This window comes from uncultured Cyclobacterium sp. (genome assembly GCF_963977555.1).
GTDB lineage: Bacteria > Bacteroidota > Bacteroidia > Cytophagales > Cyclobacteriaceae > Cyclobacterium.
The window spans coordinates 57,672-115,342 of sequence record NZ_CAXBPD010000007.1; the positions used below are offsets into that span (position 1 = coordinate 57,672).

The 57,671-nt window shown below is 39.3% G+C and carries 52 protein-coding genes (2 of these 52 cut by a window edge); 27 read left to right on the plus strand and 25 right to left on the minus strand.

Annotated features, from left to right (window positions below; translation table 11 throughout):
* From ccsA (AAC073_RS10350) to rodA, 14 genes are all read left to right on the plus strand, one after another.
* Positions 1-62, plus strand: the 3' end of a protein-coding gene (gene ccsA / locus AAC073_RS10350; RefSeq protein WP_020891893.1) for a cytochrome c biogenesis protein CcsA. The gene continues 613 nt to the left of window position 1, outside the view; only the last 62 of its 675 coding nucleotides appear in the window; its start codon lies off the left edge, out of view; it ends in the stop codon at positions 60-62.
* A 1-nt stretch (position 63) separates the two neighbouring features.
* Positions 64-306, plus strand: coding sequence for a CcmD family protein (locus AAC073_RS10355; RefSeq protein WP_020891894.1), 243 nt, complete (start codon positions 64-66; stop codon positions 304-306).
* Positions 307-309: 3 nt separating this feature from the next.
* Positions 310-726, plus strand: a complete 417-nt coding sequence (locus tag AAC073_RS10360; RefSeq protein WP_339923759.1) for a cytochrome c maturation protein CcmE — start codon at positions 310-312, stop codon at positions 724-726.
* A 40-nt stretch (positions 727-766) separates the two neighbouring features.
* Positions 767-3,295 (plus strand): cytochrome c biogenesis protein CcsA, encoded by a 2,529-nt coding sequence (gene ccsA / locus AAC073_RS10365; protein WP_339923760.1) that lies wholly within the window; start codon positions 767-769, stop codon positions 3,293-3,295.
* A gap of 73 nt (positions 3,296-3,368) precedes the next feature.
* Entirely contained in the window at positions 3,369-4,145 is a 777-nt protein-coding gene (locus AAC073_RS10370; RefSeq protein ID WP_339923761.1) for a Rossmann-like and DUF2520 domain-containing protein, read from the plus strand.
* 97 nt (positions 4,146-4,242) lie between these two features.
* Positions 4,243-5,115 carry a geranylgeranylglycerol-phosphate geranylgeranyltransferase gene (locus AAC073_RS10375; protein ID WP_339923762.1) on the plus strand — a complete coding sequence of 291 codons (873 nt, stop codon included), beginning with the start codon at positions 4,243-4,245 and terminating at the stop codon, positions 5,113-5,115.
* A gap of 21 nt (positions 5,116-5,136) precedes the next feature.
* Positions 5,137-6,081 (plus strand): glycosylase, encoded by a 945-nt coding sequence (locus AAC073_RS10380; protein ID WP_339923763.1) that lies wholly within the window; start codon positions 5,137-5,139, stop codon positions 6,079-6,081.
* 80 nt (positions 6,082-6,161) lie between these two features.
* Positions 6,162-6,719, plus strand: coding sequence for a phosphoribosylglycinamide formyltransferase (purN, locus tag AAC073_RS10385; protein WP_339923764.1), 558 nt, complete (start codon positions 6,162-6,164; stop codon positions 6,717-6,719).
* 133 nt (positions 6,720-6,852) lie between these two features.
* Complete coding sequence (gene purH, locus AAC073_RS10390; protein ID WP_339923765.1) at positions 6,853-8,379, plus strand: bifunctional phosphoribosylaminoimidazolecarboxamide formyltransferase/IMP cyclohydrolase; 1,527 nt, start codon at positions 6,853-6,855, stop codon at positions 8,377-8,379.
* A gap of 387 nt (positions 8,380-8,766) precedes the next feature.
* Positions 8,767-9,795 (plus strand): rod shape-determining protein, encoded by a 1,029-nt coding sequence (locus tag AAC073_RS10395; protein ID WP_020891903.1) that lies wholly within the window; start codon positions 8,767-8,769, stop codon positions 9,793-9,795.
* 7 nt (positions 9,796-9,802) lie between these two features.
* Positions 9,803-10,636 carry a rod shape-determining protein MreC gene (gene mreC / locus AAC073_RS10400; RefSeq protein WP_339923766.1) on the plus strand — a complete coding sequence of 278 codons (834 nt, stop codon included), beginning with the start codon at positions 9,803-9,805 and terminating at the stop codon, positions 10,634-10,636.
* Complete coding sequence (locus AAC073_RS10405) at positions 10,633-11,154, plus strand: rod shape-determining protein MreD (RefSeq protein WP_339923767.1); 522 nt, start codon at positions 10,633-10,635, stop codon at positions 11,152-11,154. Before mreC ends, AAC073_RS10405 begins: the two co-directional genes overlap by 4 nt.
* Positions 11,155-12,957, plus strand: a complete 1,803-nt coding sequence (gene mrdA / locus AAC073_RS10410; RefSeq protein WP_339923768.1) for a penicillin-binding protein 2 — start codon at positions 11,155-11,157, stop codon at positions 12,955-12,957. It begins immediately after the preceding gene.
* Positions 12,958-14,232 carry a rod shape-determining protein RodA gene (gene rodA / locus AAC073_RS10415; RefSeq protein WP_339923769.1) on the plus strand — a complete coding sequence of 425 codons (1,275 nt, stop codon included), beginning with the start codon at positions 12,958-12,960 and terminating at the stop codon, positions 14,230-14,232.
* 223 nt (positions 14,233-14,455) lie between these two features.
* On the opposite strand, the gene AAC073_RS10420 is transcribed toward rodA, so the two are convergent.
* Genes AAC073_RS10420 through AAC073_RS10430 form a run of 3 tightly spaced genes read right to left on the minus strand, consistent with a single transcriptional unit; the run spans position 14,456 to position 18,279 of the window.
* Entirely contained in the window at positions 14,456-15,202 is a 747-nt protein-coding gene (locus AAC073_RS10420; protein WP_339923770.1) for an MIP/aquaporin family protein, read from the minus strand.
* Positions 15,203-15,204: 2 nt separating this feature from the next.
* Positions 15,205-16,707 carry a glycerol kinase GlpK gene (glpK, locus tag AAC073_RS10425; RefSeq protein WP_339923771.1) on the minus strand — a complete coding sequence of 501 codons (1,503 nt, stop codon included), beginning with the start codon at positions 16,705-16,707 and terminating at the stop codon, positions 15,205-15,207.
* 6 nt (positions 16,708-16,713) lie between these two features.
* Positions 16,714-18,279 carry a glycerol-3-phosphate dehydrogenase/oxidase gene (locus AAC073_RS10430; RefSeq protein ID WP_339923772.1) on the minus strand — a complete coding sequence of 522 codons (1,566 nt, stop codon included), beginning with the start codon at positions 18,277-18,279 and terminating at the stop codon, positions 16,714-16,716.
* A 97-nt stretch (positions 18,280-18,376) separates the two neighbouring features.
* Here AAC073_RS10430 and AAC073_RS10435 point away from each other — a divergent pair, with 97 nt between their 5' ends.
* The gene (locus AAC073_RS10435) at positions 18,377-19,138 is read left to right on the plus strand and encodes a DeoR/GlpR family DNA-binding transcription regulator (protein WP_339923773.1); all 762 of its coding nucleotides are present in this window, start codon (positions 18,377-18,379) and stop codon (positions 19,136-19,138) included.
* 29 nt (positions 19,139-19,167) lie between these two features.
* On the opposite strand, the gene AAC073_RS10440 is transcribed toward AAC073_RS10435, so the two are convergent.
* The 7 genes from AAC073_RS10440 to tilS form a co-directional block, all read right to left on the minus strand.
* Positions 19,168-19,509, minus strand: a complete 342-nt coding sequence (locus tag AAC073_RS10440) for an ATP-binding cassette domain-containing protein (RefSeq protein WP_339923774.1) — start codon at positions 19,507-19,509, stop codon at positions 19,168-19,170.
* Between the two features lie 17 nt (positions 19,510-19,526).
* Positions 19,527-20,258: an SDR family oxidoreductase gene (locus AAC073_RS10445; protein ID WP_339923775.1), complete on the minus strand. Its 732-nt coding sequence runs from the start codon at positions 20,256-20,258 to the stop codon at positions 19,527-19,529.
* Between the two features lie 157 nt (positions 20,259-20,415).
* Positions 20,416-22,080, minus strand: coding sequence for a mechanosensitive ion channel family protein (locus AAC073_RS10450; protein ID WP_339923776.1), 1,665 nt, complete (start codon positions 22,078-22,080; stop codon positions 20,416-20,418).
* Between the two features lie 52 nt (positions 22,081-22,132).
* Positions 22,133-24,850: a hypothetical protein gene (locus AAC073_RS10455; protein ID WP_339923777.1), complete on the minus strand. Its 2,718-nt coding sequence runs from the start codon at positions 24,848-24,850 to the stop codon at positions 22,133-22,135.
* A gap of 99 nt (positions 24,851-24,949) precedes the next feature.
* Positions 24,950-25,888 carry a malate dehydrogenase gene (mdh, locus tag AAC073_RS10460; protein WP_339923778.1) on the minus strand — a complete coding sequence of 313 codons (939 nt, stop codon included), beginning with the start codon at positions 25,886-25,888 and terminating at the stop codon, positions 24,950-24,952.
* A gap of 87 nt (positions 25,889-25,975) precedes the next feature.
* Entirely contained in the window at positions 25,976-26,491 is a 516-nt protein-coding gene (locus tag AAC073_RS10465) for a cyclic nucleotide-binding domain-containing protein (protein ID WP_339923779.1), read from the minus strand.
* On the minus strand, positions 26,475-27,815 hold the full coding sequence (tilS, locus tag AAC073_RS10470) for a tRNA lysidine(34) synthetase TilS (protein WP_339923780.1): 1,341 nt from the start codon (positions 27,813-27,815) through the stop codon (positions 26,475-26,477). Before tilS ends, AAC073_RS10465 begins: the two co-directional genes overlap by 17 nt.
* 49 nt (positions 27,816-27,864) lie before the next feature.
* Here tilS and AAC073_RS10475 point away from each other — a divergent pair, with 49 nt between their 5' ends.
* The 8 genes from AAC073_RS10475 to AAC073_RS10510 all read left to right on the plus strand — a co-directional run bounded on the left by AAC073_RS10475 (position 27,865) and on the right by AAC073_RS10510 (position 36,702).
* Positions 27,865-29,472 (plus strand): OstA-like protein, encoded by a 1,608-nt coding sequence (locus AAC073_RS10475; RefSeq protein ID WP_339923781.1) that lies wholly within the window; start codon positions 27,865-27,867, stop codon positions 29,470-29,472.
* A gap of 218 nt (positions 29,473-29,690) precedes the next feature.
* A complete protein-coding gene (locus tag AAC073_RS10480) occupies positions 29,691-30,404 on the plus strand; it encodes a T9SS type A sorting domain-containing protein (protein ID WP_339923782.1) in 714 nt (237 codons plus the stop codon).
* A 65-nt stretch (positions 30,405-30,469) separates the two neighbouring features.
* Positions 30,470-31,396 (plus strand): outer membrane protein assembly factor BamD, encoded by a 927-nt coding sequence (gene bamD, locus AAC073_RS10485; protein WP_339923783.1) that lies wholly within the window; start codon positions 30,470-30,472, stop codon positions 31,394-31,396.
* 13 nt (positions 31,397-31,409) lie between these two features.
* Positions 31,410-31,727, plus strand: coding sequence for a DNA-directed RNA polymerase subunit omega (locus AAC073_RS10490; protein WP_339923784.1), 318 nt, complete (start codon positions 31,410-31,412; stop codon positions 31,725-31,727).
* A 1-nt stretch (position 31,728) separates the two neighbouring features.
* Positions 31,729-32,943 carry a bifunctional phosphopantothenoylcysteine decarboxylase/phosphopantothenate--cysteine ligase CoaBC gene (gene coaBC / locus AAC073_RS10495; protein ID WP_339923785.1) on the plus strand — a complete coding sequence of 405 codons (1,215 nt, stop codon included), beginning with the start codon at positions 31,729-31,731 and terminating at the stop codon, positions 32,941-32,943.
* Between the two features lie 217 nt (positions 32,944-33,160).
* Positions 33,161-34,072 carry a DUF4835 family protein gene (locus tag AAC073_RS10500; RefSeq protein ID WP_339923786.1) on the plus strand — a complete coding sequence of 304 codons (912 nt, stop codon included), beginning with the start codon at positions 33,161-33,163 and terminating at the stop codon, positions 34,070-34,072.
* 47 nt (positions 34,073-34,119) lie between these two features.
* Positions 34,120-35,772: a DNA repair protein RecN gene (gene recN / locus AAC073_RS10505; protein WP_339923787.1), complete on the plus strand. Its 1,653-nt coding sequence runs from the start codon at positions 34,120-34,122 to the stop codon at positions 35,770-35,772.
* Between the two features lie 105 nt (positions 35,773-35,877).
* Positions 35,878-36,702, plus strand: a complete 825-nt coding sequence (locus AAC073_RS10510; RefSeq protein ID WP_339923788.1) for an SDR family oxidoreductase — start codon at positions 35,878-35,880, stop codon at positions 36,700-36,702.
* Between the two features lie 68 nt (positions 36,703-36,770).
* Here the strand turns inward: AAC073_RS10510 and leuB are convergent, their stop codons facing one another.
* Genes leuB through ilvD form a run of 9 tightly spaced genes read right to left on the minus strand, consistent with a single transcriptional unit; the run spans position 36,771 to position 47,962 of the window.
* Positions 36,771-37,841 (minus strand): 3-isopropylmalate dehydrogenase, encoded by a 1,071-nt coding sequence (gene leuB, locus AAC073_RS10515; protein ID WP_339923789.1) that lies wholly within the window; start codon positions 37,839-37,841, stop codon positions 36,771-36,773.
* Positions 37,810-39,399, minus strand: a complete 1,590-nt coding sequence (locus AAC073_RS10520) for an alpha-isopropylmalate synthase regulatory domain-containing protein (protein WP_339923790.1) — start codon at positions 39,397-39,399, stop codon at positions 37,810-37,812. The genes leuB and AAC073_RS10520 overlap by 32 nt, the downstream gene beginning before the upstream one ends.
* A 51-nt stretch (positions 39,400-39,450) precedes the next feature.
* Positions 39,451-40,041 carry a 3-isopropylmalate dehydratase small subunit gene (leuD, locus tag AAC073_RS10525; protein WP_339923791.1) on the minus strand — a complete coding sequence of 197 codons (591 nt, stop codon included), beginning with the start codon at positions 40,039-40,041 and terminating at the stop codon, positions 39,451-39,453.
* Between the two features lie 4 nt (positions 40,042-40,045).
* Positions 40,046-41,467, minus strand: a complete 1,422-nt coding sequence (gene leuC / locus AAC073_RS10530) for a 3-isopropylmalate dehydratase large subunit (protein ID WP_339923792.1) — start codon at positions 41,465-41,467, stop codon at positions 40,046-40,048.
* Positions 41,468-41,488: 21 nt separating this feature from the next.
* Entirely contained in the window at positions 41,489-42,988 is a 1,500-nt protein-coding gene (locus AAC073_RS10535; protein WP_339923793.1) for a 2-isopropylmalate synthase, read from the minus strand.
* A 9-nt stretch (positions 42,989-42,997) separates the two neighbouring features.
* Positions 42,998-44,041 (minus strand): ketol-acid reductoisomerase, encoded by a 1,044-nt coding sequence (ilvC, locus tag AAC073_RS10540; protein ID WP_339923794.1) that lies wholly within the window; start codon positions 44,039-44,041, stop codon positions 42,998-43,000.
* 32 nt (positions 44,042-44,073) lie between these two features.
* On the minus strand, positions 44,074-44,574 hold the full coding sequence (ilvN, locus tag AAC073_RS10545) for an acetolactate synthase small subunit (RefSeq protein ID WP_339923795.1): 501 nt from the start codon (positions 44,572-44,574) through the stop codon (positions 44,074-44,076).
* Between the two features lie 5 nt (positions 44,575-44,579).
* Positions 44,580-46,274, minus strand: coding sequence for a biosynthetic-type acetolactate synthase large subunit (gene ilvB / locus AAC073_RS10550; protein WP_339923796.1), 1,695 nt, complete (start codon positions 46,272-46,274; stop codon positions 44,580-44,582).
* 5 nt (positions 46,275-46,279) lie between these two features.
* On the minus strand, positions 46,280-47,962 hold the full coding sequence (gene ilvD, locus AAC073_RS10555; protein ID WP_339923797.1) for a dihydroxy-acid dehydratase: 1,683 nt from the start codon (positions 47,960-47,962) through the stop codon (positions 46,280-46,282).
* A gap of 539 nt (positions 47,963-48,501) precedes the next feature.
* Between ilvD and ispE the strand changes: the two genes are divergently transcribed.
* Positions 48,502-49,311 (plus strand): 4-(cytidine 5'-diphospho)-2-C-methyl-D-erythritol kinase, encoded by an 810-nt coding sequence (gene ispE, locus AAC073_RS10560; protein ID WP_339923798.1) that lies wholly within the window; start codon positions 48,502-48,504, stop codon positions 49,309-49,311.
* A gap of 70 nt (positions 49,312-49,381) precedes the next feature.
* Here the strand turns inward: ispE and AAC073_RS10565 are convergent, their stop codons facing one another.
* From AAC073_RS10565 to tgt, 3 genes are read right to left on the minus strand one after another with little or no spacing between them, the layout of a single operon-like run.
* Positions 49,382-50,287, minus strand: coding sequence for an EamA family transporter (locus tag AAC073_RS10565; protein WP_339923799.1), 906 nt, complete (start codon positions 50,285-50,287; stop codon positions 49,382-49,384).
* Between the two features lie 9 nt (positions 50,288-50,296).
* Positions 50,297-51,370: an LptF/LptG family permease gene (locus AAC073_RS10570; RefSeq protein WP_339923800.1), complete on the minus strand. Its 1,074-nt coding sequence runs from the start codon at positions 51,368-51,370 to the stop codon at positions 50,297-50,299.
* Positions 51,371-51,424: 54 nt separating this feature from the next.
* A complete protein-coding gene (gene tgt, locus AAC073_RS10575; protein ID WP_339923801.1) occupies positions 51,425-52,555 on the minus strand; it encodes a tRNA guanosine(34) transglycosylase Tgt in 1,131 nt (376 codons plus the stop codon).
* A gap of 292 nt (positions 52,556-52,847) precedes the next feature.
* Here tgt and AAC073_RS10580 point away from each other — a divergent pair, with 292 nt between their 5' ends.
* Genes AAC073_RS10580 through rsmG form a run of 3 tightly spaced genes read left to right on the plus strand, consistent with a single transcriptional unit; the run spans position 52,848 to position 55,231 of the window.
* Positions 52,848-53,975 carry a glycosyltransferase gene (locus AAC073_RS10580; protein WP_339923802.1) on the plus strand — a complete coding sequence of 376 codons (1,128 nt, stop codon included), beginning with the start codon at positions 52,848-52,850 and terminating at the stop codon, positions 53,973-53,975.
* Positions 53,966-54,577 (plus strand): sigma-70 family RNA polymerase sigma factor, encoded by a 612-nt coding sequence (locus AAC073_RS10585; RefSeq protein WP_020888343.1) that lies wholly within the window; start codon positions 53,966-53,968, stop codon positions 54,575-54,577. The genes AAC073_RS10580 and AAC073_RS10585 overlap by 10 nt, the downstream gene beginning before the upstream one ends.
* Before the next feature lie 3 nt (positions 54,578-54,580).
* Positions 54,581-55,231, plus strand: a complete 651-nt coding sequence (gene rsmG, locus AAC073_RS10590) for a 16S rRNA (guanine(527)-N(7))-methyltransferase RsmG (RefSeq protein WP_339923803.1) — start codon at positions 54,581-54,583, stop codon at positions 55,229-55,231.
* Between the two features lie 186 nt (positions 55,232-55,417).
* On the opposite strand, the gene AAC073_RS10595 is transcribed toward rsmG, so the two are convergent.
* The 3 genes in view from AAC073_RS10595 to era are tightly spaced (at most 11 nt apart) and all read right to left on the minus strand, a layout consistent with a single transcriptional unit that may run on beyond the window.
* Positions 55,418-55,951, minus strand: coding sequence for a hypothetical protein (locus AAC073_RS10595; RefSeq protein ID WP_339923804.1), 534 nt, complete (start codon positions 55,949-55,951; stop codon positions 55,418-55,420).
* A gap of 8 nt (positions 55,952-55,959) precedes the next feature.
* Positions 55,960-57,273 carry a ribosome biogenesis GTPase Der gene (gene der, locus AAC073_RS10600; protein WP_339923805.1) on the minus strand — a complete coding sequence of 438 codons (1,314 nt, stop codon included), beginning with the start codon at positions 57,271-57,273 and terminating at the stop codon, positions 55,960-55,962.
* An 11-nt stretch (positions 57,274-57,284) separates the two neighbouring features.
* Positions 57,285-57,671: the 3' portion of a GTPase Era gene (era, locus tag AAC073_RS10605; protein WP_339923806.1), read on the minus strand. The gene runs 504 nt beyond the window's last position; 387 of the gene's 891 nt are visible here — the last part of the coding sequence; its start codon lies beyond the right edge, outside the window; it ends in the stop codon at positions 57,285-57,287.

Sequence of the window (57,671 nt, forward strand, 5' to 3'; positions counted from 1 at the left end):
CGGTAAGGGTGAGGCTAAGACGTTTGGAAAGAAATTTAGAAGACAAATTGATCAATCAGTAATATGAAAAAGTTCATTATTATTTTCTTATTGTTTATCAGCTTTTTCGCAAAAGCGCAGGATAAAATTGGCATTACAGAAAAGGATTACCAGAATTCGGGTGTAGAAATGGCGGATAAAATGCGGTCGGAAGGAAAAATCTACGTATTAGTCAGCATTATTGGAATTGTTTTAGGTGGTATTCTCGTTTATGTGATACAAACTGATAGAAAGATTAGTGGGTTGGAAAAAAAATATAACAATTAAGTCATGAAAAGAGGACATATATTAGGCTTGGGCATTATCGCAGTAGCTATTGTAATCATTATCACCTCTATAGGTGATGCCAGTACATACGAAAGCTTTTCAACTGCCAAAGCGATGGCCATGAATGGGAAAACCGAAGCCATTCACGTAGTAGGCCAACTGAAAAAAGGAGAAAGCGGTGAGGTGGAAGGAATAGAGGTGGGAGAAGACAAAACCTCTTTTATTTTCATAATGGTAGACAATGATGGCAAAGAACAGCAAGTGTATTACAATGAACCTGTGCCAGCTGACTTTATCAGGTCTGAACAAGTGGTGGTCATAGGCACCTACAAGACAGAAGAAATGTTTGTAGCTGAAAAAATTCTAATGAAGTGCCCATCTAAATACCAGGAAACAGATGTAAAACCTACAACATCCTGATTGCTTCTGGTCTTATTATCCACTCAAAAAGAACCTTATAATGACGAATACCTTTATGGGTAATCTGGGGCACTTTATGGTAATACTGGCTTTTGTCAGTGCCTTGGTCTCAGCAGTATCCTACTTCTATTACACCCGTGCTAGCGAGTTGGATAAACCATCCTGGAAAAACTTTAGCAGAATCACTTTTTACATTCATGGTTTTGCAGCTATTTCTATTGCCTTCTGCCTCTTTGAAATAATTTACAACCATAGGTTTGAATATTTCTACGCCTACTCACATTCATCAAAAGGCCTACCAGTACATTATATGATCTCCAGTTTTTGGGAAGGTCAGGAAGGTGCTTTTATTCTTTGGATATTTTGGGATGTAGTACTTGGCTTGGTCATTATCAATACCAATAAGTTTTGGGAAGGACCAGTAATGTTGGTTTTCATGCTCGTTCAAGCATTTTTAGTATCCATGATACTGGGAATTGTTATCGGGGACCTGAAAATAGGCAGTTCACCTTTTATGTTACTTCGTGATGTTTCTGAAGCACCAATATTCCAAATCAATCCGGATTTCGTTCCTGAAGATGGCACAGGCTTAAATCCTTTATTGCAAAATATCTGGATGGTAATTCATCCTCCTACCTTATTTCTGGGTTATGCTTCTACATTGGTTCCATTTGCTTTTTTAATGGCTGGGCTATTCTTGAAGAGGTATTCTGAATGGATAAGACCTGCTTTACCTTGGGCAATTTTCTCTGCCATGATTTTAGGTATGGGCATTATAATGGGTGCTTATTGGGCTTATGTAACCTTAAATTTTGGGGGATATTGGAACTGGGATCCAGTAGAAAATGCCGTCTACGTGCCATGGCTTATCATGGTAGCAGCGATTCATACCATGATCACCTTTAAGAAAAGCAGTACTGCGCTAAAAACCTCCATGATACTGGTCATTGGATCGTTTATATTGGTACTGTATGCTACATTTCTGGTTAGAAGTGGTGTGTTGGGTGATTCCTCTGTACACTCTTTTACAGATCTGGGATTATCTGGACAGTTACTTATTTATATGTTGTTCTTTTTGGTCGTTGCCATCTTCCTTACTGCCAAGGAATGGAAGCACATTCCAACCTCAGAAAGAGAGGCATCGGTATATTCAAGGGAATTTTGGATCTTTATAGGTGCTACCACCCTAGCCCTAATGGCTTTTCAGGTGATTGTACCTACTTCCATCCCGGTCTACAATGCCATAATTGAAATGTTTGGCGGCTTGTCAAATTTAGCGCCTCCCGCTGACCAAATTGGATTCTATACCAAATTTCAACTTTGGTTTGCTGTTGCACTGGCTTTACTGACAGGTGTTGGACAGTATTTCTGGTGGAATAAGATGACAAAAGACGAGCTTAAAAACGCCCTGGTTACTCCTTATATAATCTCCATGGTTTTGGCAGCCGTAATCATTACAGTTGGTAAGGTTTATGACATTACCTATATCGTGATCGTACTTGCCGGAGCATTCACCATTGTGGCCAATTTCTCCATCCTTGTAAAATTATTGAAGCGAAAAACTTTTAAATTGGCAGGAGGCTCTCTTGCTCATATTGGACTTGGTATGATTCTAATCGGGATAATGTTCTCCTCAGGATACTCAGACACCATTTCCATTAATATGTCTGGCCTAACTTATAAAAAAGATTGGGAAGATGACCTGAACAAAGAAAACGTATTGCTTTGGATCAACAAGCCGCTACAGATGAAAGATTACGATGTAGTCTATAGAGGAAGGTACAAGAAAGTAGTAGGCGTACCTGACTATGTAAAAGCAGATGCAATGGAATCGCTAGATGGAGTAAATAAAGCACTCGCGTTAGAGAACATTGAAATTAACGACAAAGTGTATTTTCAAAAGGGAGATACCCTCAAACTGGTTTTGGAAGAGAATTCCTACTTTAAGGTGGAGTATTTCCAGGAGAATGAAAAGAAATTTACCCTGTACCCAATGTCTCAACCTAACCCTACTATGGGTTTAATTTCCTCTCCAGACTCAAAAAAATACCTGACCAAAGATCTTTATACGCACGTTTCAGCGATAAATGATTACGAGGAACCAGAGTGGAATGACGACCAGTTTGTCAATGCCGCTCCGGGTGAACAGTTTTTCATTAATGATTTTGTCACCCAATTTGAGAGTGCAGATGTGGTCAAAGAAATGGATGGAATCCCCTTGGAAGAAGGAGATATAGCTGTTCAGGCAGTGCTCACCATTATGGATTATGATGTGAAGAAAACATTGAAACCAGTATTCTTAATTCGTGGGAATCAGGTAGGCAAAGTTGATTACATAGACCATGACCTAGGCATCAAAGTAGAAGTCGACAATATTGTTCCCGAAGAAAATAAATTTGTGTTCAAGGTCAATACCTACCAAAAAGACTATGTAGTGATGAAAGCTGCTGTCAAACCCATGATCAATGTATTGTGGCTAGGTACGATTATAATGTTGATTGGCTTCACAGTGGCCATTTTCCGCAGGTTTGATGAGTTTCAAAAAATGAAAGCCAAAGGGCTGGAATGATTTCTAAAAAGTAAATAGATAAGTTTTAACCCCTAAATAATTTTAGGGGTTATTTTTTTTTAAATTTATGGACATGAAGTTTACTATAGCGATTATCGGAACAGGACATGTTGCCTGGCACCTGTCATCTGCTTTGGAGAATGCGGGGCATGAAATATTGGAGGTTTATGGAAGAGACATCCAAAAAGCCCACCAACTTTCTTCCAGACTGTACGCTACAGAGCCACAGGATCACCTGGATTTCACAGAAAGCAAGGCCAATTTATTTATCATTGCCGTAAGTGATCAGGCCATAGCTCAGGTAGCTGAAGCGGTACTGTTGCCAGAGCGCAGTATATTGGTACACACCAGTGGTACCATGCCCCTAGACATCTTGTCCTACAGTTCTGCTGATTATACCGGTATTCTTTATCCTTTACAAGGCTTCAGTAAAAGCCGAGAGGTATCTTTTGAGGAAGTACCTTTTCTATTGGAGTCTGAGGACAAAGAAACCTTGAAAAACTTAAAAAAACTTTGTAAAAGCCTTAAGGCGCCCTGTCATGAGATTCGGTCCAAAGACCGAAGATCCATCCATGTTGCAGCAGTATTTGCGGCCAATTTCACTAACCACATGGTTTTTATGGCTGAATCCATAATGAAACGCCAAGGCTTGGATTTTGACATTTTAAAACCATTAATCATTGAGCAGATGAATAAAACACTTCTATTAGGAGCCAGTGAAGCTCAAACGGGCCCCGCTGTAAGAAATGACATCAATACTTTGGAAAATCACCACGATTACCTGAGTTATAATGAACAACTTGCAGAAATTTATAGAAATATCTCTCAAGACATTATGGACAGCCATTAACGATTGCCATTGCGCTAAAAGCTGTTATCTCTATAATAATCAGTAATTTATTAATTCTTAATGTTCAGATTGCACTTAATCTCATTAGTTTTGTAGCATGAAAAATCCAAAGGCTTCTCCTGTTTTTACTTTTGGTGGGTTTATGAAAATTATTCGTCCGGAAAACCTGCTAATGGTCGCCTTTGCACAATTGATGACAGCCTTCTTTCTTGTAGGCACCACCAATAAGGGGGTATCAGTTTTGCAGGATTATCACCTGTACTTATTGATCATTTCAACAGTCATCCTTACCGCTTCAGGTTACATGATAAATGATTACTACGATGTAAAGATTGATTATGTCAACAGGCCTCAAGCCGTAGTCATTGGGAAGGGAATGAAAAGGCGCATGGTTATGATTCTACATACTGTAATGAATGTGGTTGGTATTTTAATTGGCTTATTGGTACACCCAAAAATCGGTGCCATTACCTTTGTGGCTGCCTTCCTTTTATGGCTTTATAGCAATACCCTCAAACGCCTTCCTTTTATAGGGAACTTAACGGTGGCTTCTCTAACAGGCCTTGCCATATGGATTGTTGGTATATATTACCAAAAATCAGAGCTTTTAATCATCACCTATGCCATTTTTGCCTTTTTTATCAATTTAATGCGTGAGATTTTGAAGGACATTGAGGACCGAAATGGAGATCGAAAACATGGTTGTAAGACCTTACCCATTGTGCTGGGTTTTAGAAAAACCAAAAACATTATCTTTATCATTGCCTTCCTATTTGTAGCAGCTATTCTATTTGTTACATTTAAGATAAATGAGCCTTTACTATTCCTTTATTTTGGAGGGCTTAGTTTATTTTTCATCGCTTTTATGGTGAAAATATACAAGGCAGATCGAAAATCTCATTTCTCTGAATTAAGTACTATATCTAAAATCCTTATGCTTACAGGCATACTAAGTATGGGGTTCCTTTAAATAACTCTAAAAACCATCAATATGAAAAACTTCATCATCTCCTTAATCCTTTTTGCAGTACCTTTTCTCTTCTTTTCCTGTTCAGAAAAAAGCAAAGAGTCGAATAAAACTGTTGCTGAAGAAGCACCGCAGCTATTTCCTGACGAAATCACCAAGTTCAGTCCAGCAGAAGGCAACCCAATTTTCACAGCGGCAAATGAAGGCAATTGGGACAGTGGCATTAGGGAAAGGGGTTTTATAATGAAAGAGGAGGACGGCTATCATATGTGGTATACCGGTTTTGATAAGTTTGGTGAAGATAGGTTTCTCAATTTAGGCTATGCCTTTTCGGAAGATGGCATAGCATGGACCAGGTATGAAGGCAACCCTGTTTTCAGCGAGAGTTGGGTAGAAGACATGATGGTATGGAAAGAAGATGGTGTTTATTATATGTTTGCAGAAGGCAGAGGTGATATAGCCAAAATGCTCACTTCCACTGATCGCATCCATTGGGAAAACCAAGGCGACCTCAATATCAAAAAAGTAGACGGCTCTCCTATTAGCGAAGGCCCTTATGGCACGCCAACTGTTTGGGTAGAAGATGGGATTTGGTATCTCTTTTACGAAAGAGGCGATCTAGGCATTTGGCTGGCAACTTCTAAAGACAGAAAAGTATGGACAAACGTTCAGGATGACCCAATAATCACGATGGGACCTGAAGCCTATGATATATATGGAGTTGCTGTGAATAAAATCATTAAATATCAAGACCACTATTATGCCTACTACCATGCTACTTCTTTAGAAGATTGGAGCGACTGGACCATGAACATGGCCGTTTCGAAAGACTTAAAAACCTGGACAAAATATCCTGAAAACCCTATCATGGGAGATAACAAATCTAGCGGTTTTCCAGTGTATGACGGAGAACAATTTCGATTCTACACCATGCACCCTGAAGTGGCGTTACATTACCCTGCTAAATAAACAGGTTAAAAGGATAAATAAATCCGGGATGCAAAGGGATTACTTTGCATTTTTACAGGGATAATAAAACAAAACATACAGTGAAAAACATTGCCATACTCGCTTCTGGAAGCGGATCAAATGCGGAGAAAATAATAAAACATTTTCAGGGATCTACAAAAGCCCGCATTGCATTAGTTGCCTCAAATAAAAAAGGCGCATATGTGCTAGAAAGAGCAAAGAAATTAAATGTTCCGAGCCATGTATTTTCCAAAGGGGATTTGGAAAGTGGGGAATTTAGCCAACTGCTTCAAGAACAAAAAATTGATTTTGTTGTATTGGCTGGATTTTTACTACAAATCCCAAGTAATCTCATCCAAGCTTTTCCAGATTTAATGGTTAATATACATCCGGCTTTATTGCCAAATTACGGGGGCAAAGGAATGTATGGTGACCATGTGCACCGGGCGGTAAAAGCATCTGGAGACACCGAAACGGGTATCACTATTCACCTTGTCAATGAGAATTATGATGAGGGAAAAATTATCTTTCAAACTGCGGTAGCAGTAAGTGAAAATGACAGTCCTGAACAAATCGCAGAGAAAGTTCATGTGCTAGAACATAAATACTATCCAAAAATCATTGAAAGCCTGATTTAATGCCTTGATTTTCCTAACTTTGTCTCTTCGTAAAGTTATATTAAAAAGTAAATACCAAATGAATTCCTTCTCTATCGGTTTAATTCCAATTAAAATTTCCCGATGAGTTTAAATGTGATAAATTACAACAGTAATGGCTGAAAAAAAAATACAATCTGCGCTTATCTCGGTATATTATAAAGACAACCTGGAACCCATCATTGAACAATTAAAAAACCAGGGTGTAACCATCTATTCTACGGGTGGCACACAGAAATTTATCGAAGAACAAGGCGCCGATGTAATTCCGGTGGAGGAACTGACGGGCTATCCTTCCATTTTTGGAGGTAGAGTAAAAACCCTGCACCCAAAGGTATTTGGAGGTATTTTGTATAGAAGGGAAAATGAAGGCGATATCAACCAAGCCACTGAATATGGTATTCCAGCCATCGATCTAGTAATTGTGGATCTTTATCCATTTGAAGAGACCGTGGCATCTGGCGCTTCTGAAGAAGACATTATTGAAAAAATTGACATTGGGGGAATTGCGCTTATTAGGGCTGCCGCTAAAAATTGTAAAGATGTAACCATCATTGCTTCCAAAGCACAATACGGAGAATTAGAGGAAAGATTAAAAGCGCAAAATGGTACCTTGACCACCGCTGACCGTAGGTATTTCGCTGCCCAGGCTTTTAAAGTATCTTCCAATTATGACACGCATATATTCAATTATTTTAATCAGGAAGAAAACATTCCTGCCTTAAAAATTAGTGAAGAAAACGCATCCGATTTAAGGTACGGAGAAAATCCACACCAAGAAGCACGTTTTTACGGAGACCTTAAGGCATTATTTGACCAGCTAAACGGGAAGGAATTGTCCTACAACAATTTGGTAGATGTTGATGCTGCAGTATCTTTAATTGCTGAGTTCAAAGAAGAAACTGCTTTCGCTATTTTAAAACACACCAATGCATGTGGTGTAGCACTAGGAGCATCAGTAAAGGAAGCTTATGAGAAAGCATTCGCTGCAGATACAATCTCTGCTTTTGGTGGTGTTCTAATCACCAACAAAAAAGTAGATTTAGCTGCGGCAGAAGCCATGCATGGATTGTTTTTTGAAGTGCTTATCGCTCCTGATTTCGATCAAGACGCTATGGAATTGCTTAAAGGAAAGAAAAAAAGAATTCTTTTAAAGCAAAAAATGGATTTGGCGGGTACCAAGCAAGTCAAAACGCTTTTGAATGGATTTGTAGAACAGGACAAAGACTTAAAAACGGAAACCAAAGCGCAATTTGAGGTGGTGACTAAAATAGCGCCAAGTGAAGCTGAAAAAGACGCCTTGGTATTTGCGTTGAAAATCTGTAAACACACGAAATCGAACACCATCATACTTAGCAACCATGACCAGCTCTTTTCTAGTGGTGTAGGTCAAACCAGCAGAGTAGATGCGCTTCAGCAAGCGATAGAAAAAGCCAAAGCTTTCGGCTTTGATCTAAAAGGTGCTGTTATGGCCTCTGACGCATTTTTCCCATTCCCAGATTGTGTTGAGATCGCTGGAAAAGAAGGAATAGCTGCAGTGGTACAACCAGGAGGCTCTATAAAAGACAAGGACAGCATCGCTTATTGTGATACCAATGGCATGAGCATGGTGATGACAGGTATCAGACATTTCAAGCATTAACTGACAATCGCTTTGTCTTTTTTTTCCAGATGAATATTTATAGGATTCATCTGGAAAAAATATCGATTTCCAATAATATTCCTTTTACATTGCTAAGAAATTAGACGCAGATTATGTAATCGGTAATAGGATTCGTTTTAAGTGCTAAAGCTACCTAAATTAGGGTTATATTGAAGATGAGCGGTATCAAGCTTCTTGGGGATATGGAGAAAACCAGGTTTACCCATTAATCATAAATCAACTGTTGATTAATTACTGGTTAAATGGATAAAATCACCTCTTTGGTACTACTGAAAGTTGGAATAATAGGTCAGACCTTTTTATTCACACAGATTTAATTGTGTTAAATTTAAAGAAACAAGAATCATTTAATTAGAAAATATCAAAATGGGATTATTCGACTTTTTCTCAAGTGACATCGCCATTGACTTAGGTACAGCCAATACGCTGATTATACATAAAGAAAAAATAATTGTGGATGAACCATCCATAATCGCTATAGATAAAACAACCAATAAAGTATTGGCTATTGGCCGTGAGGCCATGAACATGCATGAGAAAACGCATGAAAATATCAAAACGATCCGACCACTAAAGGACGGAGTAATAGCGGATTTTTATGCTGCCGAACAAATGATCAGAGGGTTGATCAAAATGATCCCTGGCCATAACAAAGGTATGTTTCCCCAATCTCATAGGATGGTAATTTGTATTCCTTCAGGCATTACTGAAGTGGAAAAGAGAGCTGTCAGAGATTCTGCGGAACATGCTGGAGGCAAAGAAGTATACATGATTTATGAGCCTTTAGCAGCGGCTATAGGTATAGGTATAGACATAGAGAAACCAATGGGATCCATGATAGTGGATATCGGAGGGGGAACCACTGAGATAGCACTTATTGCGCTTTCAGGAATAGTTGCAGACCAATCCATAAGGGTGGCTGGTGATACCTTCACCAAGGACATCCTCGATTATATGCGAAGACAGCATAACTTACTTATTGGAGAAAGGTCCGCGGAAAAAGTCAAGATCGCCATTGGTTCCGCTTTGACTGAGCTTGATGATCCACCGGAAGATTATGAAATAAGAGGTAGAGACTTGATGACCGGCATTCCAAAGGTCATAAAGGTTTCTTATTCAGAAATCGCTTTTGCACTTGACAAGTCAGTTTCTAAAATTGAAGAGGCTGTACTCAAGGCATTGGAAATCGCTCCTCCGGAACTTTCTGCTGACATTTATGACAATGGTATCCATCTTACAGGTGGTGGTGCATTGCTTAAAGGCCTGGACAGGAGGCTACACCAAAAGACCAAATTGCCAATTCATATTGCAGAAGATCCACTTAGGGCGGTGGTAAGGGGCACTGGTAATGTCTTGAAAAACATCAAACAATTCAGAACTGTTCTCATGACCTAAAAAGAAGATGCAGCAAATCTTTCTATTTTTATATAGACTAAGGGCATTTATTCTTTTTCTGATTCTGGAATTACTGGCATTGGGGATAATTTTCACGCATAATTCACCACAGGGGGCCGTCTATTTTAATAGCAGCAATAAGTTTACAGGACGATTATTGTCATCAAAAAACAACTTTGTCTCTTATTTTACGCTCTATTCTGCCAACCAAGCCTTGGCTGAGAAAAATGCTTCCCTTCTCAATCGGCTGGATAGAATGACCCCTGTTGTCGATTCTGCCTATATCGCTTTAGACAGTACCCTTAGTAATAATTTCAACTTCTGGTCCGCCAGGGTAATCAATAATTCCATCAATCTAAGTCAAAATTTCATTACACTAGATAAGGGGAAATTAGACGGCGTAGTAGAAGGAATGGGTGTATTCAATGAACAAGGTATTATTGGCAGGGTAAAAGGTACAAGCAACCATTTCTCTTCAGTAATATCTTTATTGCATACAGACCTTCTGATCTCCTCAAAGATAAAAACAACAGAGGTTTTTGGATCTATTAAATGGGATGGAATTGACTCAAGTGAAGCCAAATTGCTCTATGTTCCCCGCCATGTGATGGTAGAGCCCGGCCAGGAAATAGTTACCTCCGGCTACAATGCGGTATTTCCTGAAGGCATTCCGGTAGGCAAGGTAAAAGAAGTTTCTTATGGAAATGAGACCAACTACCTAGACATAACAATCAGCTTAGGTGCGGATTTTAGTAAACTCAATTTCGTGTATCTAGTAAAAAATGATCTGCGAGAAGAAATGGACAGTTTAGAAATAGAAATGGTGAATCCCAGTCAATGACAACAGTTAATTTACTCAAATATAGCTTTAGCTTTTGCCTTTACTTGCTAATTCAGGTTTTCATCCTGAAGGATTTGGTTTTATTTGGCTATTCATTTTGCTTCTTATATGTTTTTTTTCTTTTGAGTCTTCCTCACGAAGTACCTACCATTTCATTGTTATTGATTGGCTTTTTCTTAGGGCTGTTCATTGATATGTTTTATGATAGTTTTGGGATTCATGCGGCCAGTGCCGTATTTCTTGCATTTCTTCGGAATTCATGGATAAAGGCAATTATCCCCACTGGAGGCTATGATGACAATGTTCCCCCCACTTTATTGAACATGGGATTAGGCTGGTATATATTCTATTGCCTTCCCTTGATCCTTATTCATCACCTTATATTTTTTTATATTGATAGTTTAGGAACGGATTTGTACCTCCCACTCGTTATTAGAGTATTCAGCAGTATGGCGTTCACATTTCTTTTGGGAGCAATCGTACAAGCAATATTTTACAAAAAAGAAAGGATAGTATAAATGTACACAGGAAGATCTTTAGTCGTTGCCATTACAATTGGGGTAATTGCTTTGATTTTATTGGGTAAATTATTTTTAATTCAGGTAACAGATGACAGTTACCTTAGGAAAGCAGAACGCAATGCCATTCAGCGGGTAGTAGACCATCCTTACCGTGGGCTGGTTTACGATAGAAACGGCTCTTTGTTGGTGTTTAATGATCCTGTATTTGACCTGATGGTAATCCCAAAAGACTTTAGCCTGAAAGACACAACCAGGTTTTGCAATTTGTTTGATATCGAAAAAGAATACTTGATAGAAAATTTTACAGCAGCAAAAAATTACTCTTGGGTTAAACCCTATCCCTTAATCAAGCAAATTTCCAAGGAAGACTTTGCCAAAGTGCAGGATTTTCTCATCGATTACAAAGGTCTCTTCGTGATGACAAGATCAGTAAGGTCTTACCCAAGGTCTTCTGCAGCCAATATACTTGGCTACATTGGAGAAATAAGCGGTTCACAACTTTCCCGTGACAGTAGTCGGTATTATGTTCAAGGCGATTATGTGGGACATAGCGGTTTAGAGGCGTATTATGAAAATGAATTGCGCGGAAACAAAGGCGTTAAATACAAGCTCGTCAATGTTCGAGGCATTGAAAAAGGTGCTTTTAAAAATGGAGACCTGGACACACTTTCTATGCCAGGTGAAAATCTTCAATCGACTATTGATTTGAACTTACAGCTCTATGGAGAGCAATTAATGCAAGGCAAGCGGGGATCCGTGGTGGCAATAGAACCCAAAACTGGAGAAATACTTACCATTATTTCAGCACCTACTTATGACCCAAATGTTTTAACGGGTGCTAAATTTGGGCAAAATTATACCGTTTTAAACAACGACCCCGAAAAGCCATTGTTTAATAGACCTATCATGGCCACCTACCCTCCGGGTTCAATATTCAAAATTGTCCAATCCTTAATAGGACTTCAGGAAGGAATTCTGACACCTAACTCAACTTTTCCTTGCAATAAAGCCTTGGTCAATTGCCATAACCACCCCACCCCTGTAAACCTATTTGGTGCAATAAGAAATTCCTGTAACCCTTATTATCATCAAGCCTTCAGACAGGTGATCAATCAGGAAGTATCTTCCAATACCTATACGGATACTCAAATTGGACTGGACAAATGGCAAAAAGCAGTTTTGAAATTTGGATTAAGCAATCGATTGGGAGTAGATATAAATGGAGAAAAAGGGGGTTCTATTCCTTCAAGTAATCTTTATAACAAAATCTACGGCAAAGGAAGGTGGAAATACTCTACCATTTACTCCTTGTCAATTGGTCAGGGAGAGATGTTGGTTACCCCTTTACAAATGGCAAATCTTGCAGCCATTTTCGCGAATAAGGGATATTTTTATACACCCCATTTGATCAAGTCGATCAATGATGATCCTTCCAGAATTCCAGCAAGATTTAAAGAAAAAAGGGATTCAGGAGTTGAAGCAAAACATTTTGATTTAATACAGGATGCAATGGTTCAAGCATTGTCTGGTACGGCCACAAGAGCTATAATGAAAGACATCGAAATAGCAGGTAAAACTGGTACGGCGCAAAATCCTGCTGGTGAAGATCATTCAGTCTTCATCGCTTTTGCCCCAAAAGAGGATCCAAAAATAGCCATTGCAGTCTATGTGGAAAATGCTGGATGGGGAGGAAGGGCTGCTGCAAGTACAGCGAGTCTTTTGATTGAAAGGTACCTTACCGGAGAAGTTAAAAGACCAGAATTGGAGGAATATGTGCTAAAAGGAGATTTTATTTATTAAGTGAGACAAAAAGACACCAATTTACATAAAATAGACTGGGTAACTGTAGGGTTATATTTTGCGCTGGTTTTTATAGGCTGGCTAAATATCTATGCCGCTGTATACGATGAACAAAATGCTACCTCCATTTTCGATTTTTCCATCAACTCAGGGAAACAGTTGGTATGGATAGGCACGGCCATTTTGCTTATCATAATCATCATGGTGGCTGATTACCGCCTTTTTCACAACCTTAGTCTCGTACTTTATGCCTTATTTATCCTCATCCTTTTTTTAACCCCCTTTATAGGCAAAGAAATCAATGGACAGAGGGCTTGGTTTGAGATAGGTGCTTTTAGGTTGCAACCAGCAGAATTTACCAAGTTTGCGACTGCGCTGGCCTTGGCAAAAATTATGGAAGGCCCAAGCTTTGATTTAAGCAAGCTCAAGGACCAAATGAAGGCGGTGGGCGTTATCTGCTTACCTATTGCCCTTATATTGTTACAGCCGGATACGGGTACGGCAATGGTTTACAGTGCGTTTTTCATCATGCTTTATAGAGAAGGCATGCCACAAAGGTACTATGTCATCGGATTGGCATTGGTCGGACTTACTATCCTTACATTGGCCATCGAAAACAACCTCTATTTATTTGGGAGCATTGGTGCTGTCATTCTTATTTTGGTAGCGATGAGTAAAAAGTCCTGGCAGAACGCAATAAGCTTTGTTTTTCTGGGATGTATCATGGCAGTGTATGCCTTAAGTTTGGATTATGTGGTAGAAAAGCTGCCCGAACACCAGCAAAATCGAATCATGGTTTTATTCGACCCGGATGTAGATCCTCTTGGTGTAGGCTGGAATGTTACCCAATCAAAAATAGCCATCGGCTCAGGTGGTTTATTGGGAAAAGGTTACTTGGAAGGCACCCAAACAAAGTTTGACTTTGTACCTGAACAACACACAGATTTTATTTTTTGTACACTAGGTGAAGAATTTGGATGGGCAGGAAGCTTTGTAATGATTGCTTTGTTTGTAACCCTACTTCTTCGGCTCGTTTTTCTAGCGGAAAGACAAAAAACACGGTTTTCAAGAATTTATGGTTACTGCGTAGTGAGTCTATTATTGTTCCACTTTACCATAAACATAGCCATGACCATCGGGCTATTTCCTGTGGTGGGGATTCCTTTGCCTTTTTTCAGCTATGGAGGTTCTTCTCTATGGTCGTTTACGATCTTGCTATTTATCTTTATTAAATTGGACTCAAACAGAATCCAGATACTAGGAAGGAGTTATTAGATTGCATTTTTTATCCAACTCCTGCTTAAGTTAAAACTGGATAATCTTTATACTTGAACAAAAAATTCGAGTGGTTAACTCTCGAATTTTTTGTTCAAAAATGCACCTATACCAACTACTTTTTAGCAGATCACCTGCGTTAAAATGTTTAATTCTAGTCTCTCTGATATTTTCCCTCAAACGTCCACCTGAATGATAGCCGTAGCTTCCATTTGAATTGGATTTACAACCCTTCTCCAGTACCAAGAAGCAGAAAAAGCCCGGCAGCCAATGAGGCACCTAATACTGGACCAAGGATTGGCACCCAACTGTAGCTCCAGTCAGAGGTACCTTTTCCTTTTATAGGAAGCAATTGATGCATGAGCCTAGGCCCAAGATCTCTTGCCGGATTTATGGCATAGCCGGTAGTACCACCTAAAGAGAGGCCAATCACCCAAACTAAGAAGGCTACAGGCAGTGCACCGATAGAACCTAAACCTATGGGGGTCCCCTGACCATCATCTATGGTAGGGCCTGTAGAGTATAAAATAACAATAATCAATACAAAGGTACCTATCACTTCCGAGGTGAAATTGGAGGACAGTTTTCTAATTGCAGGGGCAGTACCAAATGGGGCAAACTTAAGTCCTGGGTCATCTGTGACGTCAAAGTGATCCTTATAAATTAAATAGGATATACCTGCTCCAAACATAGCTCCTAATACTTGAGCCAAAATATATCCTGGCATCATTTCCCAACCAAAATCGCCAACAATAGCCAATCCGATGCTTACTGCAGGATTTAGGTGTGCACCGCTGTGAGGTCCTGCAACCACGACTCCAATAAAAACACCCAAGGCCCATGCAGTAGTGATAACCATCCAGCCTGAATTTTGTCCTTTGGTTTTATTCAATACAACATTCGCTACTACTCCTGAGCCCATGGCCAAGAGCAAAGCAGTTCCTATAAACTCAGCTATATAAACGTTCATAATTACCCGTTTATCCAGTTTAATGATCTATCTACTGCTTTGTGCCAATAGGCTAAAGTTGATTGTATCATTTCTGTATCCTGCTTGGGTTCAAAAGATTCATCTGCCTTCCATAAGCTTCTAATTTCATCTATATCTTTCCAGTACCCTATAGCTAGTCCTGCGAGGTATGCGGCTCCCAAGGCAGTGGTTTCTATAATTTCAGGTCGTTTTATTGAGCACTGGTTCAAATCAGCTTGAAATTGCATCAAGAAATTATTGGCGGTGGCTCCACCATCTACCCGCAATTCTAAGGTTTCTTCACCAGCATCCTTTTCCATCGCTTTCAATACATCATGTACCTGAAAGGCAATGGCTTCCAATCCTGCCCTAGCCATATGAGCTTTCGTAGTTCCCCTGGTGATCCCAAAAAAAGCACCCCTTGCTTCTTGGTCCCAATAGGGGGCTCCCAACCCAGTAAGAGCAGGTACAAAATAAACGCCTCCATTGTCCTCCAAACTTGAAGCCATCGCCTCACTGTCTTTCGCATCATTAAAAATCCCTAAACCATCTCTTAGCCATTGGATACCTGCGCCACCAATAAACACACTTCCTTCCAAGGCGTAATTGACCTTATCCCCTATTTGCCAAGCAATAGTGGTCAATAGTTTATTGTTAGATTTCACGGGCTTATCTCCTGTGTTCATAACTAGAAAACAACCTGTACCATAAGTAGTTTTTGCCATTCCAGATTCTGTACACAACTGACCAAACAAGGCCGCCTGCTGATCACCAGCAATGCCAGCAATTGGAATTTTCGCCGAAAGCAAATTCCCCGAAGTTTTGCCATACACTTCACTACTAGATTTTACTTCAGGTAAAATGGCTTCAGGGATGTCCAAAAGCTCAAGCAATTCCTTGTCCCATTTCCTTTCGTGAATATTGAAAATCATGGTTCGGCTGGCATTCGTTATGTCCGTAACATGGGTCTTTCCAGCGGTCATTTTCCACACCAACCAACTGTCCACCGTGCCGAAACACAAATCTCCATTTTCAGCCTTTTCTCTAGCTCCTTCTACATTGTCAAGAATCCATTTGATCTTAGTTCCAGAAAAATAGGCATCTATGATCAAACCAGTTTTATCCTGGACCATCTCTGAATGCCCATCTTCCTTTAGCTTATTGCAATAAGCTGCCGTACGTCGATCTTGCCATACTATGGCATTGAAAACTGGTTCACCGGTTTTCCTATCCCAAAGTATGGTGGTCTCCCTTTGATTGGTAATCCCTATTGCAACCACCTGACTGGCAGTGATATTGGCTTTTGTAATGGCTTCAGTTGCCACTGAGGCTTGTGAAGACCATATTTCATTTGGGTCATGTTCCACCCAGCCGGATTTAGGAAAGAATTGCTCAAAATCCTTTTGGGCTGTGGCTACGATCTGCCCCTTTTTATTGAAGATTATAGCCCTCGAACTGGTCGTTCCCTGGTCCATGGCCATTAAATATTGGTTATTTGGGTTCATTGGGTTTTAGATATTTATTAAATACTTTCTGGCTAATTTATAAAATTCTTCTAACTCTTCACTTATCCATGCTTCATCTTTGCCAAGTTCTTTGGCCATTATTGCAGCTACCTTCGGAGCCATTAGCATAGAAGCTTTGGCATCTAGTAGTAAAATCCTACATCGGCGGGAGAGAAAGTCCTCAATTTTTAGCGCCATCTCTTCTTGCACAGCCCACACCACTTCAGCTCCAGTATATGGGTAATTCTCATGTAATTGCTCAGCTAATGTTGAATCTTTCTGCTGCAATTCAAGAATAAATTTGGTGTCTGTTCCATACAGCTGTAAATGTCCTTTTATTTTATTTTCACTGTATCCATGGAGATGCTTGTCTGCCGAAGTACTTTCTATTTTACTGATTCCATGATTTTTAAAATGAACATCCACCGTATCCTCTCCCATTTTTCTAAAAGTAGTCCACTTCCCACCAGTGATGGTGATCAACTTGCTTTTAGAAACAATTACTTTGTGACTTCTGGATATTTCTTTCGTTTTGGTACTGCCCTCTTTGGGAGCTGCAAGTGGCCGTAATCCTGCGAAAACCGACAAAACATCTGCCCTCTTGGGTGGTTTCACTAGGTAATTACTGGCTGTTTCCAATATGAAATTAATCTCAGCAGCCAAAGGCCTTGGCTCCATTTTTGGTTTTTTCACCAAAGTATCGGTAGTCCCCACCACCAACTTTCCTTCCCATGGAACAGCAAAGAGTACCCGTCCATCAGATGTTTCAGGAATCATCAATGCATCATTGCCTCCCAAAAAGGAGCTGTCCATCACTAAATGAATCCCTTGACTAGGTTGTATCATCCTGCGGGCTTCAGGATTGTCCATTTGCAAGATCTTATCCGCAAAAACACCTGTTGCATTGACCACTGAGGTTGAAGAAACTTTAAAATTCTGTTTACCTATTAGGTCCCTAAAGACCAAACCATTGATGTTACCTGAGTCATCTTTTGTTAATTTGTTGACTCTTGCATAATTAAGAATGCAACCTCCCATTTCCACACAGGTCTTGGCAATAACCAAAGCCAGTCGGGCATCGTCAAATTGCCCATCATGGTACAGTATTCCACCTTTCAAACCTTTTTGACGAATTTGTGGTAACCTTTTAATGGTTTCTTCTTTGGATACAAATTTGGATTTCCCCAGCCTAAGGCTACCAGCCATCCAATCGTAAATTTTTAGGCCAAGACCATATTTTAGTCGATCAAACTGTGTATATAAAGGAATGACAAAGGGTTGGTTGATGGTCAAATGAGGAGCATTTCTCAATAATCGGCCTCGCTCTCTTAAGGCCTCCAATACCAAACCTATTTCACCTTGAGCCAAATAACGAACACCTCCATGCACAAGCTTGGTACTTCGGCTAGAAGTGCCTTTAGCAAAATCCGATTTCTCTAACAATAAGACCTTCAAACCCCTCGATAATGCATCCAATGCAACACCCAAGCCAGAAGCACCACCTCCAATAATGACCAGGTCCCAAGCTCCCTTTTCGTCCTTAATTCTTGATAAACTATTTTTTCTATTCATCGCCAGCTTTTTACATTACTAAAGTAACACAAAAGGAAATAAAAAGAAACAAAAGGAAATTAATTTTGTATATTTGAACACCTTTATTTCTCTAATTATGATAATTGCTAAAAGACATAAGCACATTTTAGACAAGCTTGAAGAAGCGGGTTATGTGAGTGTGGCTGCTTTGAGCAAGGAAATGGATGTAACCATGGTTACGGTCAGAAAAGACCTCAGGATTCTGGAAGAAAAGGGCTTGCTTTTTAGAACCCATGGAAGTGCTACACCTGTCGCTCCCTATGTCAATGATAAGCCTGTCACTGAAAAAAGATTGGTCCAAGTCAGTCAAAAAAATGCCATTGCGAAAAGAGCCACAGCATTTCTTCAACAAGACGATGTAATTATAATTGGCTCAGGAACAACGGTCTTGGCATTTGCACAATCCATACCCAAAACGCTTTCGATAACCGTGCTTACTGCCGCCATGAATGTTAGTATGGCCTTATTGGATGTCCCAGGGGCCGAGGTAGTTCAGCTGGGCGGTGTTGTCCGCAAGAGTAGCAGCTCAGTAGTAGGCCATTTTGCCGAAAACATGATAAAGGAATTTGCTTGCAACAAATTATTTATCAGTGTAGACGGTATTGACCCTGAGTTTGGGTTGACCACCTCCAATTTATTGGAGGCCCATTTAAATAGCATCATGATCGCATCGGCGCAAAAAACAATTGTTTTAGCAGATAGCAGCAAATTTGGCAAAAAGAGTTTCGGTAAAGTCGCCAAACTGGAAGACATTGATACCTTAATCGTAGACAAGAACCTATCGGTTCACTATGTAGAGATGCTCGAGGAGAAAGGCGTTAAAGTGATATTGGTGTAGGTGATTCGCATTTCAGAAGCTAAAATTATTTATCCACGTAAAACCCTGCCATCAGCCAATTCGATAATACGTTGCGTTTTTTGAGCAAAATCTAAATCGTGTGTGACCACCAAAAGCGTCTTGTTATATTCCTCCGTTAGTTCTTTGAAAATATTGAACACGATGTCTGCATTCTTACTGTCCAAATTTCCGGTAGGCTCATCACACATAATAATCAGCGGATCATTAATCATTGCCCGGGCTATGGCGACACGTTGCTTTTCTCCTCCAGACAATTGATTGGCCATTTTATGGGCTAATTTTTCAATACCTAAATCTTTCAGAAACCCATAGGCATTGTGCTCTAATTCCTCTTCACTTAATCTATCCAACTTTAGAAACAGCAATCCTAAGCTTTACCCGTAGGCTTGATCAGCAGCTCATTGACGTTAACAGTCTTCGGCTGACTTAAAACATACAGAACAGCATCGGCAATGTTTTTCGGCTGAAGCTTGGCTTCATCTCCCCCATAATCCTTGTCTTCAAGCAACTCTTTATCTGTGATATCCTCACGTAAGTTAGTAGCTACTGTTCCAGGTTCAATGGACGTGATTCGAATATTAAAATCCGGTGACAACTCCATACGTAGGGCCCTTGAAAGGGCAATAAGTGCCGCTTTAGAAGCGCCATAAACTGCTCCGCCTTCATAAAGTTCTTTTCCATCTACTGAAGCAATGTTTACAATATGACCAGCCTTTTGCTCTTTCATTTCCGGCAATACCTCATAAATGCATCTCAGCACACCTTTTACATTTACATCTATGGTTTGAAGCCATTCATCAATGTGCCTGTTTTTAATATAACTTAAAGGCATAACACCAGCAGCATTTACCAATATGTCTATACGGCTGTAGTTGTCTTTAATTGTTTTAAATCCACTTGCCACACTTTGGCCATCACTCACATCCATTTCAATCACCAAACTTTCGTTAGGCAATTCCCTTTGAACTTCTTTTAATTTTTCTTTACTTCTACTTGCCAATACCACCGTACAGCCATTTGCAGAAAGCATTTTAGAGATGGCTTTCCCAATGCCACTACTGGCGCCTGTAATTACCGCAATCTTTCTATTTAGTTCCATTTTCAATTAATTTTTCTAAAAATCCTTTCGTAAAATTGGTTCAAAAATCAAACCATTTTTATTAAGAAAGATTTTAGTTAATACTAAACGGCTACCAAAAGTGGCGACTTCGAATAATAGACAGGACAGGCAACTTGTATGCGAACAGCATCCCAGTTTAATTATTACCCTCTCCCTTTTCAGTTTTAATAAATGCATCCAGGCGCTTCTGATAGGAAGCCTTGTCCCCTTCATAAATAGGCGTAAAGCCCCTTTTTTCCGGGAAGGTTTCCATGTGTAGCGTTTGCGTAGGAAAGGCAAACCTTACTTCCAATTCATTGGCCAGGCGAATAATTGATAAAATTAATTCTTCTCTGGCTTTCAACTCCTCCGGCCAGGAAGGCACCTTGAAAAAGACATAAAACATGATGTCTAAGCTATAAGCAGAAAGGTTGTTCAAGTAGATATTGTAATAATCTTTCCTTGTCTTAGGATGATTTTGAACGATCTTTCGCAAGCCACTCACAAACACTTCAATTAATTCAGGGGGCGTTTCGTAAGTAATTGTAATCGTACTGTAAAACCTTCTGTACTTTCTTAGCCCATGGTTATCCACAGTGGCATCTGCAATTTTCCCATTGGGAATATACACAAGCGAATTTCTAAAGGTTCTAACCCTTGTAGAGCGAAAACCTACTTCTTCTACCGTACCATCCACTTCACCGCTTGTTATCCAATCTCCTACCTGAAAAGGTTTGTCAATAAAGATCATTACCGAACCGAAAAAGTTTTTGATAGTGTCTTGGGCTGCCAAGGCGAAAGCCAATCCACCAATTGACAAGCCAGTAAGGAAAGGTACTATATCAATGCGCAAGGCATATTTCAATATAAAGAGCGATCCTATAACAATGACAAATGTTTTTAGGGTTTTTCTTACCAAAGGCACCAATTGATCATCCAGTGTAGAAGCTGTTTTGTCGGCCATTCGAGTCATATAAGCCGCAAGCACATCCACCAACTTATAAAAGATGATGGTAACAATAAAAGGTTCGGCAGCATTAAGCAAGATGGTGATCCAGGATGCGATATTGATTGGAAGTTGCAAGACTCGAATAAATATTGCCAGCAGCAGAATTATGATATAAATACTGATTATCCTGGCTACTGGTAGAAGGTACTGTTTGGCAATTTGTCCATATCCGTACCTGACAAGGAGATAATAAAAGAGCCTATCGATTAATAATGTAAAAAACTTATGGCTTGTGAAAACCATCAATACCAGAAAGAAAATCCCTACTAATTGCCACAAGTACAATCCAAAATAATCCTGATTCCCAATTCTAGGTAAAATGTCTAGCAACTTTGCTGTGCCAAATGGGTAGGTTTCCTGGTGCAGCAGTTTAATGTTTTTTACTGTGGCCGAGGAAAACTTCCACCTATCGCCAACTTTCTCCAGGTATATAGATGGAAGTATCAATTCATCAAACACATATACCTGTTGTCCGTTTCTGGCTGAATCCCTATAATCAGCAGCATTAGGAACTGTATTCATCCTAACAAATACACCTTTACCATCAAAAATCTGCTTTAGTTTGACTGCTAAAGCTGCTGCATCCTGACCTTCGCTTCCAGACATGTTCAATGCCTTTCCAGCGATTTCGGGATTGTAATGTGGTTCATTCAAATTATAGAAAAAGGTATATACTGTATGGTACGGGGAATTGAAACTATTGTGGTCTGTAGTGTCTTCAAGAATTAGTGACCCCGAATTAAATACCTGCGCCTGCAAGGGTAGGACCAATCCCGAAAAAATCAAAAAACAGATTACTAAAATATTTCGCATGCAATTATTCATTGTTATAAACCTCCCTTAATTTTCCTTGCCTTCCCTCGAATTACAATGGGATTTTGTATTCGTATAGCTTGTCGCCATACACTGCCATAAGTGTATACTCATTGTCACTTCCGGAGAAGTTTATCCAAAGGCTTTGGCTTATGCTTACTGGCTTTTGATTGATAAGCTGTCCTCTGCCATTATACAAATAGGCAAAATCCTGCACCTTGTCCAAAACGACAAATATTTGATTACCCTCACCAAATGAAAAATACATGTAAGCTATATCACTTGATGGAATATTCATCTCAAAAAACAGCTGTTCATTTGGCCGCAGCACTTTTAACTTGTTGTACTCTTCAATTACCCATACATAATCTGATTTATTCTGATCGTTCACAAGACTAAATCTCGTGTCAGTATCAGGTCTAAGCAGTTGATTTCTATAGGTAAGTTCTCCTTTGAAATTAACATTTACCACCTCTCCCTCTTCATTTATAGTCACAAGTTTGGAAGGTTCGTTGTTCCCACTTTCCTCTATCGCATAAGCCGTTGAGACACCATCCCCAAGGAGAATACCTCCTCCTACTTTGGATTCACCTCTGCGGTTAAACAAGTTTAACTTTCCATTGCGATGAAGACTTACCATAAAATCTCCGAGTCCAGGTTCCCGGTGGTGACCAGGCATATAGCTTAGCGCCCCACTTCTATAGCTATTTGGTGCCCAACCCTCCAACAATTCACCCTTCTGATCATACAGGAATAAATCACCTTCACTGTCTGCAACAAAGTACCTGTAATTCCTGTTGTTGTCATAGTCCAAGACATTTAGGAAGGCTATTTCTTTGTCTTGTAGGAATGCGATAGGATATCCTGGTAATAAATTTCCATACCTGTCCAATGCATAAATGAAGTCATTTGTAGCAAAAACAAGCTGCAGTTTACCATTTTTATAGTAATCTATTTGATGTATTTCACTAATAATGGCGCCGGGGATTTGTTGGGAAAACACCTTTTCTCCTTCCCCACTTATCAGGTGAATAAAATGGTCTTCATCCTGCACCAGAAAATCAGTGCTACGATCATTGAAGTTTTGAATCCCTTTAGGTCCGTAGATCAATGGTTTTCCAAAAGAGGTACTTCTTGATTCAGAAAGTATCATCTGTTTGTTAATTTCAGGCTCACCCAAATCAATATCTAACTTGATTTGGACAGTTCCTTCTTTAAAAATGGAAATATTCATCCAGTCAAAAGACCGAAAAACAGGTGCATATTTCTGGAATACGGGACTCCAAGAGGGGCTACTGTTTTGGATTAGAATGGGATAAAAGCGGTCATTGTTCAATATCACCCGAACCGGTGCGCCATTGTTATTCTCCTTCAATATATCCTTATAGGCCAAGGATTTTCCCCAGGTATTGTCGTTGTAATAATCTTCTAAAAGGTTTTTGACGCTTTTGAGACTATTCCCTATGATCAAGTGATTTCCTGCCATGGAAATATAACTTCTGGAAAATCCGGTGAAGTTTCCTTCAAAAATATGCGCTGGGAATTCCTCTACATCAAGCATAAAGATTTCTTTTCCCATAAAATATTCTTTGAAGAGCTTGGTGCTGTCATTTTGACTCACTTCTAATGCAAATTTCTCGAGATTTCGATACCTGCGCTCCAGATTTTCTGGATGAAGCAAAAGAATTTGGTTTGGGTTCTTTTCGAATAAATTTTCCTCCAGCACAATGGTAGCTTCACCACTCAAAGCATTTAAGAAATCTTGAATATCCTGATTTTCATCAAGCGACGCCACAATTAAGGGTCTGGGGTTAAAAGCCAAGTTGGGAATCTGTTTGAAACCTTGAAAGCTGGGAAATAGGTATTGCGATACCCAAGCAGCTCTATTGCTAATGACTGGTGCAAAAGACAATCCATTTGGAGACTCCCCTACTGATTCCATTGTCCCAGACACACCATCGGTATAAAACTGCCCTCCAAATGAGATGGTTGTATCACTGAAGGAAGGAATCAAATTAGAAGACATTTTATTTTCCCTCAGGTTTTTTAATAAAGGCTCAGCAATATCATCGGTCATCTCATTGACCAAAGATGCAAACCCTTCACCAGAAAACCGTAAGACACCTTTAGAATTTAGAGGAATAGAGGGTTTAAATAAATGAGGGTAAGATTGCTTAAAGTTTTTCAGCTCAATGGATTTTGCATAGCGAATGCCATCTTCCACTAAAAAAGAAGTATGACTTCCAATCAACACATTCTCAAAGCGGGTAAATGTGAAGGTTTTGGCCCCACCATCGGTTTTGATTTCATAAAGTTCTACACCGCTATAATTTCTTTTCTTTAGTCCTGAAATTCCATTGTCAGGTTTTTTTTCAAGTTTTTGGATAAACTCAAAAAATTGCTCGTTTTCAAAGGCTATTCCAATTAAAAAGCCAAATGCGCCTTTGCCTATAGGGTGCAGCGACAACCTAAATCGGTGTCCTTTGAGGTATTTATCAAGGTTACCACTTTTACCAGTGATGCTGTCTAAAAAAATCAATTGAGACTCAACATCAGCTAAAGCTGGAAAATTATGAAGTTTTTCCCAAACAGGTTGATTCACCAGATTGTTCCAATAGCCTACAGGATCATTGGTTTCAAAAACGAAAATAGCATTAGGAGGTACTACTTCCATCCCATTCAACCTGGAGTCAAAAAAATCGCTCTTTACCAGTAAAAAGGCGATGAACCCAAACACCAAAATCAATAAAATTATCAGCAGATTTTTCAATAGGCCCTATTCATTTAATGTTTCCAACTACTATCAAAACAACAAAAAAATCCCAACGAATCAAAGTTGGGATTTTTTTATGGTGATATAAATTACTGTTTATTTATTGCCAATTTTATCTAAAACTGCCATTACTTCTTTGACGTGACTTCTTGAAACTTCTAATAAAGCTTTTTCGTCACTGTTCAAATCCAGTTCAATTACTTTTTCTATACCATTTCTACCTAGGATTACTGGTACACCTAGGTAACAATCGTCGATGCCGTATTCTCCTTCTAGTTTGATACAAACTGGGAATACTCTTTTTTGATTTTTAACGATGGCTTCTACCATTTGAGCAGCAGCTGCTCCTGGAGCATACCAGGCAGAGGTCCCCATTAACTTAACAAGTTCTCCACCACCAGATTTGGTTCTTTCAATGATGGCATCTAAAGCTTCTTTGCCTATCAATTCAGTAACTGGGATACCCGCAACTGTTGTATATCTTGGCAATGGCACCATCGTATCTCCATGTCCACCCAATAATATTGCTTGGATTTCCTTAGGAGAGATGTCTAGTGCTTCAGCTAGAAAAGCTCTATATCTTGCAGTGTCAAGAATCCCAGCCATACCAATCACTTTTGTTCTTGGTAATTTAGAAACGATATGTGCCTGGTAGGTCATTACGTCCAAAGGATTGGATACGATGATAATGATGGCATCTGGAGAATGTTTTACAACATTTTCAGTAACCATTTTCACAATACCAGCATTGGTTTCGATCAAATCATCCCTGGTCATGCCCGGCTTACGTGGTAAACCTGAAGTGATTACCACCACATCAGACCCAGCAGTTTTAGTATAATCATTGGTACTTCCAATAGTCCTGCTATCGTAAGCGTTGATAGGGGCTTTTTGCCAAATATCTAAAGCCTTGCCTTCAGCGACTCCTTCTTTGATGTCAACTAGGACAATTTCTTCTGCTATTTCTCGGTAAGCCAATACATCTGCGCATGTTGCACCAACATTACCAGCTCCGACTACGGTTACTTTCGTCATTTTTTATAATCGATTAAGATTGAAGTTTTTTACAAAATTTGCGCTAAGTTATTAAAGAATGTCCTTTATATGAAGGATTCATCGTAATTATTCAAACATCTGTCCGAGGTTAAAAAATCCATAAGACTTCTTGTAGGAAGAAAAAAGCTGTTGATTCCTTCCATCATAGAAAGTGGCGAGGGAACTCATCATTTTAGCCTTTATCTTTTGATTGCTTTGGAATATGTCTATAATGGCATAATTCGGAATCACCCATAAAACCGCTTCCTCAGTATCCACGATTGCAGTATAGATTCTTTTGGAATTTTCCAGTAAGGAGTTTTCCCCAAACGGCTCCCCTTCCTTAATTTTTATAATCGTTTCAAAATCCGTTCGAATATCAATATTTAAGGTCACACCACCTTTTTCCAATATATAAAGTGCCTGGCTGGGATCATTTCTAAAGAAAACGACTTCGTCTTGAACATATTTTCGCTGGTGAATCGCAGGTAAAAACCTTGACATTTCCTCAAAGTTTAAATGTTTAAAAAACTTTACTTTCCCCAAAAAAGCAAAAGTTTCCCTCTCTGCAGGGCTGTATGTTTTTCTAAAAGGGTTTTTCATCTTTATGTTTATTTAAATAAAACACCTTTCTGGTTGTTGGCCTTATTTTGTATCTATCATCCACCTTAAATCCTACCAACCAAACTATTTTACCTTTGGAACACAGAACCTTAACACGGTCCTTTTTAATCAATGGCACTTTATTATCAATTAAATAATCACTCACTTTCTTAAAATGCTGCATTCCAAGTGGCATAAATCTATCTCCTTGCTCCCAATTCCTTAATGTCAATGGAAAATCCAGCAAATCAAAATCCAACATTGCATTCTCAGTAGACCGATCTATTAGTACTCCAGCATTAAGCTTCACGCAATTGTACTGGTATTGTCCTATTACAGAAAATGCAACGTCATCCAAGCCTACTTGAATAGGTTTATCAACTTCCTGTTGCTTCCCTAAAATCAAACCTTCCCTATCAATATTTAGCATCCAGCTGCCTGACAGGAATTGGCGCCCGGCTTCTTGGCTTTCAATTGCACACAATATATCCTCAATCTGTGCATATACAAAACCTTTTTTTCTCAACCAATAAAATAGTAATGATGACTTGCCAGGCACAGACACCAAACTGCTAAATGGCAGCATTTCATATCCTTCTTCGAAAACGACGTTGGCCTTAATCCAGTTATCAAAAAAATAGAAAAATGCCTTACCTGTATCTTTTATTCTATCAAAACTGTACTGCACCAATTCTGGCCCTTTGGGGTCAAACACTGAAAACAAGGGCAATAAATTATGCCTGACGAAATTTCTTTTGTAAATCGTTTTTTCATTGCTGCTGTCTTCTCTCCACTCCAGCCCATTGTCTTCCAGGTAAAGAAGTATCTCTTGTCTGGAAAAGGGTAAAAGAGGCCTCCGGATAAAATCTCTTTTACTACTCATCCCGTAAATCCCCTCTATCCCAGTACCTCTTAATAAATTAAGCATCACGGTTTCCAACTGATCATCTGCATGATGTGCCACTAGCACCCCTTGCGTTCCGAGACTGGAATTAAGCTCCTCAAACCAGTTGTACCTCAATTCTCTTGCTGCCATCTGTAGAGAAATATTCATTTCATTCATATAGGCAGCCGTATCAAAAACTTTTACATAAACTGGCACTCCCAATTGCATGGCATAATTTATTACAAACGCTTCATCCGCATCGCTTGCTGCCCCCCTTAATTTAAAATTGCAATGCGCAATCGCTATATTGAAACCGTTACTTTGGAGCATGTGGGCTAAAACCACACTATCTATCCCACCACTGACAGCCACTATGTAGGGACTTTGCACATCTAAAATGTTATTTTTGCGTACATGGTTTATAAATCGCTCCAGCATAAACCAAAAGTACTATTTTATATTAATTTTGCCTCGGAAATCAATTCGAATGACAAAGATCAAATTTATTTTATTCTATTTACTTACTTCTATAGTCCTTTCAGGTGCCATGGCCCAAGAGGGGGATAGTCGATTGGAAATATTACAGGCTGAGCAACTTTTAGGAGGAAATGGTTTCGAAAGGTTACTGACGGATGTGATTCTAAAGCATAAAACTTCCTTAATCTATTGTGATTCTGCCCACTTCTATTCTGAAGACAACCTTGCCAAACTATTTGGAAATGTGAAGATAGATGATCAAAAAGACTCCGTAGTCATCACCAGTCGCTATGCAGAATATGATGGAGACACCCAGCTGGCTTTGTTACGTACCAATGTAGTATTGGTCAATGAAGGCACTACGCTATACACAGACTTTCTGGATTATAACCGAGCCAATGGGGAAGCAAATTACTTTAATTCAGGAATGGTAAAAGACAGTACTAATGTACTGACAAGTGAAAAAGGACTTTATGAAACCCAAATCGAGAAAATCACCTTTAATGAAGATGTGGTTTTGGAAAATCCGGACTACACCATGAAGTCCAATGCGCTTTTTTACTACACTACTACAAAAATTGTTGAAACAGAAAAACTCACCAATATCCTATCAAAAGACGGAAACAGGCTGAATGCCCAAAAGGGCAGTTTCTACGATACCGGAAAAAAAATATTTCGATTCTATGATGGTGATGTCGAATCAGAGACCAGTATTGTGTATGGTGAGGAACTCTTCTATGACGAGAATGCCCAATACTACGAGGCCAAGGAAAATGTAAGTATTTTTAACAAAGAGCAAAATGCTGAAGTCTTTGGAGATGAGGGCAAATATTGGGAGGGGAAACAGTATTCAGAAGTTTATGGGAATGCCTTAGTTCGCAAATATTTTGAAATAGACACCTTGTTTATGATTGCGGATACCCTTATTACTCAGGATGGACAAATTGCTGCAGAAAAACACACATTGGCCTATCCTAATATGCGACTGATCAAAGGAGAACTGGCAGGAAGGGCAGACTCTATGGCCTATATTTACGCAGACTCAACGGTGCACCTGTATAGGGATCCTATTCTTTGGAACAATAAAAGCCAAATTACAGCCGACAGCATTCAGTTTACCATCGCCAATCAGGAAATTGATCAGGCACTATTGCAAGACAATGCCTTTGCCATTACTAAAGACACTATTGCTAATTTCAACCAGATTAAAGGGCGTAAAATGACGGCATACTTTTTGGATGGAGACATGGATAAACTTGATGTGGAGGGCAATGGGGAATCTTTGTATTTTGCTATTGAAAATGACACCACTATAAAAGGTCTTAATAAATTACTTTGTGGAAGAATTATTATGGAATTTAAGGAAGGGACAGTTTCTAGAATTAGCCATACCATAAAGCCGGAAGCCTCCTTCACACCACCGCATATGTTTGAGGAAGATGAACAAAAACTAGAGGGTTTTATTTGGAGAGGAGATGAAAGACCTACACAAAAAGCCATAAATGACTGGCGAACACCGAAAATACGCGACAAAAATCGCTATAGCTTCTTTGATGAACCTGATGTGAAACTTCCTTACCCTGAGAATGATGAACTACAAATTTCTAAGGACAATTAATGTCATTTGGGGTATATATTACATTTTTTTGAAAGGAAATAATTTGGCAAAGGTTTTTTAACGGCAAAAAATAAAAAAAATTTTATCTATGTTAACATTTTTTAACCCAAACCTACCTATAAAGTGGAACCAATTTGGTATTTTTATACGTATATACTTCTAAAAGAGGGAAGAAATCTTTGTTAACATAAATAGTATTTTATAGAACTAAACTTTACATGAGAATATTTTTATCACTTTTAATCACCTTACAATTGTTTGCGCTACAGTCAGTGGATGCCAGGCAAGTACGTGTGTTGAGTGAAAAAATAGAGTTTAGCGGCAAAGTAAACACTACCCAAAGGAAAACATTGATCCTTCAGAATGATTCTAACGAAAGTGCCACTTACTTTCTACGGTACCTGAGAGGAAATGTGGGATCCTCTCAAAATATACTTGTCTGCATAGGAGACAATTGTTTTGACCCAAGAAAGGATCTTTCACAAGTTAGATTTACACTGGCACCAGGAGAAGTCACTACAAACATCTACATAGAATTTGAATTAGGCATAACTGCTACAAAAGGAACATTTGACCTGCATTTTTTCAACACATCCAATCAAAGAGATGCTTTTGTTGTAGAAAATGTATACAATGTGGTCTCAGACCAACCCTCAGACAATGTTAACCATAAGGACGTGGATTTGGATGAGATCTACCCTAACCCCAGTGTGAGAACAGCCCAACTAGACTATAAAATAAAAAACCCAAATGCGAAGGTCAGAATAGTTATCAATAGCTTTATCGGCAACCCTATTTACGATTTTCGACTTGATGCTTCCCAAGAAACCCTAATAATTCCAGTAACAGACCTGAACCCAGGTACTTATTTTTACACTTTGATCGTTGACAATAAGAATATCGTCACCAAAAAACTCTACGTTAAAAGGTAAGAATACGCAATAGCAGTAAAACTGCCTTGATAACCAATTAATAATCCATTATATTTGCAGGTCAAATGACAAAAGTACACCAATACATATTTATATTCCTTGCCTCACTATTGACTTTTGGTTGTGGTGAATTTTACAAGCTAGAGAAAAGTACCAACTGGGACGAACTCTATGAAGCAGCTAATCGCTATTATGACGAAGGGGAGCACAACAAAGCTATAATCCTTTATGACAGGGTTTTACCTGTAATAAAGGGAAGTGGCAAAGCCGAATTAGCTGAATTTAATTATGCTTATGCACATTTCAGAACAAAGCGATACATTGAGGCGGCAGAGTATTTCAAAACCTTTTTTGATACTTATAACAGATCTCCATTAGCAGAAGAAGCTTTATTTATGAATGCTTACTCCTTGTATTTGGACTCTCCCGATTATAACCTAGACCAAAAAAGTTCTAGAGAAGCAGTGAATGCCATACAGTTGTTCATGAATAGGTTCCCTGAATCTGATTCTTATGAACGCTCCATTACTATGATTGACGATCTTCAAAAAAGATTTGAAGAAAAGGCATTTGAGGAATCAAAAATGTATTATCGCCTCACTGAAGGATTATTTCCAGGTGATTTTTACAGAGCCTGTATTGTTAACTTTCAGAATTTTGCCAAATCATTCCCCGATAGTGATTACAATGAAGAATTGGCTTTTAAATTAGTAGAGGTAAGTACTGCGTATGCAGACCGTAGTGTCTTTGACAAAAAAGAAGAGCGATTTGAGCAGGCCTTAGAATTTGCAGCTGAATTCGCCAAGAAATTCCCTGAAAGTGAATATTTGAAGAATGTTAGCAATATTCAATCCAAGGCCAAGGCTAAACTGGATGATCATTATACTTTAAAAGAACAGTATAAGGCAAGAACAGCAGAGGCAATAAGATTACGAGAAGAAGAAAAAAAGGATCAGGAAGATTCTGAAGCTTTAATAGAAGAGGGCAATTAAATAACAAATATATATGGCAATTAATTCGTCAATTATCACGCGTGATTTAGACAAAGTAGCTGAAAAAACAGGTAATCTTTATCAATCTATTTTCACTATATCTCAGAGAGCTAAGCAGATTTCATCTACAATGAAAGAGGAGCTAAACAATAAATTATCTGAGTTCGCTTCTACTGTAGACAACCTTGAAGAAGTCTTTGAAAACAAGGAGCAAATAGAAATTTCAAAATTCTACGAAAGAATGCCTAAGCCAAGCACATTGGCAATGGAAGAATTCATGGAGGATAAAGTTATGTACAGGTTCCCTGAAGAGGAGGAAACGAAGTCTTAACATGCCATTCACTGGCAAACGTATATTATTAGGCGTAACTGGAGGAATAGCAGCTTATAAAGCGGCTCATCTTATTCGGTTATTGATCAAATCTGGAGCAGAAGTCAAGGTCATAATGACGACTTCTGCTCTTGACTTTATTACGCCACTCACCCTTGCGACGCTATCAAAAAATCCAGTACTTATAGATTTTTTTGATAAAAAAACTGGTGAATGGGTAAACCATGTCGCTTTAGGAAATTGGGCAGACCTGATGGTCGTTGCTCCTCTTTCAGCCAATACATTGGCGAAATTTGCAACTGGTCAAAGCGACAATTTGTTAGCCTGTACTTATTTGTCTTGCACAAGTCCTGTACTTGTCGCTCCTGCGATGGACCTGGATATGTATCAACATCCTTCTGTAACCAAGAACTTACTCAAGCTTGAGACTTATGGAAACCATGTAATGGAAGCAGGATCGGGAGAATTGGCCAGTGGACTAGTGGGTAAAGGAAGAATGCCTGAACCCGAAGAGATCTTTACTTACATTAAGGAGATCTTGAATCCTGATGAGATACTTAAAGGCAAAAAGTTTATAATCACTGCAGGGCCAACTCAAGAAGCCATTGACCCTGTCAGGTACATAAGCAACCACTCAAGTGGTAAGATGGGTATTTCCCTAGCTGAGAAGGCTGCCCAAAAAGGTGCTCAGGTAACCTTAATTCTAGGTCCTACTGCTTTAAAACCAAAGCCACATCCAAACATTGAAATCATTTCAGTATTGAGTGCCCTTGATATGTTTGAAGCAACCAAAATGCACCATTCTGAAGCTCAAGTAGCTATATTTTGTGCAGCAGTAGCTGATTACAGGTCAGAAGCACCTTCTGTACAAAAGATCAAGAAGAAGGAAAATGCACTGACCATTACTTTGATTAAAAATCCCGATATTGCTAAAACTTTAGGAGCAAATAAGAAACAACATCAGATCCATGTTGGCTTTGCTTTGGAAACTGACGAAGGAATTGAGAGTGCGGAAAAAAAGCTCATTGACAAAAACTTTGATTTTGTGGTTTTAAACACGCTGCTTGATCCAGAGGCAGGCTTTCAGAAAGACACGAATCAGGTTACCATTTTGTCAAAAAATGGGGAAAAAATAAAAACCCCAGTGCTGACCAAAGACATGTTATCAATACAACTATTAGATCGGGTCGTGACAATTTTGAAAAACCAGAAGTAGCGTAAAGACGTTTAGCACAAGCAAATAATTACCGTTAGATTGACTGTCGATAATTCGAAGAATAAGATGGTTTATTTGACAACTGAAAAATATTCACCTCAGGTGAACCCTTAACAATGCTGCTGATTCTATTTGCAACAATTGTCAGCAGTAAATAAATGGTTATTGTCCATTTCGGATTATATGTGTTTGCGGATAAATAATAATTCACTAATCAATGGTACGTCCGGTAATTTTCTTCATCCTCTTTTCTTTTTTCTTAGTACCAAATAAGGTACTGTCTCAACAACTCAATTTCACTGTTACCATTAACAGTGAACGAGCTAAAACCCAGGATACCGATATTTTCGAGAAGATGAAATCGGCTTTCGAGCAATTTCTCAATGGAAGAAATTGGACAGACGCTGACCTCAAACCACAAGAAAGGATAAAAGGCAACTTGCTGATAACCATAAACGACATGCCCCAAGTAGGCTTTTTCAGTGCCACTGTTCAGGTGCAGACTGTGCGACCAGTATTTGGATCCAATTATGAAAGTTTGATACTCAACTTTGCAGATCGAAATTGGACTTTTGAATATACCGAATCCCAGCCTCTGGAATTCAATCAATTTTCCTATTTAAATAACATCACTTCCTTATTGGCATATTATGCTTACATAACTATAGGGATAGATTACGATTCTTTTTCTCCAAGGGGAGGAGATGCTTTCTTTGAAATTGCCAATAATATTGTTGCCAATGCCCAACAATCTTCCAATCCAGGATGGAACCAAAACCCATCGGACAAGCGAAACAGGTATTGGTTAGCGAATGAGCTTTACAACTCACAGGTCATGGTTCCTGTTAGGGATGCCTATTACCTTTACCATAGAAAAGGGCTCGATTTACTTACAACCAAGCCAGAAGAAAGCTACGAAAACATAGTGGAAGCTATTAAAATGATACAAGAAGCCAACAAGGTTCAACCAAATAGTATTTTAACAATTAGCTTTATGGATGCGAAATCAGATGAAATAAGTAAAATTTTGAAAGGAGCACCTATGGAATTGAAACAGGAGGCAGTAGAAGTCTTACTTAAGGTAGACCCTAACAATGCCAGAAAATACAATGATATTTTGAAAGGATAATCCTCAAATTTGGTTAATTTTGACCCTCTAAACGAAACCAAAGCAATATGTTAACCAACCTTAGCATTACCAACTATGCTTTGATAGAAAAGTTAGAAATGGAACCCTGTGCCGGACTCAATATGATTACCGGTGAAACCGGAGCAGGAAAGTCCATCATGCTTGGAGCAGTAGGATTACTTCTTGGAAATAGGGCCGATAACAGGACTTTATTTGATGAAACCAAAAAATGTATTATTGAAGGAGTATTCAATATTCAGAATTATGGTTTGAAGCTTTTCTTTCAAAAAGAGGAGTTGGATTATGAGCCTGCATGCATTATCAGGCGCGAAATCTCTCCTTCTGGTAAATCCAGGGCTTTTATCAATGATACCCCAGTCAGGTTAGAAACCTTAAAAGTGTTGGGTAAAATCTTGATGGATGTTCATTCCCAGAATGAAACCTTGTTATTAGGAGCGTCCTCTTATCAACTATCCCTTATAGATGCATTTGCTGGCGTCAATAAGGAAAGAGAAGCTTATGTTAATCAATTCCAGGATTTTAACAAGACGCAAAAAAAGGTGCGTATATTAGAACAGGAAAAGCAACAATACCAGCAAGAAGCTGATTACAATCAATTTCAGCTAGAGGAGTTGTCTGGATTAAATCTCGAAGAAGGAGAACAAGATTCCTTGGAAGCAAAGGAAGAGCTTCTAAACCATGCCGAAGAAATAAAATCAAGGGCATCTCAGGCGTTAGATCACCTGGAAAACGAAGAGTTGGGAGCGATGCAGCAATTAGGAGCTGCCCAGCAACATTTCCAATATTTAAAGAAATTTGGTAAGAATTTTGAAGATTTAAACCAGCGATTTAATAGTATACTAATAGAATTAAAAGATATTCTGGAAAGCCTTTCACTTGAGGAACAAGAAATAGAGGTCGATTATGAAAAATCCGAGTGGGTCCGAGAAAGACTTAGTAAAATTTATCAACTTCAGAAAAAACATGGGCTTCAGAGCGATAAAGAACTCTTAGAACTTGCCTCAACCCTTGCAGATAAGGTATTTAAAGGGGGTCATTTGGAAGAAGAATTGGTAGAGCAGCAGGCATTACTTACACAATCAAAAGCCCAGCTGACCAAATTAGGCGAAAATCTTTCCAAAAAAAGGCGCTCCATTTTTAACAATTTCAGCAAAGAGATTCAGTCCTTGTTGGGACAGTTAGGTATGGAAAATGCCAAGGTAGAAATTAAGCGAAGCGAGGTTATACCCAATGAGTCCGGTATCGATGACATTGACATTTTATTTTCAGCCAACAAGGGAATACAGCCCCAACCCATTGGTCAGGTGGCTTCAGGAGGGGAATTTTCAAGGTTAATGTTTGCCATTAAATATGTAATGGCTGATAAAATGGCTTTACCTACTTTGATTTTTGATGAAATCGATACGGGTATTTCTGGAGAAATAGCCCTGCAAATGGTCCGAATGATGCAACAAATTGCTGAAAAGCACCAAGTCATTTGCATTAGCCATTTACCACAGGTAGCGGCTAAAGGAGAAAAACACTATTTCGTTTACAAAGACAATAGTGCGCTAAAGACCATTAGTAAAATTAAGCTATTAAACCCTGAAGAAAGATTACTTGAAATTGCTACGATGATTTCCGGGTCAAATCCCTCAGCAACCGCTTTTGAAAATGCAAAAGAATTGCTTAACAAATAGTGGCAGACAAGCGTTTTCTAAAAGCCCTATAGAAAATGTTTTACCCATTATTAGTTAATTTTATAGAATATTATTTAATTGAAGTCAGAAAATCAAAAGAATACAATGCCTGAAAATTTATTAAAAGGAAAAAAAGGAATTATCACTGGTGCGCTAGATGAAAATTCTATCGCTTGGCAAACTGCCTTAAAAGCAAAAGAGCAAGGTGCAAAATTTGTTCTTACCAATGCCCCAATAGCAATGCGAATGGGTGCTATTCAGGAACTAGCAGATATATGTGAAACCATCATAATCCCCGCAGACGCTACTTCCGTAGAAGACATAGAAAAGTTATACGATGAAGCAAAGGAGTATTTGGGTGGAAATTTCGATTTCTTACTTCACTCCATTGGTATGTCACCAAATGTCCGAAAAGGAAGGTCTTATGGTGACCTAAATTATGAATGGGTACAAAAGTCTTATGACGTTTCTGCCACCTCTTTTCACAAAATGCTACAAGTAGCTGAAAAGAAAGACATCCTTAATGAATGGGCTTCCGTAGTTGGATTAAGCTATATTGCTGCAGAAAGGTCTTTTCCATTTTACAGTGACATGTCTGAAGCCAAAGCAATCCTTGAAAGCATAGCCAGGAATTACGGTTTGAGATACGGTAAACTAAAAAATGTTAGGGTTAATACCATTTCCCAATCGCCTACTAAAACAACTGCCGGATCAGGAATCGGAGGATTTGATGATTTCTTTGATTTTGCAGCCTTGGCTTCCCCACTTGGAAATGCCTCTGCTGAAGCATGTGGGGAATACATTATTACACTGTTTTCTGACTTCACCAGAATGGTAACGATGCAAAATTTGTTTCATGATGGAGGGTACTCTACCACAGGTATTACCCAAGACTTGATCGACGCCTATGTAGCAAGTAAAAACAAATAAATTATTGACAAAAAAAAGCCCCTAACTGCTTGCAGAAGCAATTAGGGGCCTTTTTTTATTTGTATCTATTAACTATTGGCGATTTGATCAGCTAACCAATCTCCAACTTCTGAGGTTTTGTAAGCTTTTTCACCTTCGGAAAGGTCTTCAGTTACAATTCCTTTTTCTAGAGAAAGATTGACCACGTCAGAAATGATTTTTGCTTCATCCATCAAATCAAAAGCATATTCAAACATCATGGATGCCGACAAAACAGCTGCCAATGGATTGGCAATGTCTTTACCCGCAGCTTGAGGATAAGAACCATGGATAGGCTCAAAAAGCTTGGTATTAAGCCCTAAGGAAGCCGAAGGCATTAATCCCATAGATCCGCTTATCACAGACGCTTCGTCCGTTAGAATATCTCCAAAAAGGTTTTCTGTAATCAATACATCATATGCTTTAGGCCATTGAACCAAACGCATCGCTACAGCATCAACGAATTCATATTCAACCGTTACTTCAGGATACTCAGGTGCCAAACGCTGAACAGTTTCTCTCCATAGTCTGGAAGTAGCCAAAACATTGGCTTTGTCTACACAGGTTAAAAGTTTTCTCCTTTTCATGGCAAACTCAAAGCCCATTCTCGCCAATCTTTCAATTTCCTCTACAGAATATACGCAGGTATCAAAAGCTTTGGTTCCTTGTTCGTTTCTACCTCTTGGCTCTCCGAAATAAATACCTCCGGTGAGCTCTCTTAGAAAGACCAAATCAGTCCCTTCAATTCTTTCCTTCTTCAATGGTGATTTGTGCAAGAGGGATGGAAAAGTAAATGTAGGACGAACATTAGAAAAAAGTCCTAATTTTTTCCTCATCTCCAATAAACCTTGCTCAGGTCTTACCTTAGCGCTTGGGTCATTGTCAAATCTAGGATCACCAATGGCTCCAAATAGAACAGCATCTGAAGCAAGGCAAACTTCATGAGTAGCATCTGGATAAGGATTACCTACTGCATCTATGGCTGCAGCTCCAGTAATGGCTTCATTAAAAGTAATTGTATGTCCAAATTTCTTAGCGACAGCATTCACTACCTTTACTGCCTGAGCGATTACTTCAGGTCCAATACCATCACCAGGTAATAGGGCTATATTCATTTCCATAAGGATTCTTTTTTTCAGTTTTGTTACTATTTTTGATTTGTTCTATGATATTCAGCATTTTTTCAGTGGCCTTCATGGCCGCTATAGTCTGGTCACTATCCAAACCTTTGGTCTTAAATATTCTCCCATTCAAATCCCAAGTAATTACACATTCCACAAAAGCATCTGTTTTACCCCCCGGAGGTATGCTAATCTGAAAGTCTGTTAACTTAGGAAGCTCCATATCTAAGCCCTTGTATATCTTTTTCAGTGCTTTCATGAAAGAATCATATTGTCCATCGCCTGAAGCATTCTGCTCATAATAATTGCTGAAAATTTTCATTCGCAGCTGAACAGAAGGCTTTAAGCCTTTGGAATGTACCATATGGTACCCGTCGATGACAATGTCTTTATGAATAGAGTTATTTTGCAGCACATCTGAGATGATATAAGGAAGATCCTCTGTGGTAACTCTTTCCTTCTTATCTCCCAGCTCAATGATCTTCTGCGTAACTTTGGTCAACTCATCAGGCTCAAGTGAAATGCCTAACTCTTCCAGGTTTTTTGAAATATTCGCTTTTCCTGATGTTTTGCCTAGTGCATATTTGCGTGTTCTACCGAAACGTTCAGGCAGTAAATCACTAAAATAAAGGTTCTTTTTATTGTCTCCATCTGCATGAACTCCTGCTGTTTGGGTAAACACATTTTCCCCAACAACAGGTTTATTTGCAGGAATTCTCAATCCGGAAAATTGCTCTATCAGTTTACTAATTCTGTAGATTTTATTTTCATTTACATTGAGATGAAAAGAGGTAAAATCCTTAATTACTGCTACTATTGACTCCAAAGGTGCATTTCCTGCCCGCTCACCCAAGCCATTTACAGTGGTATGTATGCCTTTTGCCCCAGTATTGACAGCATGAAGCACATTGGCAACCGAAAGGTCATAATCATTGTGTGCATGGAAATCAAAGTGAACATCGGGAAATTCTGCGCATATCAACTCCATAAATTCCTTCACTTCATCTGGACACAAAAGCCCTAAAGTATCGGGAAGCATTATTCTTTTAACTGGTAATTGAGAAAGGAATTGAATCATTGACATTGCATAATCTCTGGAATTACGCATGCCATTACTCCAATCTTCAAGGTAAACGTTTACTTCAATATCATGCTGGTTGGCATAAGCTATGCATTTTTCTATTTCAGCAAAATGAACTTCCGGCGTTTTCTTTAGCTGGTGGGTGAGGTGATTAAGAGAACCCTTGGTGAGTAAATTCATCACTTTTGCTCCGGCCTCTACCATCCAATCCACAGATTTGGGCGTATCTACAAATCCCAAAACTTCAATGCTATTCAGATAACCTTTTTCCTCAGCCCAATTAGTAATCCGTTTGACACCTTCCAATTCTCCCTCTGAAACCCTGGCTGAAGCTACTTCAATCCGGTCCACCTTTAACTCCTCCAATAAAAGCTTGGCTATTTGAAGCTTTTCTGAAGGAAGAAATGACACCCCTGAGGTTTGCTCTCCATCCCTAAGGGTGGTGTCCATGATTTCTATTGTCTTTTCTCTACTCATTCGCATACCGTTATCCTGACACATTTTCAACTTCGAATCCCAGAGTAGTATTTATTTATTGGCTTCGAATTGTACTATTTCTTCTTTTAAGTTGAGCAGATAATCAATGTCGTCAAACCCATTTAACATGTTGTCCTTTTTGTAGGAATTAATATCAAAGGATTCAGCGTTTCCAGTCGACAAAAGCGTAATGGTTTGCTTTTTAATATCTACTTCAACTTCTACTTCAGGGTTTGCCTCCACTGCCGAAAATAATTCGTCTGCAAATTTAGGAGACACTGTAACTGGTAGAACACCAATATTCAAACAATTGTTTTTAAATATATCAGCGAAGAAACTAGAAACAACACATCGGAATCCATAATCATAAATGGCCCAAACTGCATGTTCACGGCTAGAACCGGAACCGAAGTTCTTTCCGGCCAATAGGATTTTACCTGAATAGGTAGGGTCGTTTAAAACAAAGTCAGCCTTAGGATTTCCTTCATTATCATAACGCCAGTCTCTGAAGAGGTTGTCTCCAAAACCTTCTCTTTCAGTAGCTTTCAAAAACCTGGCCGGAATAATTTGGTCAGTATCTACGTTTTCAGATGAAAGAGGAACTACCCTACTGGTCAAAACTTCAAATTTATCGTATGCCATGGTATTATTTTTCTTGTACTAATTCTTCTATAAAATCTCTAGGGTCTGTAATCTCACCAGTAATGGCCACTGCCGCAACTGTAAGTGGTGAAGCGAGCAATGTCCTACTACCAGGTCCTTGACGTCCTTCAAAGTTTCTATTAGAAGTAGAAACCGCGTATTTCCCTGATGGTATTTTATCATCATTCATCGCCAAACAAGCGGAGCATCCTGGTTGCCTTAACTTAAACCCAGCCTCTTCGAGTGTTTGTACAATACCTTCTTCTATAGCCATTTTCTCTACTTCTCTAGAGCCTGGTACTATCCATGCAGTGATATTATCCGCTTTCTTTTTGCCTTTCACAAATTGAGCTACTGACCTTAAATCCTCAATTCGTCCATTGGTACAACTTCCAACGAAAACATAGTCAATCTTTTTACCTTGTAGAGACTCCCCAGGCTTAAACCCCATATAATCCAAGGATTTAATATAAGATTTATTCTGACTGTCATTCATCCCCTCTGTAGTTGGGATATTGCCTTTTACCTTTACTCCCATTCCTGGGTTGGTACCGTAGGTGATCATTGGTTCGATGTCTTCTGCCTTGTAATGGTATTCTAAATCGAATACAGTACCTTCATCTGTTTTAAGCGTTTTCCAATGCGCAACTGCTTTGTCCCACTCTTCACCTTTAGGAGAATATTGCTTGCCTTTCAAGTATTCAAAGGTAGTTTCGTCAGGAGCTATCAAACCACCTCTGGCGCCCATCTCTATACTCATGTTACAGATGGTCATTCTGGCTTCCATGCTTAATGCTGTGATGGCACTTCCTGCATATTCAATAAAATATCCAGTTCCACCACTTGCAGAAATCTGTGCAATGATGTATAAAATAATATCTTTAGAGGTAATGCCTTTACCAAGCTCACCATCTACGGTAATACGCATCTTCTTGGCTTTTGCTTGCATGATACATTGCGTTGCAAACACCATTTCTACTTCTGAAGTACCAATACCAAATGCGATGGTACCGAAAGCCCCATGCGTAGAAGTATGGCTATCTCCACATACAATCGTCATTCCTGGCTGGGTGATACCAAGCTCGGGTCCGATTACATGGACGATACCATGATGATCTGTTCCAAGATCATGAAGTTCCACTCCATGTCTCTTACAATTTTCCCTTAACCTTTCAACTTGCATTCGGGAAAGTTGGTCCTTGATTGTCTTGTCCTGATCGATAGTGGGTACGTTATGATCAGGAGTAGCTACCGTCCTTTCTGGAAACATTACCTTATTGCCTCTTTTTTCAAGGTTTAGGAATGCCACCGGGCTTGTTACTTCGTGGATAAAATGCTTATCTATGAAAAACACATCCGGACCATCTGGGATAGACTGGATCACATGTGCATCCCAAATCTTATCAAATAATGATTTCTTCTCCATTATATTTAGCTTTTCGTCAATTTAATTGACAGGTAATTTATTTAAAGCATCTATGAATGCTTTGGCCGAAGCCAATACTATATCTGTTTCAGACCCAAAACCGTGATAGGGCCGTTCTTTGTGCATCAATCTCATATGTACTTTGCATACATCATCGCTTCCTTTGGTAATGGCTTGAATCAGAAATTCATCCAAGATCACCGTCTGAGGGATAAGCTTTTTAATTGATTTTATTACAGCATCTACGGGGCCATTTCCATCGGCTTCACTCTCTTTTTGTTCTTCACCTATGGCAAGAACTACTTTGGCGTGGCCACCTTTGCCTTCACTTCCTTCATAATAAACATCCTTCATTTCTATAAAAAAAGAATTTTCCAGGTGTTCACCCAATAAGGATAAAAGGTCTTTTCTTCCTATGTCCCTCTTTGAATCCGCAAGAATCAAAAACGCCTCATAGATTTCATCCAACTTTTCCTTTTCGAATTCAAAACCTAATAGCTTGAGGTGATGCTTCAAGGCTGCTCTTCCACTTCTAGCAGTAAGTACTATGGATGATTCTTCAACCCCAACATCTTTAGGATCGATAATTTCGTAATTCTCCCTGTTTTTCAAGACCCCGTCTTGGTGAATTCCTGAAGAATGGGCAAATGCATTTCTACCTACAATAGCCTTATTTGGCTGTATAGGCATGTTCATTAATTTGGAAATAATTCTACTTGTCTCATAGATTTTAGGGGTGTTGATTCCAGTATAAACAGGAACCTCTTTATGGCTTTTTATAGCCATTACCACTTCCTCCAACGAGGTATTTCCGGCACGTTCTCCAATGCCATTCATTGTCACTTCCACTTGCCTTGCTCCATTCATGACGCCGGCAAGACTATTGGCGGTGGCCAATCCAAGATCATTGTGACAGTGGGTAGACAGAATGGCGCTGTCTATATTGGATACATTTTCTTTTAAGAAGCGAATGATATTGCCATATTGTTCGGGAAGGCAATATCCTGTAGTATCAGGGATATTGATAACCGTAGCTCCGGCCTTAATGACCGCCTCAACTATTTTAGCAAGAAATTCCGGTTCGGCTCTTCCAGCATCTTCAGCATAAAATTCTACTTCACCTACAAGATTTCTTGCAAATTTTACTGCCCTTATGGCTTTCTCCAAGACGGCATCAGGAGTACTTCTAAATTTATGCTCAATATGGTATCCTGACACACCTATACCAGTGTGTATTCTACTCTTTTTGGCAAATTTTAACGCCTCAGCAGCTACCTCTATGTCTTTCTCGACTGCTCTGGAAAGTGCACAGATAATAGGTTCTTCTACTGCCTTTGATATTTCCACAACAGAATTGAAATCCCCAGGGCTGGATATAGGGAATCCAGCCTCAAGGATATCAACTCCCAATGCTTCCAAAGCCTTGGCTACTACAATTTTTTCCCTGGTATCGAGTTGACAACCCGGTACCTGTTCACCATCCCTAAGAGTGGTATCAAATATCCAAAGCTTTTCTGACATTGCTATTTTTTAATTGTTTTCTGGTCTTAATTTACGGACAGTTGCTCCTGCCTGCCACATTTCAGAATCTCTCAATTCTTTCAATTCTGCTTCCAATTTCACTCTGTAATCCTCTTTACTGTTGGACTCAATAGACTTGGTAGCTTCTTTTCCTGTTTTTACACTATTGTATAGATCTTCAAATACAGGCTTGGTAGCATCTCTGAAAGGTTTCCACCAATCTAATGCTCCTCTTTGGGCTGTAGTAGAACAGTTTGCATACATCCAGTCCATTCCATTTTCAGCTACTAATGGCATCAAACTTTGAGTCAATTCTTCAACAGTCTCATTGAATGCCTCAGAAGGAGTATGACCATTTGCTCTTAATACTTCGTATTGAGCTGCAAATATACCCTGAATAGCACCCATAAGTGTTCCTCTTTCTCCTGTAAGATCTGAAGTAACCTCTTTGTAGAAATCTGTCTCGAACAAGTAACCTGAACCTACACCAATTCCCAAAGCTACTACTCTGTCTTTCGCTTTTCCCGTTGCATCCTGGAAAATCGCATAGGAGGAGTTCAAACCTCTTCCTTCAACAAACATTCTCCTCAATGAAGTTCCTGAACCTTTTGGTGCTACCAAAATCACATCAACATCAGCTGGTGGGACGATACCTGTTTGGTCTTTATAAGTTACCCCAAAACCATGAGAAAAGTAAAGTGCTTTTCCAGGAGTCAAATGTTTTTTAACTGTTGGCCATAAGGCAATTTGTCCGGCATCAGACAACAAGAATTGAAGAATCGTTCCTTTTTCGCAGGCTTCTTCCAACTCAAAAAGTGTTTCACCGGGCACCCATCCGTCAGCAATGGCTTTGTCCCATGTTTTAGAACCTTTACGCTGTCCAACAATAACATTAAAACCATTGTCTTTTAGGTTTAAAGCCTGTCCTGGACCTTGTACTCCGTATCCTAATACGGCAATTACTTCTTCCTTTAAGACTTCCTTGGCTTTTTCAAGAGGAAATTCTTCTCTTGTTACTACGTTTTCTTCAACTGTACCGAACTTCAGTTTCATAACTATAAATTAAAATTGATTTTAAATTGGTATTATAAATATTTATCAATGCTCACCATTGGCTTGGCCACAGCTACCCTGCCCGACCTCACAAACTCCAGAACATTAAAATCTTTTAACACTTCCAGCAAATCTTGCGTGTCTTTTTTGTGACCTGTCATTTCAATGACCACAAAACCTTTTTCTGCTGAAATTATCTTTGCATTGTATTGGCGTATTACCACTTCCAAACCTGCATCTATGCTTTCAATTGGAATCTTATACAAAGCGATTTCCTGAAAAACCATTTCGTCATCGATGTAATAAAATGCCTTGATAACATCGATGATTTTTTCAATTTGTCTGGACAACTGAATGATTTGTGCTTCAGTTGTATTTACCTCTATAGTGATCCGGTAAATACCCTCTTCTCTACTTTCTGAAGCAGTAAAACCATCAATATTAATCCCTCTACGCGTAAAGATCAAAGTAATCCTACTGAGTATGCCTATGAAATTTTCTGTAAAAACAGAAATTGTATATCTTCTTTTCATCTGAGTTATTTAAGTCTAACTTCTTCAACAGAACTACCTGTAGCAATCATGGGGAAAACATTGTCCTCTTTTTCTACTTTTACCTCAAGAAAATAGGGTCCATCATGTACAAACATTTCAGCCACAGCCTGACGCAAATCAGCTCTTTCATCTACTTTTTGCACCTTAAAATTATATGCTTCGGCGATTTTAATAAAGTCAGGATTGTCCAACTCCGTAAAAGAATAGCGTTTGTCAAAAAACAATTGCTGCCACTGCCTAACCATACCCAAGAAGTTGTTATTAAGCAATACCACCTTTACAGGTGCTTTGGTTTGCATAATCGTCCCTAGCTCTTGGATCGTCATTTGGATTCCTCCGTCACCTACCACACATATTACCTCTCGACTGTAATCGTGGAGTTGTGCACCTAGGGCTGCCGGAAGGGCAAATCCCATGGTTCCTAGTCCACCTGATGTTACCTGAGTCCTGGTGGTTTTATAATTAAAATACCTCCAAGCCACCATTTGGTGTTGCCCAACATCGGTTACCAATATAGCGTCATCGGCCTTAAATTCATTGATATGACGGATAACCTCTCCCATCGTCAACCCTATTTTGGTTGGGGAAATGTCATTGCCTACTACCACTCTTTTTTCTTCCGCTTCAAGCACCCTGAATTGTTTGATCCATTCTGGGTGTTCTTTATTCTCTACTTTTTCAGTAAGTTTTTCCAAACTGACCTTACAGTCACCTAAAACTGGTACATCTGCCTTTACAATCTTATCGATTTCGGCAGGATCCAATTCCAGGTGTATCACCTTGGCTTGTTTGGCATAACGCTTAACATCTCCCGTTACACGATCATCAAAGCGCATTCCTACGCTGATTAGAACATCACATTTATTGGTAAGCAAGTTGGGCGCATAGTTTCCATGCATCCCCAATTTCCCCACGTAATTGGGATGATCCTCTGATAGGGCACCTGTTCCCAACAAAGTACAGGCAGCAGGTATTCCCGTTTTATCCAAAAATGCTTTTAACTGGCTTTCCGCCTTTCCCAATACTACTCCCTGACCATATAATAAATAAGGTCTTTTGGCTTTATTGATAAGTGCTGCTGCCTCCTCGATCACAGTGTCCGGCACCTTAGGATAAGGACGGTAAGAACGAATATTTAAGCAAGGGACGTAATTGAAATCCCCTAAGGCTACCTGAGCATCCTTGGTTATGTCTATTAAAACTGGTCCGGGTCGACCCGATCTGGCGATATGGAAGCCTTTGGCAATCGCTGGTGCGATATCCTCCACTCTCCTCACCTGTATATTCCATTTGGTAGCAGGCATAGAAATACCAACTACGTCAGTTTCCTGAAAAGCATCTGTACCCAACAGTGGTGACAGCACCTGACCTGTGATACAGACCAGAGGGGTGCTATCAATCAAGGCATCAGCCATGCCAGTAATTAAATTGGTTGCTCCAGGACCAGAGGTGGCGATACAAACCCCTACTTTTCCGGAAACTCTTGCATATCCTTGAGCAGCATGAATTGCACCCTGCTCGTGTCGGGTCAGGATATGCTGGATTTGATCCATATAATCATAGAGTGCATCATACACCGGCATGATAGCCCCACCTGGGTAGCCAAAAATAAATTTGGCATTTTCTGCTACCAGGGATTTGATTACAATTTCTGCGCCTCTTATTTGCGAATCATTCATAGTCGTTAATCTTTATCTGTCACGCATCCTTCAGATGCGGTAGAAACTAACTGAGAATACTTTTTTAACGTTCCGTTTAAATGGCTCAAGTCTTTATTTACCCAGGTTTTCTTTCTCTCTGCAAATGTTTCATCAGAAACATCACAGCTTATTTCGAGCGTCTCACCATTAATGGTAACCTTGTCACCGTTTTGTAAAAGCCCTATTGGACCACCTGTATATGCTTCCGGCGTAACATGTCCTACTACGAACCCATGCGTGCCTCCTGAAAATCTTCCATCTGTAATGAGCGCAACATCAGCTCCCAATCCTGCTCCAATAATAATAGAAGTAGGCTTAAGCATTTCGGGCATTCCTGGTCCTCCTTTTGGGCCCACATACCTGATGACGACGACATCTCCCTTTTTAACTTCCATGTTTTTCATGGCATCATTGGCTTCCTGTTCTGAGTTATACACTTTGGCAGGACCAGTAAAGGAAACACCTTCTTTTCCGGATATTTTTGCCACTGAACCTTCTGGAGCAAGGTTTCCTGTCAAAATACACAGGTGACCTGTTGCTTTTACGGGTGCTTCTATTGGATTGATGACATTGCCTTTTTCTGCTCTTATTGGAGCAATATCGGCCAGGTTTTCAGCTATGGTTTTGCCGGTTACTGTCAGACAGTCACCATGCAATAAGCCATTGTCCAATAGATACCTCATAAATGCTGGTAAACCTCCTTGCTCGTGAAGGTCCTCCATCATGTATTTACCACTTGGTTTAAAATCACCCAAAACAGGTGTAGTGGCATTTATTTTTTTGAAATCTTCAAGTCCGAAATCAATACCAGCAGTCCTGGCAATCGCCAATAGGTGAAGAACTGCATTGGTGCTACCAGCTAGTGCAACTACCACCCTTACTGCATTTTCTAAACTTTTCTTGGTTACGATATCTCTTGGTTTCAAATCCATGGCCAATAAATTGGCTATAAACCCACCAACCGCTTCACATTCAGCAGCTTTCTCTTGTGAATTGGCAGGGTTTGAGGCACTATAGGGCAATGAAAGCCCCATCGCTTCTATAGCAGAAGACATGGTGTTGGCGGTATACATACCTCCACATGCTCCAGCTCCTGGGCAAGCATTTTTTATTACTCCTGTATAATCTTCGTCAGAAATTTCGTTATTGATACGTTTTCCGTATGCTTCAAAGGCAGAAACAATATTTAGTTTTTCTCCTTTGTATTTACCAGACCTGATGGTACCACCATAGACCAATATAGAAGGCCTATTCACACGTAACATCCCCATGACAGCACCAGGCATGTTTTTGTCACAGCCAGCGACTGCTACTATACCGTCAAATGAATGACCTAAAATGAATGATTCTATGGAATCAGCTATGATCTCTCTGGAAGGCAAGCTATAACGCATGCCAGACGTACCCATTGAGATTCCATCACTAATTCCTATTGTATTAAAGACCAATCCAGTAAGCTTTGAAGCTATTGTAGAAGCCTTAATGGCTCTTGCAAAGTCATTAAGGTGCATGTTACAAGGGTTACTCTCATAGCCACAACTAGCCACCCCAACAAAAGGCTGCTTCATCTCTTCATCCGTCAAGCCTGTTGCGTACAACATGGCCATAGAAGCCGGATTCTCTTGATTATCACTTACCTCCCAACTATTTTTTTTCGAATTGCTCATTATAACTCTATTATTTTTAACAACTGGCTTATAAAAAAAAGTGCTTCACTCGAATGAAGCACTTTGATTGATTTTTTCTATTGGCAATAGATCAGCGCTTCATCACTTACTAAATGATAATGACAATTAGGACGACAAGGCTGACAACTATTAACATATCTCTTTTGGAGTATCTCTTTTGACTTTATTTTGTACTATTATAATGCAATATTAAAACCTCTAATCCATACTTACAATATTTTAATTCTTTTTTTAATTTATGAAAAATAAGAAAATAATGTAAATGAATTTAATTAAAAAATTAAAGTTTATTATTACAGATAATAGGCAATTTTATTTTTAAAATTTAATTATGACGAAAAAATTCAAAATTTTATTCTGATGCAAACTTTTGTTAATTTTTTGGTAAAAAAACTGTGTTTCAGGACATCCTTACCAACTTTAAACTTTAGTGAGCTTTTATCCATTTAAATGATTTAAAAAGCTTCCTAGAAAATCCGCACCTTTGTTTTACTTTTAGGGATTAAAGCTATACAAATATGATCGTTTTTCCCAATGCAAAAATCAATCTTGGATTACATGTGCTCAGAAAGAGAACAGATGGATACCATGACATCGATACTTGCATGTACCCCATACCATTAAAGGAAGCTTTGGAAATCATTCCCTCCCCATCCTTTTCTTTTACCCATAGCGGAATACCAATCCCTGGCACGGCTGAACACAACCTAATCGTGAAGGCTTTCCAATTACTTTTAACGGATTTTCCGAAAATTACGGCAGTGGCTGCCCACCTCCACAAACACATCCCAATAGGTGCCGGATTAGGTGGAGGATCAGCTGATGCAGCTTTTGCATTAAAACTTTTAAACAAACTATTCTCTTTAGGCTTAACCCAAAAACAGCTTGAAGATTATGCCTCCCAATTGGGGAGTGATTGCCCATTTTTTGTGCAAAATAAAGCGCAAATGGCAACAGGTAGGGGTGAAAAGCTTGAATCAATTTCTATTGACCTGTCGGGAACTTGGATTTACTTAATTCATCCAGGCATCCATATTGGCACCAAAGAGGCTTATGCAGGCATCAAACCCTCAGAAAGGGACTTGGACCTGAAAGAAATTCTTGCAGATCCATCTTCCTGGAAGTCCCAACTTGTTAACGATTTCGAAAAGGGGATTTTCTCCAATTACCCAGAAATTGCTAGCATAAAGTCAAAATTATACAATGCCGGCGCTTGGTATGCTGCCATGTCTGGCTCCGGATCTGCGGTATTTGGACTGTTCAAGGATCGGCCGGAAGAAATTAAATTCCCAGAACACTATTTTCTTTTTTCCGAAAACCTGGCTTAAAACAAAATTGGCTATTTGCTATTTCCCTACTTCAAGTAATCGCATAGTAATAGCCCTTGCATCTCAGGGTTTAATGTATCTTCCTTATGGTTCTGGCTACCCTCCTCTTTTGGACAAAACGAATCATGGGGTACATACAGACGGAAGCCAAAATGATCAAGGTTCCTAAATAAAATTCAGCTGTCATTTTTTCTTTTTCTCCGAAGATGATAAAGGCAAGCAGAATCCCATATACAGGTTCCATATTTACCGTCAGGTTAACAGCAAAAGCGGATATCCGTTTCATGAGTTTGACAGACAAGGTAAAAGCAATGACGGTACAAACCTGTGAAAGGACTAATAACCAAAACCAATCCATCCCCTGTGGCTGCCAGGAAAAACCTTCAGTAGTAAACCAGTAAGCGTAAAATGGAATAAAACCTGCAGTCAGCAAAAAGGCCCCCACCATTTCATAAAAAGTGATAATAAAGGGGCTGTGGCTTTTGGTCAGCCTTCCATTTATCACGGTAAAGCATGCACTTAATAAAGCAGAAGTAACGGCCAGAAAAATCCCAAGACTGTAGCCAGACTCAAACTTAAATATCACTATCAAACCAATAATTACTACCAACCCAAGCATTACTTCGTACCATTTCACAGGTTGCCTGTTGACCATTGGCTCAATGAGTGCAGTCCAAAGCGAACAAGTGGCCATTCCCGCCAGACAAACGGATGCAGTAGAGACCTGTGCTGCCCAAAAAAACAGTATCCAATGTGCTCCAATCAAACCTCCAGTAAGTAGAAACTTAAGCAGGGCATTTCCATTAATTTTTAGAGGCTGCCTTCTAAATTTTAGCAGCAGGAGAAGTCCTATGCTGGCAAGGAGGGTTCGGTAGAAAACAATCTCAACCGCTGGAAGACTTATCAATAAACCTAGAATAGCAGTAAATCCCCAGATAAGAACGACCAGATGGAGCCATAAATAATCTTTTACCATAACGGAAAATTATCGGGGGACGGTTTTGTAAAGTACCAGTCCAGTAAGTCCAAAAACAATATTAGGTATCCATACTGCCAAGATTGGATAAGCAGTACCCGCTTCAGCAAATGTCCTTGAAAGTAAAAAAAGTATGATGTACACAAAGGCCAGCATAAAGCCCAGTGCTATTTTAAAACCTGAGCCCCCTCTTGTTTTCTTCGCAGATACAATTACTCCGATGAAAGTAAGTAGAATCGCTGCAAATGGAGACATAAAGCGAACGTACTTTTCAATCTTGTAAAAACTAATATTGTCCGCTCCTCTCTCTTCAAGAATAATAATCTGCTCGGATAGTTCGGGGAGCTTTAAGGTTTCATGATGATTGAGGGGTAAATCAAAATCGGCAGGGGTAATGGATAAAGTGGTATCCATAGCGTCACCCGTCGTCCAGGTCTCCCCCATTTCATTAAATTCTCTCAACCTCCAATCCCGAGCATTCCAAACATTTTTGGCTGTGTCCCAAACGATTCTTTCTGCAGAGAATTTAGAAATGAGTTTTCCTTCCTGAATATACTCCAAGGTAAAATCATGCCCTTGATCGACAGAGGTAAAATACCTGCGCATATAGGCATACAAATCAGGAGCTACCTTTATATGAATATTCTGTTGGTCTTGTTCCTGTTGTTTGTCCAGGTATTCCACCCTGAATTGAGAAACTCCCGCAGTGGCTACAGGCAATACCCATCCGTTAAGCAAAAAACTAATCACCGCAATTAAAATCGAAGACATTATAAAAGGCACCAACATTCTCAAAAAACTAACGCCACTACTGAGAATCGCAATGATCTCTGTTCTTCCCGCCATTTTAGACGTAATAAAAATGACCGAAATAAATACCGTAATTGGCGTAAGTAAATTGTTTAAGTAAAGACCATAATTAAGCATATACTGCAAAATTTCAGTAGCAGGAACATCGTTTCGGATATAGGTATCATTTTTTTCGGTGAAATCAAGCACCAATACGACCAAAATCAACATCATGACCACAAACAAATAGGTCTTGAGGAAATCTTTAATGATTAATTTATCCAATAGTTTCATACCAACTGGTCTTTCTCTTTTGTATCAAATGAAACGGCTGCACTAGCAAAATCCTTATAATCTTCTGCTAACTTTTTCTACCATTGCATTTTTCCAGGTGGTAAAATCACCGGCCTGTATGTGTTCTCTGGCTTGCGTCACCAACCAAAGATAGAAGGATAAATTGTGAATACTTGCAATCTGTGCTGCCAGCATTTCCTTACTTATCGTCAGGTGTCTAAGATATGCTTTGGAGTAAAAATTACTCACATGAGAATGGAAGCCACTGTCAAGAGGTGAATAATCCATTTTCCACCTTTCATTTCGGATATTAATAATACCCTCAGAGGTGAAAAGCATACCATTCCTAGCATTTCTTGTTGGCATTACGCAATCAAACATGTCTATACCCAATGCTATTCCCTCCAAAATATTAGCAGGAGTACCCACTCCCATAAGGTACCTTGGCTTGTCCTCTGGAAGTATATCTGTGACCAGATCTGTCATTTCATACATCATCTCAGCAGGCTCTCCAACAGACAAGCCGCCAATGGCATTACCTTCCCTATCTTGGTCACTAACAAAACGTGCTGCATCCAATCTCAAATCTTTGAAAGTACTCCCTTGAACAATTGGGAATAAAGCTTGGCTGTAACCATATTTTCCAGCACTGTTATCAAACTGATCTATACACCTTTTTAGCCACCTGTGCGTAAGGTGCATGGAATTCTTAGCATAACTCCAATCACAAGGATAAGGGGTACATTCATCAAAAGCCATAATTATATCAGCACCAATAGTACGCTGAATGTCCATTACTGATTCAGGGGTAAAGTGATGCTTTGAACCATCAATATGGGATTTAAAGACCACCCCTTCTTCTTTTATTTTTCTGTTCCCCTCGAGCGAAAAAACCTGATAGCCACCACTGTCTGTAAGTACAGGACTTGACCAACCCATGAATTTATGTAATCCTCCAGCTTTTTCAAGCACTTCCAGTCCAGGCCGAAGATAAAGATGATAAGTATTGCCTAGAATAATTTGAGCTTTCACGTCATAGGTTAATTCCCTTTGGTGAACGGCCTTAACCGAACCTGCAGTCCCCACGGGCATAAATATAGGTGTTTGGATCAGTCCGTGATCTGTTTGAATTTCACCGGCTCGAGCTTTCGAGTGTTGATCCTTACTTTCAAGTTTAAATTTCATTCCTCCCTTTCATTGAAAAATCCCCCATTTACTGATTATATTTGAATCCGAAATAGGCGATAGTTATTTTAGTATGCATTAAAATTATTTCAGAATCAGTCAATAGTTGTAATTTTTGACCTCAAATATGGCCATCCCATGATTTAGTCTTCAACTCTACTGGCTTCTTAATAATACGAACACGCATTGTACAGCTCATGGCCATTTACAATTGGAACACAAAAATAACCGCAATTAAACAAATATTTGAGATTTTTGAATTAATCTTAAAGAACGGACAGTAGGTGCAAATATGGAAAACACATTATGGTGGATATTTTTTTTAGCTTCAGGCGTGCAGTTTACCTATTTGATGGTAGTTTTTGGCAGGTTTGTTTTTTTTCACAAACATGAACAGGAAGCTGAACAGAACAGTAATCTCAGCGGGGTTTCAATAATTATAGCCGCTAAAAATGAAGCTGCGCATTTGCAAGACCTTGTGCCTTTACTTATGCAACAAGACTATCCTGAATTTGAAGTGCTAATCGTGAATGATTGTTCCACTGACGATTCAGAAGACATGTTGAGATCTCTTGCTGAAATATACAGCAAATTGAGGATTGTGAATGTCAGGTATACTCCGGATCATGTAACAGCCAAGAAATACGCCCTTACGCTGGGCATAAAGGTATCCAAATACGATACTATCCTGCTTACCGATGCCGACTGCAGACCTGTTTCCCCACATTGGATCAGGAGAATGTCCACTCCTGTACGTAATGAAGGCAAAACTTTTGCCCTCGGACATGGGTCCTACCTGGCACTCCCTGGATTATTGAATAAAATCATTCAGTATGAAACCCTTTTCACAGCCATTTATTACTTTTCATTTGGATATTGGAAAGCTCCATTTATGGGAGTAGGAAGAAATCTCTGTTATAAGAAAAGTTTTTTCATGGAAAAGAAAGCATTTAATTCAATTTGGCACATTGAGGGGGGGGATGATGATCTTTTTGTGAATCGTTACGCTACAGCAGAAAACACTGCCATAGTCGCTCATCCAGAGAGCATAACCATTTCTCAGCCGAAGACAAGTTTCAAAACTTATTTCACCCAAAAGAAGCGGCATTACCATGCTGGGAAATATTATCGCAATAAAGACAAACTAAAACTGGGCTTGTATTCGTTAAGTCATTTGGTATTCTGGCTTTCCGCAGCAGGAATTGTAATTCTTGAAAGCACCTGGGAACCAATTGCCCTTGTATTGGGGTTAGTTTTTGCAAGGGCCATGCTGCAATATTTAATAATTCATAAGGCAAGAAAAAAATTAGAGGGGACTGGTAAGGTAATTTGGACTTTATTTTTTGATTTGATGTACATGATTTATTTTTGGACCTTAGGAACAAAAGGTTATCTGTCAAAAACAGTTAAATGGAAATAAAGGAAAGAAGTTTTTCAGATAAAGCGTTAGAAGATTTTGAATTGATCGACAAAGCGGTCAATGATAAAGACCAGCAGGCGTATGCTTCGCTCATGAAGCGGTACAAGAAAGCGGTATACTTTATGATTCTTAAAATGATTAGAGGTACTGACGACGCAGAAGATCTTACCATGGAAGCCTTTGCCAAGGCATTCAAAAATCTCCACAAATTTAAAAAAGACTATACATTTAGTACTTGGCTTTTTAGAATTGCTACTAACAATACCATCGATTTTATCCGTAAAAAGAAACTCAAGACCATGAGTTTGAACAACACCATGACAGACGACGGTGGAAATGCGGTAAATATAGATGTGGAAGATGATGACAACAATCCTCAGGACGAATTCATCAAAACCCAGAGGAAAGAGATGGTGCGTATTTTTGTCGACAAGTTACCTGCAAAATACCGAAAACTGGTTAAACTAAGGTATTTTGATGAATTGTCTTATGATGAAATTGCTGTGGAACTTGACAAACCTTTAGGAACGGTAAAAGCACAACTTCACCGATCAAGAGAACTATTATACGAAATTGCTAAGGGCAAAAATAAACATATTTAATTGATGAATGCAGACCATAAGCTGATCCAACATTATTTTCCAGAATTGAATGTCCTACAAATGGATCAATTTAAGCGCATGGGAGACCTTTACATGGATTGGAACAGTAAGATCAATGTCATCAGCCGAAAGGACATGGAAAGTTTTTACATTCACCATGTACTGCATTCTTTAGGTGTTGCTAAATTACTTTCTTTCGAGCCCGGTACTAAAATTCTTGATATCGGTACGGGTGGAGGATTCCCTGGAATCCCTCTTGCCATCTTATTCCCTGAAGCACAATTTCACCTGGTAGATTCTATAGGCAAAAAAATAACTGTAGTGAAGGATGTGGTCAAGCAATTGGGTTTAAAAAATGTAGAGCCACAACAAGTGCGTGCAGAAAGTCTTGAAGACAGGAAGTATCATTTCATCATCAGCCGAGCGGTTACACAGATGGAGAAATTCTATCCATGGATCAAAAATAAATTCAGAAAAGAGGACGTTCATGAGGAATTTCAAAATGGAGTCTTTTACCTAAAAGGTGGGGATGTCGATGAGGAATTGGAAGCATTGCATCTTAATTATGTAAGCTACCATCTCGAAGATTACTTTACTGAACCATTCTTTGAAACCAAAAAGGTGGTTTACCTACCTTATGAAGGCAAAAAGTAAGTTGAACTGACAGAAGCAACTCTGAAGTTATCTCTACTCAGATCAATCTTGATTTTTTTTTTAAGCCAAAATTAATGATCTATCCCCTTACTGTGTAAATCTTTAAGGAAACTGAATTACAAAAAAATAACCCAAGACTGGTCATTTACTACCTGCCTTGGGTTATAATAACAATAAGAAATTTTCCTATCTCACCAATACCACTTCAATATTGGTTTCACTAACGGTAAGTCCATCTTCTTGCAAACGCTCAAAATCTGAGACTTCAATTTCACCTGAGAGTCTCAGTATATTATCTGAATAGTCTATAACTTCAAGTATCACCGCTTCTTCATTGTCGGTGATTACCAATTGATCACCCACCAACTCCCAGGTGCCGGAGAAAATTTCCACGCCTTGGACAGGTATTTTCTCATTTTGAAGTGTAAAGCCAAGTGCTATTAAATCGACGTCGAAAACGAAGCTCCCGGCAGCAGTAACCAGTTGATCCATGTCACCAAAATCTAGGGTCATGTCATAATTTTCTCCATTCCCCTTAATACTTACGGGAACTGAAGCCCCAGACACTGAAACAACACCTCTACCACTCAACGTAGCTTCTTCTAAGTGCCACTCTTCCTTTGCCAACTCTAAGGCTGGCTTTTCTTCTTCAGTAGTCGTTTTACAACCCCAAATCAACAAAAGCAGCATCAAAAAGAGAATAGACAAAGACTTTTTCATGGAAAATATTATTTCTTTTTGTAGGTAATTTTAACAGGTACACCCGTAAAATCAAAATTTTCCCTTAACCTATTTTCAAGGAATCGAGTATATGGTGATTTAATGTATTGTGGCAAGTTACAGAAAAAAGCAATCACCGGATTTTTGGTCGGCAATTGTGTAATGTATTTAATTTTAATGTATTTCCCTTTATTTGCCGGTGGTGGATATTTTTCAATTTCTGGCAACAATACTTCATTCAGCTTGGAAGTAGAAACCTTGCGTTGTTTATTTTCATAAACCTGCATGGCCAACTCCATGGCTTGAAAAATTCTTTGCTTTGTAAGAGCAGAAATAAATATGATTGGGATCCACTTATTTTCACCCAGCTTATCTGTCATATTGTCCTTAAATGCCTGCATGGTTTTGTGGTCCTTTTCTACCAAATCCCACTTGTTGACCATAATCATCATCCCCTTATTGTTTTTAATGGCAAGGGAGATAAGATTAACATCCTGCGCTTCAAGGCCACGGGTAGCATCTACCATGATTATGACCACGTCAGAATCTTCCAGCGTTCTCAAAGAGCGCATCACTGAGTAAAACTCTATGTCTTCTTTTACTTTGGCCTTCTTACGGATTCCTGCCGTATCGGTAAGGATATAGTCCTTGCCATAAAGCTGGTAACGCGTGTGGATGGCATCTCTGGTCGTTCCTGCCTCATCCGTTACTATTGACCGCTCCTTACCAATTAATGCATTTAGAAAGGACGATTTCCCTACATTTGGTCTACCTAGGATAGCCAGTTTTGGTATTCCTTCATCTGGATCTTTTTCTCCCTCATCAGGGAATTTCTGTACCACCTCATCCAGCAAATCACCGATACCACTTCCGCTGGTCGCGGTAATTGGATAAATGATTTCTTCACCTATGCCCAAAGCATAGAATTCATTGGCCATTAAAAGGTCGTCAAGGTTATCCGCTTTATTGGCAACCATAAATATGGGCTTGTCTGTGCCTCTCAACTCTTTAGCGAAATCGGCATCCAGATCAGTAAGACCTACCATACAGTCTACGACAAATAAGATAACGGATGCCTCTTCTATGGCTAGCTTAACCTGCTTGCGAATTTCCTTTTCGAAAATATCTTCGGACCCAATCACATATCCGCCAGTATCAATGACGGAGAAAAACTTTCCTGCCCATTGCGCGTGGCCATAATGCCTATCCCTGGTGACACCACTAAGGTTGTCTTCAATGGCTTTTCGCTCTTCTACCAGTCGGTTAAAAAGCGTGGATTTACCCACATTAGGTCTCCCTACAATTGCTACTATATTGGCCATAATATTATCTTTTATTGGTCGTAACCAAACTTTTTCAATTTGTTTTTATTCTTTCTCCAGTTGTCTTCTACTTTCACAAAAGTTTCCAGAAAAACTTTTTTTCCAAAAAATTTCTCCATTTCAATCCTGGCTTGGGTACCTACTCTTTTCAATGCTTTGCCCTTGTCTCCGATGATAATACCTTTTTGACTATCTCTTTCCACATAAATCACTGCTCTCATGCGGAGCAATTGATCGGTTTCTTCAAAGTCTTCTATACGAACCTCTGTACTATAGGGTATTTCTTTTTTGTATTGGTTAAAGATTTTTTCTCTTATGATTTCGGAAGCAAAGAAACGTTCAGGGCGGTCACTTAGTTCTTCTTTATCATAAAATGGGGGATGCAAAGGCAAGCGATC

What these genes read in the sequence shown, in the direction of transcription:
- bamD (WP_339923783.1), top strand. Translation starts at nt 30,470, where the DNA reads ATGACAAAAGTACACCAATACATATTTATATTCCTTGCCTCACTATTG.
- AAC073_RS10435 (WP_339923773.1), top strand. Translation starts at nt 18,377, where the DNA reads ATGATAATTGCTAAAAGACATAAGCACATTTTAGACAAGCTTGAAGAA.
- AAC073_RS10475 (WP_339923781.1), top strand. Translation starts at nt 27,865, where the DNA reads ATGACAAAGATCAAATTTATTTTATTCTATTTACTTACTTCTATAGTC.
- AAC073_RS10595 (WP_339923804.1), bottom strand. Translation starts at nt 55,951, where the DNA reads ATGAAAAAGTCTTTGTCTATTCTCTTTTTGATGCTGCTTTTGTTGATT.
- leuD (WP_339923791.1), bottom strand. Translation starts at nt 40,041, where the DNA reads ATGGCATACGATAAATTTGAAGTTTTGACCAGTAGGGTAGTTCCTCTT.
- glpK (WP_339923771.1), bottom strand. Translation starts at nt 16,707, where the DNA reads ATGAACCCAAATAACCAATATTTAATGGCCATGGACCAGGGAACGACC.
- AAC073_RS10535 (WP_339923793.1), bottom strand. Translation starts at nt 42,988, where the DNA reads ATGTCAGAAAAGCTTTGGATATTTGATACCACTCTTAGGGATGGTGAA.
- AAC073_RS10360 (WP_339923759.1), top strand. Translation starts at nt 310, where the DNA reads ATGAAAAGAGGACATATATTAGGCTTGGGCATTATCGCAGTAGCTATT.
- der (WP_339923805.1), bottom strand. Translation starts at nt 57,273, where the DNA reads ATGGCCAATATAGTAGCAATTGTAGGGAGACCTAATGTGGGTAAATCC.
- rsmG (WP_339923803.1), top strand. Translation starts at nt 54,581, where the DNA reads ATGAATGCAGACCATAAGCTGATCCAACATTATTTTCCAGAATTGAAT.
- ispE (WP_339923798.1), top strand. Translation starts at nt 48,502, where the DNA reads ATGATCGTTTTTCCCAATGCAAAAATCAATCTTGGATTACATGTGCTC.
- AAC073_RS10510 (WP_339923788.1), top strand. Translation starts at nt 35,878, where the DNA reads ATGCCTGAAAATTTATTAAAAGGAAAAAAAGGAATTATCACTGGTGCG.
- AAC073_RS10405 (WP_339923767.1), top strand. Translation starts at nt 10,633, where the DNA reads ATGACAACAGTTAATTTACTCAAATATAGCTTTAGCTTTTGCCTTTAC.
- recN (WP_339923787.1), top strand. Translation starts at nt 34,120, where the DNA reads ATGTTAACCAACCTTAGCATTACCAACTATGCTTTGATAGAAAAGTTA.
- AAC073_RS10420 (WP_339923770.1), bottom strand. Translation starts at nt 15,202, where the DNA reads ATGAACGTTTATATAGCTGAGTTTATAGGAACTGCTTTGCTCTTGGCC.
- AAC073_RS10585 (WP_020888343.1), top strand. Translation starts at nt 53,966, where the DNA reads ATGGAAATAAAGGAAAGAAGTTTTTCAGATAAAGCGTTAGAAGATTTT.
- tgt (WP_339923801.1), bottom strand. Translation starts at nt 52,555, where the DNA reads ATGAAATTTAAACTTGAAAGTAAGGATCAACACTCGAAAGCTCGAGCC.
- AAC073_RS10380 (WP_339923763.1), top strand. Translation starts at nt 5,137, where the DNA reads ATGAAAAACTTCATCATCTCCTTAATCCTTTTTGCAGTACCTTTTCTC.
- leuC (WP_339923792.1), bottom strand. Translation starts at nt 41,467, where the DNA reads ATGGAGAAGAAATCATTATTTGATAAGATTTGGGATGCACATGTGATC.
- AAC073_RS10370 (WP_339923761.1), top strand. Translation starts at nt 3,369, where the DNA reads ATGAAGTTTACTATAGCGATTATCGGAACAGGACATGTTGCCTGGCAC.
- leuB (WP_339923789.1), bottom strand. Translation starts at nt 37,841, where the DNA reads ATGGAAATGAATATAGCCCTATTACCTGGTGATGGTATTGGACCTGAA.
- mreC (WP_339923766.1), top strand. Translation starts at nt 9,803, where the DNA reads ATGCAGCAAATCTTTCTATTTTTATATAGACTAAGGGCATTTATTCTT.
- AAC073_RS10520 (WP_339923790.1), bottom strand. Translation starts at nt 39,399, where the DNA reads ATGAGTAGAGAAAAGACAATAGAAATCATGGACACCACCCTTAGGGAT.
- purH (WP_339923765.1), top strand. Translation starts at nt 6,853, where the DNA reads ATGGCTGAAAAAAAAATACAATCTGCGCTTATCTCGGTATATTATAAA.
- AAC073_RS10355 (WP_020891894.1), top strand. Translation starts at nt 64, where the DNA reads ATGAAAAAGTTCATTATTATTTTCTTATTGTTTATCAGCTTTTTCGCA.
- AAC073_RS10395 (WP_020891903.1), top strand. Translation starts at nt 8,767, where the DNA reads ATGGGATTATTCGACTTTTTCTCAAGTGACATCGCCATTGACTTAGGT.
- AAC073_RS10500 (WP_339923786.1), top strand. Translation starts at nt 33,161, where the DNA reads ATGGTACGTCCGGTAATTTTCTTCATCCTCTTTTCTTTTTTCTTAGTA.
- AAC073_RS10565 (WP_339923799.1), bottom strand. Translation starts at nt 50,287, where the DNA reads ATGGTAAAAGATTATTTATGGCTCCATCTGGTCGTTCTTATCTGGGGA.
- AAC073_RS10445 (WP_339923775.1), bottom strand. Translation starts at nt 20,258, where the DNA reads ATGGAACTAAATAGAAAGATTGCGGTAATTACAGGCGCCAGTAGTGGC.
- AAC073_RS10480 (WP_339923782.1), top strand. Translation starts at nt 29,691, where the DNA reads ATGAGAATATTTTTATCACTTTTAATCACCTTACAATTGTTTGCGCTA.
- AAC073_RS10490 (WP_339923784.1), top strand. Translation starts at nt 31,410, where the DNA reads ATGGCAATTAATTCGTCAATTATCACGCGTGATTTAGACAAAGTAGCT.
- tilS (WP_339923780.1), bottom strand. Translation starts at nt 27,815, where the DNA reads ATGCTGGAGCGATTTATAAACCATGTACGCAAAAATAACATTTTAGAT.
- ilvB (WP_339923796.1), bottom strand. Translation starts at nt 46,274, where the DNA reads ATGAATGATTCGCAAATAAGAGGCGCAGAAATTGTAATCAAATCCCTG.
- mrdA (WP_339923768.1), top strand. Translation starts at nt 11,155, where the DNA reads ATGTACACAGGAAGATCTTTAGTCGTTGCCATTACAATTGGGGTAATT.
- AAC073_RS10570 (WP_339923800.1), bottom strand. Translation starts at nt 51,370, where the DNA reads ATGAAACTATTGGATAAATTAATCATTAAAGATTTCCTCAAGACCTAT.
- coaBC (WP_339923785.1), top strand. Translation starts at nt 31,729, where the DNA reads ATGCCATTCACTGGCAAACGTATATTATTAGGCGTAACTGGAGGAATA.
- ilvD (WP_339923797.1), bottom strand. Translation starts at nt 47,962, where the DNA reads ATGAGCAATTCGAAAAAAAATAGTTGGGAGGTAAGTGATAATCAAGAG.
- AAC073_RS10580 (WP_339923802.1), top strand. Translation starts at nt 52,848, where the DNA reads ATGGAAAACACATTATGGTGGATATTTTTTTTAGCTTCAGGCGTGCAG.
- ilvC (WP_339923794.1), bottom strand. Translation starts at nt 44,041, where the DNA reads ATGAAACTGAAGTTCGGTACAGTTGAAGAAAACGTAGTAACAAGAGAA.
- ilvN (WP_339923795.1), bottom strand. Translation starts at nt 44,574, where the DNA reads ATGAAAAGAAGATATACAATTTCTGTTTTTACAGAAAATTTCATAGGC.
- AAC073_RS10375 (WP_339923762.1), top strand. Translation starts at nt 4,243, where the DNA reads ATGAAAAATCCAAAGGCTTCTCCTGTTTTTACTTTTGGTGGGTTTATG.
- ccsA (WP_339923760.1), top strand. Translation starts at nt 767, where the DNA reads ATGACGAATACCTTTATGGGTAATCTGGGGCACTTTATGGTAATACTG.
- AAC073_RS10465 (WP_339923779.1), bottom strand. Translation starts at nt 26,491, where the DNA reads ATGAAAAACCCTTTTAGAAAAACATACAGCCCTGCAGAGAGGGAAACT.
- AAC073_RS10430 (WP_339923772.1), bottom strand. Translation starts at nt 18,279, where the DNA reads ATGAATAGAAAAAATAGTTTATCAAGAATTAAGGACGAAAAGGGAGCT.
- mdh (WP_339923778.1), bottom strand. Translation starts at nt 25,888, where the DNA reads ATGACGAAAGTAACCGTAGTCGGAGCTGGTAATGTTGGTGCAACATGC.
- AAC073_RS10450 (WP_339923776.1), bottom strand. Translation starts at nt 22,080, where the DNA reads ATGCGAAATATTTTAGTAATCTGTTTTTTGATTTTTTCGGGATTGGTC.